The organism is Microvirga massiliensis (assembly GCF_001006805.1).
Classification (GTDB): Bacteria; Pseudomonadota; Alphaproteobacteria; order Rhizobiales; family Beijerinckiaceae; genus Microvirga; species Microvirga massiliensis.
Map to the genome: position 1 here is coordinate 77,763 of NZ_LN811353.1, position 57,671 is coordinate 135,433.

At 65.4% G+C, this 57,671-nt stretch carries 50 protein-coding genes (1 of these 50 only partly in view); 36 read left to right on the forward strand and 14 right to left on the reverse strand.

From position 1 onward, the window contains the following. Window positions 1-355: 355 nt before the first annotated feature. The 4 genes from BN1233_RS13015 to BN1233_RS13030 are packed head-to-tail and all read left to right on the forward strand — an operon-like array spanning window position 356 to window position 7,220. Complete coding sequence (locus tag BN1233_RS13015) at window positions 356-1,897, forward strand: Wadjet anti-phage system protein JetA family protein (protein WP_046864029.1); 1,542 nt, start codon at window positions 356-358, stop codon at window positions 1,895-1,897. After that, complete coding sequence (locus BN1233_RS13020) at window positions 1,887-2,564, forward strand: DUF4194 domain-containing protein (protein WP_046864030.1); 678 nt, start codon at window positions 1,887-1,889, stop codon at window positions 2,562-2,564. Before BN1233_RS13015 ends, BN1233_RS13020 begins: the two co-directional genes overlap by 11 nt. 14 nt (window positions 2,565-2,578) lie before the next feature. Continuing rightward, complete coding sequence (locus BN1233_RS13025; protein WP_046864031.1) at window positions 2,579-6,055, forward strand: SbcC/MukB-like Walker B domain-containing protein; 3,477 nt, start codon at window positions 2,579-2,581, stop codon at window positions 6,053-6,055. Between the two features lies 1 nt (window position 6,056). Continuing rightward, a complete protein-coding gene (locus BN1233_RS13030) occupies window positions 6,057-7,220 on the forward strand; it encodes a Wadjet anti-phage system protein JetD domain-containing protein (RefSeq protein WP_046864032.1) in 1,164 nt (387 codons plus the stop codon). 395 nt (window positions 7,221-7,615) lie between these two features. On the opposite strand, the gene gyrB is transcribed toward BN1233_RS13030, so the two are convergent. The 8 genes from gyrB to mutM all read right to left on the reverse strand — a co-directional run bounded on the left by gyrB (window position 7,616) and on the right by mutM (window position 18,860). Continuing rightward, window positions 7,616-10,039 (reverse strand): DNA topoisomerase (ATP-hydrolyzing) subunit B, encoded by a 2,424-nt coding sequence (gyrB, locus tag BN1233_RS13035; protein ID WP_046864033.1) that lies wholly within the window; start codon window positions 10,037-10,039, stop codon window positions 7,616-7,618. Window positions 10,040-10,420: 381 nt separating this feature from the next. Continuing rightward, window positions 10,421-11,584 carry a DNA replication/repair protein RecF gene (gene recF, locus BN1233_RS13040; protein ID WP_046864522.1) on the reverse strand — a complete coding sequence of 388 codons (1,164 nt, stop codon included), beginning with the start codon at window positions 11,582-11,584 and terminating at the stop codon, window positions 10,421-10,423. A 135-nt stretch (window positions 11,585-11,719) separates the two neighbouring features. After that, entirely contained in the window at window positions 11,720-12,838 is a 1,119-nt protein-coding gene (gene dnaN, locus BN1233_RS13045; protein WP_046864034.1) for a DNA polymerase III subunit beta, read from the reverse strand. 232 nt (window positions 12,839-13,070) lie between these two features. Beyond that, the gene (gene dnaA, locus BN1233_RS13050; protein WP_046864523.1) at window positions 13,071-14,528 is read right to left on the reverse strand and encodes a chromosomal replication initiator protein DnaA; all 1,458 of its coding nucleotides are present in this window, start codon (window positions 14,526-14,528) and stop codon (window positions 13,071-13,073) included. 1,051 nt (window positions 14,529-15,579) lie between these two features. Beyond that, on the reverse strand, window positions 15,580-15,846 hold the full coding sequence (gene rpsT, locus BN1233_RS13055; RefSeq protein WP_046864035.1) for a 30S ribosomal protein S20: 267 nt from the start codon (window positions 15,844-15,846) through the stop codon (window positions 15,580-15,582). 159 nt (window positions 15,847-16,005) lie between these two features. Beyond that, window positions 16,006-17,001, reverse strand: a complete 996-nt coding sequence (locus BN1233_RS13060; protein ID WP_046864036.1) for a threo-3-hydroxy-L-aspartate ammonia-lyase — start codon at window positions 16,999-17,001, stop codon at window positions 16,006-16,008. A 3-nt stretch (window positions 17,002-17,004) separates the two neighbouring features. Further along, window positions 17,005-17,778 (reverse strand): enoyl-CoA hydratase, encoded by a 774-nt coding sequence (locus BN1233_RS13065; RefSeq protein WP_046864037.1) that lies wholly within the window; start codon window positions 17,776-17,778, stop codon window positions 17,005-17,007. A 182-nt stretch (window positions 17,779-17,960) separates the two neighbouring features. Beyond that, window positions 17,961-18,860, reverse strand: a complete 900-nt coding sequence (mutM, locus tag BN1233_RS13070; protein WP_046864038.1) for a bifunctional DNA-formamidopyrimidine glycosylase/DNA-(apurinic or apyrimidinic site) lyase — start codon at window positions 18,858-18,860, stop codon at window positions 17,961-17,963. A gap of 114 nt (window positions 18,861-18,974) precedes the next feature. Between mutM and ubiE the strand changes: the two genes are divergently transcribed. The 10 genes from ubiE to BN1233_RS48360 all read left to right on the forward strand — a co-directional run bounded on the left by ubiE (window position 18,975) and on the right by BN1233_RS48360 (window position 25,957). Beyond that, window positions 18,975-19,760: a bifunctional demethylmenaquinone methyltransferase/2-methoxy-6-polyprenyl-1,4-benzoquinol methylase UbiE gene (ubiE, locus tag BN1233_RS13075; RefSeq protein ID WP_046864524.1), complete on the forward strand. Its 786-nt coding sequence runs from the start codon at window positions 18,975-18,977 to the stop codon at window positions 19,758-19,760. Window positions 19,761-19,766: 6 nt separating this feature from the next. After that, on the forward strand, window positions 19,767-21,341 hold the full coding sequence (ubiB, locus tag BN1233_RS13080) for a 2-polyprenylphenol 6-hydroxylase (RefSeq protein ID WP_046864039.1): 1,575 nt from the start codon (window positions 19,767-19,769) through the stop codon (window positions 21,339-21,341). Between the two features lie 40 nt (window positions 21,342-21,381). Further along, a complete protein-coding gene (gene coaBC, locus BN1233_RS13085; protein WP_187144289.1) occupies window positions 21,382-22,581 on the forward strand; it encodes a bifunctional phosphopantothenoylcysteine decarboxylase/phosphopantothenate--cysteine ligase CoaBC in 1,200 nt (399 codons plus the stop codon). Window positions 22,582-22,660: 79 nt separating this feature from the next. Beyond that, window positions 22,661-23,116, forward strand: coding sequence for a dUTP diphosphatase (gene dut, locus BN1233_RS13090; RefSeq protein WP_046864525.1), 456 nt, complete (start codon window positions 22,661-22,663; stop codon window positions 23,114-23,116). A 10-nt stretch (window positions 23,117-23,126) separates the two neighbouring features. Then, window positions 23,127-23,576: an RrF2 family transcriptional regulator gene (locus BN1233_RS13095; RefSeq protein WP_046864041.1), complete on the forward strand. Its 450-nt coding sequence runs from the start codon at window positions 23,127-23,129 to the stop codon at window positions 23,574-23,576. A gap of 73 nt (window positions 23,577-23,649) precedes the next feature. Beyond that, window positions 23,650-24,636, forward strand: coding sequence for a cysteine synthase A (gene cysK / locus BN1233_RS13100; RefSeq protein WP_046864042.1), 987 nt, complete (start codon window positions 23,650-23,652; stop codon window positions 24,634-24,636). A 164-nt stretch (window positions 24,637-24,800) separates the two neighbouring features. Continuing rightward, window positions 24,801-25,157 carry a hypothetical protein gene (locus BN1233_RS13105; protein WP_046864043.1) on the forward strand — a complete coding sequence of 119 codons (357 nt, stop codon included), beginning with the start codon at window positions 24,801-24,803 and terminating at the stop codon, window positions 25,155-25,157. After that, complete coding sequence (locus tag BN1233_RS13110) at window positions 25,157-25,474, forward strand: hypothetical protein (RefSeq protein WP_046864044.1); 318 nt, start codon at window positions 25,157-25,159, stop codon at window positions 25,472-25,474. Before BN1233_RS13105 ends, BN1233_RS13110 begins: the two co-directional genes overlap by 1 nt. A gap of 26 nt (window positions 25,475-25,500) precedes the next feature. Then, complete coding sequence (locus BN1233_RS13115) at window positions 25,501-25,737, forward strand: hypothetical protein (RefSeq protein WP_046864045.1); 237 nt, start codon at window positions 25,501-25,503, stop codon at window positions 25,735-25,737. Between the two features lie 43 nt (window positions 25,738-25,780). Next, window positions 25,781-25,957, forward strand: a complete 177-nt coding sequence (locus BN1233_RS48360; RefSeq protein ID WP_187144290.1) for a hypothetical protein — start codon at window positions 25,781-25,783, stop codon at window positions 25,955-25,957. A 1,218-nt stretch (window positions 25,958-27,175) separates the two neighbouring features. On the opposite strand, the gene typA is transcribed toward BN1233_RS48360, so the two are convergent. The 3 genes from typA to BN1233_RS13135 form a co-directional block, all read right to left on the reverse strand. Next, window positions 27,176-29,005, reverse strand: a complete 1,830-nt coding sequence (gene typA, locus BN1233_RS13125) for a translational GTPase TypA (RefSeq protein ID WP_046864047.1) — start codon at window positions 29,003-29,005, stop codon at window positions 27,176-27,178. Between the two features lie 159 nt (window positions 29,006-29,164). Beyond that, complete coding sequence (locus BN1233_RS13130) at window positions 29,165-30,274, reverse strand: site-2 protease family protein (protein WP_046864048.1); 1,110 nt, start codon at window positions 30,272-30,274, stop codon at window positions 29,165-29,167. Window positions 30,275-30,505: 231 nt separating this feature from the next. Then, window positions 30,506-31,738, reverse strand: coding sequence for an argininosuccinate synthase (locus BN1233_RS13135; protein ID WP_046864049.1), 1,233 nt, complete (start codon window positions 31,736-31,738; stop codon window positions 30,506-30,508). Window positions 31,739-31,906: 168 nt separating this feature from the next. Between BN1233_RS13135 and BN1233_RS13140 the strand changes: the two genes are divergently transcribed. The 21 genes from BN1233_RS13140 (at window position 31,907) to BN1233_RS13240 (ending at window position 53,212) form a co-directional block, all read left to right on the forward strand. After that, on the forward strand, window positions 31,907-32,536 hold the full coding sequence (locus BN1233_RS13140; RefSeq protein ID WP_046864050.1) for a 2-hydroxychromene-2-carboxylate isomerase: 630 nt from the start codon (window positions 31,907-31,909) through the stop codon (window positions 32,534-32,536). A 102-nt stretch (window positions 32,537-32,638) separates the two neighbouring features. Further along, window positions 32,639-33,466 carry an IclR family transcriptional regulator gene (locus BN1233_RS13145; RefSeq protein WP_046864051.1) on the forward strand — a complete coding sequence of 276 codons (828 nt, stop codon included), beginning with the start codon at window positions 32,639-32,641 and terminating at the stop codon, window positions 33,464-33,466. A gap of 3 nt (window positions 33,467-33,469) precedes the next feature. Continuing rightward, window positions 33,470-35,605: a hydantoinase/oxoprolinase family protein gene (locus tag BN1233_RS13150; RefSeq protein ID WP_063776704.1), complete on the forward strand. Its 2,136-nt coding sequence runs from the start codon at window positions 33,470-33,472 to the stop codon at window positions 35,603-35,605. After that, a complete protein-coding gene (locus BN1233_RS13155; protein WP_046864052.1) occupies window positions 35,593-36,507 on the forward strand; it encodes a fumarylacetoacetate hydrolase family protein in 915 nt (304 codons plus the stop codon). The genes BN1233_RS13150 and BN1233_RS13155 overlap by 13 nt, the downstream gene beginning before the upstream one ends. 30 nt (window positions 36,508-36,537) lie before the next feature. After that, window positions 36,538-38,112 (forward strand): hydantoinase B/oxoprolinase family protein, encoded by a 1,575-nt coding sequence (locus BN1233_RS13160; RefSeq protein ID WP_046864053.1) that lies wholly within the window; start codon window positions 36,538-36,540, stop codon window positions 38,110-38,112. Window positions 38,113-38,143: 31 nt separating this feature from the next. Beyond that, on the forward strand, window positions 38,144-39,301 hold the full coding sequence (locus tag BN1233_RS13165; protein WP_046864054.1) for an ABC transporter substrate-binding protein: 1,158 nt from the start codon (window positions 38,144-38,146) through the stop codon (window positions 39,299-39,301). A gap of 21 nt (window positions 39,302-39,322) precedes the next feature. Then, entirely contained in the window at window positions 39,323-40,033 is a 711-nt protein-coding gene (locus BN1233_RS13170; RefSeq protein WP_046864055.1) for an ABC transporter ATP-binding protein, read from the forward strand. Then, window positions 39,999-41,024, forward strand: coding sequence for a branched-chain amino acid ABC transporter permease (locus BN1233_RS13175; RefSeq protein ID WP_048709122.1), 1,026 nt, complete (start codon window positions 39,999-40,001; stop codon window positions 41,022-41,024). The genes BN1233_RS13170 and BN1233_RS13175 overlap by 35 nt, the downstream gene beginning before the upstream one ends. Continuing rightward, window positions 41,021-41,842 carry an ABC transporter ATP-binding protein gene (locus tag BN1233_RS13180; RefSeq protein ID WP_082145437.1) on the forward strand — a complete coding sequence of 274 codons (822 nt, stop codon included), beginning with the start codon at window positions 41,021-41,023 and terminating at the stop codon, window positions 41,840-41,842. The genes BN1233_RS13175 and BN1233_RS13180 overlap by 4 nt, the downstream gene beginning before the upstream one ends. Before the next feature lie 42 nt (window positions 41,843-41,884). Next, a complete protein-coding gene (locus tag BN1233_RS13185; protein WP_048709124.1) occupies window positions 41,885-42,763 on the forward strand; it encodes a branched-chain amino acid ABC transporter permease in 879 nt (292 codons plus the stop codon). A 29-nt stretch (window positions 42,764-42,792) separates the two neighbouring features. After that, window positions 42,793-43,125 (forward strand): cupin domain-containing protein, encoded by a 333-nt coding sequence (locus tag BN1233_RS13190; RefSeq protein WP_046864056.1) that lies wholly within the window; start codon window positions 42,793-42,795, stop codon window positions 43,123-43,125. A 376-nt stretch (window positions 43,126-43,501) separates the two neighbouring features. After that, on the forward strand, window positions 43,502-45,205 hold the full coding sequence (rpsA, locus tag BN1233_RS13195) for a 30S ribosomal protein S1 (RefSeq protein ID WP_046864057.1): 1,704 nt from the start codon (window positions 43,502-43,504) through the stop codon (window positions 45,203-45,205). A 306-nt stretch (window positions 45,206-45,511) separates the two neighbouring features. Then, window positions 45,512-46,474, forward strand: coding sequence for a signal peptide peptidase SppA (gene sppA / locus BN1233_RS13200; protein WP_046864058.1), 963 nt, complete (start codon window positions 45,512-45,514; stop codon window positions 46,472-46,474). 35 nt (window positions 46,475-46,509) lie between these two features. After that, window positions 46,510-46,827 carry an integration host factor subunit beta gene (ihfB, locus tag BN1233_RS13205; protein WP_046864059.1) on the forward strand — a complete coding sequence of 106 codons (318 nt, stop codon included), beginning with the start codon at window positions 46,510-46,512 and terminating at the stop codon, window positions 46,825-46,827. A 15-nt stretch (window positions 46,828-46,842) separates the two neighbouring features. Next, complete coding sequence (locus tag BN1233_RS13210; protein ID WP_046864060.1) at window positions 46,843-47,208, forward strand: lipopolysaccharide assembly protein LapA domain-containing protein; 366 nt, start codon at window positions 46,843-46,845, stop codon at window positions 47,206-47,208. An 8-nt stretch (window positions 47,209-47,216) separates the two neighbouring features. Then, a complete protein-coding gene (gene lhpI, locus BN1233_RS13215; RefSeq protein ID WP_046864061.1) occupies window positions 47,217-48,173 on the forward strand; it encodes a bifunctional Delta(1)-pyrroline-2-carboxylate/Delta(1)-piperideine-2-carboxylate reductase in 957 nt (318 codons plus the stop codon). An 8-nt stretch (window positions 48,174-48,181) separates the two neighbouring features. Next, on the forward strand, window positions 48,182-48,850 hold the full coding sequence (locus BN1233_RS13220; RefSeq protein ID WP_046864062.1) for a phosphoribosylanthranilate isomerase: 669 nt from the start codon (window positions 48,182-48,184) through the stop codon (window positions 48,848-48,850). Continuing rightward, complete coding sequence (gene trpB / locus BN1233_RS13225; protein WP_046864063.1) at window positions 48,847-50,067, forward strand: tryptophan synthase subunit beta; 1,221 nt, start codon at window positions 48,847-48,849, stop codon at window positions 50,065-50,067. The genes BN1233_RS13220 and trpB overlap by 4 nt, the downstream gene beginning before the upstream one ends. Continuing rightward, window positions 50,064-50,903: a tryptophan synthase subunit alpha gene (trpA, locus tag BN1233_RS13230; protein WP_046864064.1), complete on the forward strand. Its 840-nt coding sequence runs from the start codon at window positions 50,064-50,066 to the stop codon at window positions 50,901-50,903. Before trpB ends, trpA begins: the two co-directional genes overlap by 4 nt. A gap of 70 nt (window positions 50,904-50,973) precedes the next feature. Further along, window positions 50,974-51,879, forward strand: a complete 906-nt coding sequence (gene accD / locus BN1233_RS13235; RefSeq protein ID WP_046864065.1) for an acetyl-CoA carboxylase, carboxyltransferase subunit beta — start codon at window positions 50,974-50,976, stop codon at window positions 51,877-51,879. A gap of 7 nt (window positions 51,880-51,886) precedes the next feature. Beyond that, window positions 51,887-53,212, forward strand: a complete 1,326-nt coding sequence (locus BN1233_RS13240) for a bifunctional folylpolyglutamate synthase/dihydrofolate synthase (RefSeq protein WP_046864066.1) — start codon at window positions 51,887-51,889, stop codon at window positions 53,210-53,212. Between the two features lie 25 nt (window positions 53,213-53,237). Here BN1233_RS13240 and BN1233_RS13245 read toward each other — a convergent pair whose 3' ends face one another. Then, window positions 53,238-54,239: an SDR family oxidoreductase gene (locus BN1233_RS13245; RefSeq protein ID WP_046864067.1), complete on the reverse strand. Its 1,002-nt coding sequence runs from the start codon at window positions 54,237-54,239 to the stop codon at window positions 53,238-53,240. A 920-nt stretch (window positions 54,240-55,159) separates the two neighbouring features. Continuing rightward, window positions 55,160-56,167, reverse strand: coding sequence for a zinc-dependent alcohol dehydrogenase family protein (locus tag BN1233_RS13250; protein ID WP_046864068.1), 1,008 nt, complete (start codon window positions 56,165-56,167; stop codon window positions 55,160-55,162). A 739-nt stretch (window positions 56,168-56,906) separates the two neighbouring features. Between BN1233_RS13250 and BN1233_RS13255 the strand changes: the two genes are divergently transcribed. After that, entirely contained in the window at window positions 56,907-57,326 is a 420-nt protein-coding gene (locus tag BN1233_RS13255) for a low affinity iron permease family protein (protein WP_046864069.1), read from the forward strand. Between the two features lie 122 nt (window positions 57,327-57,448). Here BN1233_RS13255 and cls read toward each other — a convergent pair whose 3' ends face one another. Then, window positions 57,449-57,671, reverse strand: the end of a protein-coding gene (cls, locus tag BN1233_RS13260) for a cardiolipin synthase (protein WP_046864070.1). The gene runs 1,229 nt beyond the window's last position; the window shows 223 of its 1,452 coding nt (coding positions 1,230-1,452); its start codon lies beyond the right edge, outside the window; its stop codon occupies window positions 57,449-57,451.

Here is a 57,671-nt window from a genome sequence, read left to right on the forward strand (position 1 = left end):
CTAATCGATATCACATCTGCTCGTGAAAGGTTTGAGCGGAGTTCGCTACGTGGAGTAGGCGATTGATGGCATTTTCTGTGGACATGCCGTTCCAAGTGATCATTCGATTTCGCTGATGTATCGCATCGAGGTAGTGTTTCCTGTCGCGAAATTTCGCGCCCTTTGTAGGGTAGCAGCGTCACCGAAATCCCGAGTGACGGAGGCTCCGCAACGTCCACAGGATTGTAGGTCCAATTGAGTTCTTGAAAAGCGGGACCAAGTTCGACGAGTATGCCGGCCGTTCTACATCCGACTGGATAGAACACGTGTTATGAGAATCTTGAGCCGCCATTCCGCGGCGCGGAGATGCGGCCCAGTGCCTCTATTCGTTCATCTCAGCGACAAAATCTTTCTGCCGTTCAGTCGGGGAAACAAGTACCTCTACGAAGTAATCCTCACCGTTGTCTACGAAAAGTTCTACCGTGACGCCCCGCGATTCCCTCGCAGGGGCGAGGTCATCGCTGAGATCTACGATCTGTTGAGGGCCCGGCCCGACCTCGCCGATGACGAGGCTCCGCTCGCTGAGATTCCCGAGGTCGAGCACCGCGGCCGCCGCAGGATGCGGGTCGCTAGGGGGAATGAGGCGGCGGTCGAGATCGGCGACGAGATCCTGAAGAGGGCCCGTCTCCACTATGACTACCTCATCGAGAGCGGATGGCTTGAGGAGGACAAGTTCGGCGTCCAGGTCACGGTAGACATGACGCCCGGCGGCCTCGCGCTACTCGAGGCCCTGTACCGCATCCGGGAGGGCTTCTCGCTTCACTTCTCAGGTACGCTGGTGCAGCTCAACCTGATGCTCGACGGCATCACGCGGGAGCCTTACCGCAACGCCCTCTCGCTGGACCATGTGCGCCGCAGCCTCGAGTCCTTCGTGCGGCACCTGCGGGCGATCATCTCCGACCTGAAGCGGATCAAGGCCGAGATGGCCGCCGGCGACAGCCAGCAGGCCCGTCTCCATGTCTTCGTCAAGGGCTTCGTGGAGCGCCTCCTGCTCAAGGACTTCGCCGCGCTGCATGAGAGCAACCATCCCTACCGCTACAAGAGCGAGACGCTCGTCGCGGTGCGCAGGCTCTCCTCGGACCCCGCCGTCCTGCGGGCCGTCGGCAGGGCCTACGCCGAGCACGACAACCCCGATCTGATCAAGAGGACGGACGAGTGGGAGGTGGAGCGGCAGGCGGCCATCGAGGCTGGGATCGCCAGGGTCGACTCCGACTTTTCCACGATCCTCGCCATGCTTGGCCACATCGATGAGATGTTCGAGCGCATCCGGACCTTCCAGGTTCAGCTCGAGGGCCGCATCCGGAACATGCTCCGCTACAAGAACAAGAGGCGGATGGATCTCGGCAGGCGCTCCGAGGAGACGGTCGACAGGCTCGTCGCCTGGATCGGCCGCAACGAGGGGAAGGCTGACCAGCCGCTCGTCGACGGCTACCTGGCGGACTCCGTCCGGCCCTTCGGCCCGGCGCTCCACGGGACACCCCGGCGGGAACGTGTCGGGGTCCAGGCAGCGGAGGCCGTCGTCCGCATGGCCGACCCGGTCGACCTGTTCCTCCAGGAGTTGAAGTCGCGGCACTTGCACCGCCTCTGGCCGGACGACGAACGCCTCGGCGAGTTCCTCGAGTCCGCGCTCGGCGATCGCGAGGAGGTTGCGGCCGACCGTCTCGTGATCGATGACATCGACGACTTCCTGGCCCTCGATGCGGTCCTGCTCCTGATGCGCCGAAGGCAACTGCCGCCGACGTTGCGGAGGAGATATCGGCTGGAGCCGCTCCCGGGAACGCTGATCGACAACCCGTACATGCGGTGCGAGAACTTCCTGATCAAAAGAAGGAACGAAGGGGGCAGCCATGCTGCGTGAGGAGGATACCGCGATCATCGGTGACCGCCTTCCCGACGTGAGGAAGGCGATCCACCATCTCACTCATCGGCAGTTCTTCTGCATCGCCGCGGAACGGGCGAGCGCCGTCCGCCGGGTGCTCGAGAACCCCGCGTTGCGGACTATCGTGGCCCGACACTTCGACTTCGCCGGGTACGATCTCGAGTTCAACGAATCCGAGGGATGGTACGGCGTGATCCCCCGAATCGAGGAGGTCACCACCCCGAAGATGTCCCCCACGCAGACCCTGGTCCTGCTGTGCCTCGCGCTTCACTGGACGAGGTGCATGGAACGCGGCGACCTCGACCTGTGGGCGAACGCCATCACCACGCTGAACGAGCTCTGGCTCGACATCGAGGACCGCCTTGTCCGCGGGCAGGGTCCGGTCATCAAGGTCGAGAGGGTGCTCGAGATGCTAAAGGGCGAATTCAGCCATAAGAGCATCGTCAACGTCGGCGAGTTCGATGCCGAGTCGGACGATTACGGCATCTCGATCAGGCCGTTCGTGAGGCTGCTCGCGGGCGAGGACACCCTCGTCAGGATCAATCGGTTCCTGAACATCGCGGATGCAGAGGCGCGGCGCTCGCAGGCCGAGGCCTATCGCGAGTGGGGGGAAGCCACTGCCGCTACTGCGGACGAGGGAGGCTGAAGGGGGCGATTCACATGCATCTCAGCAACATCGGCCTGATCAACTGGCACCTGTTCCCCCTGACCGACCTCCCCGTCACGGGCGACGTGATTGGCATTGCCGGCGAGAACAAGACCGGGAAGAGCACCATCCTCGACGCCATCCAGGTCGTGATGACCGGGTGTGACGAGTCGAAGATGAAATTGAACCGCATAGCATCGCAGAAGGGGGCAGACCGACAGCACAGGCGCAGTGCGCATGCCTATTCCCTCGGTCGGCTGTCGGTCACCGACACTATCCGCGACGAGTCGATCACCTACGTCATGCTGTCCTTCGAGGACCCTAAGGGAGTGAGGCCACCCGTCACCATCGGCGTCGGTCTCGAGGCGAGGAAGTCGGAGAATGCCGTCCACGTGCCGATCCGCTTTATCGCCAAGGGCATCGCGCTGACGACCTCGGACTTCGTGACAGACGGACAGGGAGGGGCGAAGATCGTCAAGCCGTGGTCGGAGTGCGGGAAGCGGGTCGGCAGCATCGTCGCCGACGCTGGCGGAACCCTCATCGAGTTCAGGGACCTGGACCGGGCCGGGGACTACGTGAAGGAATACATGCACGCCTTGTTCCCACGGGGCCGGACCTCCTCGCAGGTGCAGTTCGTGAAGACGTTCATCAACGCCGTCACGTTGATGAAGATGGAGTCGGCGACCGACTTCGTCCGCGAGTACCTGCTCGAAAAGGACCCTATCAAGGTCACCTCGCTCCGGGAGTCGATCAGGCTGTACCGGGAGGCGGCAGAGACGGTCGAGCGGCTAGGTGCGAACCTCGACCAGCTCCGCGACCTCCTCGGCACCCTCGACAACCTCCAGGAGTTGGAATTCACCGAGGACCGGGAGAAGTGGATCGCCCTCCGCGCCCGCCTTGCAGCGGCGCTCGGCGCCTACCGGGCGCAACGCCGGAAGCGCTCGGAAAGGAGGGCGTCTTTCGAGAAGGTATCCCGCGAACTCGCGCAGTGCACGAGCGAGATCGGGCGGTACAGGGATGAGATCGCCGAACTGCAGCAGCGACGGCGGGAAAGGCTCTCAGAGGACCGTCAGGCCCTGCTCAAGTCACGAATCCAGGTCCTCGACAACGATTATCGAACTGCGATCTCCCCCGGCACGGAAACTGCCCCCGCCGTCATGAAGGGCCTCGAGGGCTTCCTCCTCTTCAAGGAGCAGGGTGCCGCCAGGCTTCTGGAACTCATCGAGGAAGCGCGGCACCTGCTGCCCAAGCACGGCGAGCGCTGGCCATCGCGCGCAGCGGAAAGGTTGGATCTCCTGATGCCGATGATCGAGGAGTCCCTTGAAGCCGCCATGCGCCCCGCCATCCCGCTGCTCGACGAGAAGTCGTTGCAGTTCCATCAGGCCGTGGAGGAGCGCGAGACTCTGAAACGGCAGGTGGAGGCCGCGCGTGCCGGGCGTCTCGTCCTGGAGCCGAACGTCGAGGCCATGGTCAACCGCCTCACGGCCGAGGGCATGCGCCCGCGGGTCCTCGCCGAACTGGTCGAGGTCGTGAACGAGGATTGGGCGGTCGCGGCGGAAGGCTATCTCGGCATCGACCGGGAGACCATCTTCGTGGACCCAGAGCACAACCGGGCGGCGACCGACATCCTTTCGAACGAGCGGGCGAAGTACCGTCGCGTAAGAATCGCCAACACCCGCAAGCTCAAGGACATGCCCGACAGCGCAGACAAGGGCACGCTTGCATCGGTCATGCACTCCGATGATCGGCTGGCGAGGGCCTTCCTCGTCCATCGGACAGGACGCATCAACCTCGCGCAGGCGAGGCCGGACCTCGATCGACCGGGCCGATGGATCATGCGCGACGGCACCTACGACGACGGCGTGGTGATTGACGTCAAGGACCTCCGCGATGGACGCAAGCTGGGGGCCAAGGCACGCATGGCGACCGCCGAGGAGGCGGCAACCAGGCTGGAGAAGTTGAATTTCCTCATCGAGGGGACATTGAGGCGCGAACTCGACTACCTGCGCAGGCTCGAGGGGGCCGTGACGCAGTTCAGGGAGTGGTCAGGCCGCCTTCCCCGCGACGCGGACGGCACCCCGGTGCTATTCCGCGAGATGTTGACGAAGTCCTCGGAGATCGATCGGCAACGGGTCCGGATCTTGGCTGAGATCGGCGAATTGGAGAGAGCCGACGTCTCGGACATCGATAGGGACCTGTCCGAGCTGAAGCAGGGACTTCAAGCCTCGGAAGAAGAGGAGAAAGGCCTCCGGGAGCAGGCCTGGGAGCTGGACAGGGATATCAAGCAGGCGCACGACATGATCGAGGCCGGCGATGGTGCGCTCGGCTCGAGAATGCACGTGCGGTTCCAGCTCAACAACTTCCGTCGCGGCAGGAAGAACCTCGCCGCGCCCGGTTGTCTGAAGGCTTACAACGAGCGCCGCAGACAGGTGAAGGGACTGACCTCGCTGGCGGATGACGCGGAGCAGCGGAGCAGGAATGCGCGTGATGAAGCCCTCGAGGAACGCATGACCGGTCGTGATAAGGCACGGGCTTGCATCACCGCGCTGGGCGCGGAGGACACCTTCGAGGCCGACCTGTTCAGGATCCTGCTGACCAAGGTACGCCCCTGGGCGGTCGAGCGGGCCCAGGAGATCGAGAACGAGACCCTCGTGCATTACCAGCATGAGCTGAACGATGCCCGCACGAGGACCAACGACATCTTCCGCAACAGCTTCGTGAACGAGCTGGCCGCCCGGTTCGCCAAGGTGCGTGCAGAACTCGCGGACATCCGCGACGTCCTGAAGAAGTACACCCTCCTCGAGGAGATTTACGACATCAAGTCGGAATGGGCACCGGGCTACGAACCCTTCCATCGGATCGTGGAGAGGCAGCGCGAGCTGGAACTCACGAACATGCCGCTGTTCAAGGGTGAGGTCGACGACGGCGACAAGCTGGCCGACGATCTCCGGGTGGTGCAATCGGTCCTTCTCGCGGAGGATGTCGACATCGCTGCCTACGAGGACTACACGCGCTACTTCGTATTCGAGATCGAGATCAGGAATACGAACACAGGCCGCGTCGTCACGTGGTCACAGCGGAAGCACACCGGGTCCGGCGCCGAGTTGCAGACGCCTTACTACGTCACCCTGCTGTCCGCCCTGTCGTCCGTTTACTACGGGGGCGCCCGGTCCCGCCTCGGCGAGGACGACGGTGGACTGTGCCTTGCGGTCTTCGATGAGGCCTTCTCGAACATGGACGAGGCGGTCCGGCTCCAGGTGGTGCGGTTCTGCCTCGATCTCGGATTGCAGCTCCTGATCTGCGGGCCGGATGGGGGGCGGCGATCGATGGAGCGCTATGCCCATACGATCGTCGACATCTGGAAGTCAGGGGACCAGTCGTTCGCGAGGGTGGACGTGATCAAGCAACGCACACGCGACGAGCTCGCCGACATCGACCCGTCCCGCTTCACCCGGGATCACATCGAGGGACTGCTCGCGGCCGCCGAGTAGCATGGGCAGGAGTTTCCCGACGGCTGAGGCCGCGCTGCACGACCTCCTGGACAGGCTCGAGGGCAATCCATCGGCTACGCGCCTCCTCGTCAGGGTCGACCGTTCCGCATTCCCGCTGGCCCGGGATGCGGACGAGTTCGAGCAGGGACTGAAAAGGGCGGCGGAGACGGGCGCGGTGACGCTGAAGTTCGGGGTCCGTCGCGACCGCGGCACGATCAGCCACGCGTCGCTTCGGGATCCCGACGCCCTCTACCGCCACCTGGGCCGGAGACCGAGTTCGGAACGCGTCCGCGAGGCCCTGGACGGTCACAGGCAGGTCGTGCGCCCGGAATGGCAGGCGAGCCTTCTCGGTGAGATCGAGAGTGCTTGGTCACGGAACCGAGACTGGTACGGAATACCGGAGGGCGACACGACGTTGGTCGACGCGATCCTCAGGATGGCCGACGCGATCGGGCGTGGCGACCACGAGGGACTCGACTACCGCACCTTCTCGCGGCGCATCGGCGGTGCGAGCAAGATCGTCGAGCGTCACGAGGCGGCGCTGCTGAGGGCGGTTTCCTTCGTCCGTGAGGTGCCCGCCGGGAAGCCTCGGGAGGCACTCTCTGCAATGGGACTCGACAAGGTGTCGATCCCATTCCACGTGTCGGGACCCGTCGCCCTGGAGGGCACACCGATCTCCCCGTCGATCCCGTACGTGGCGATCCCGCACGAGGCGGCGGGCGCCCTGTCCCTTTCGCGGAGACCGCGCGTCGTCCTCACTATCGAGAACTTCGTTTCGTTCCACCGCCACGCCATCGAGGCGAACCGCAAGGGTGAAGACCTCGTGATCTACACGGCAGGCCAGCCGAGCCTGGGATTCCGGAAATCCATGGCCGCGCTCCTCCCGCAGGTCCCGGCTGACGTCCCGCGGTTCCACTGGTCGGACATCGATGCCGGAGGGATCGAGGTTTTCAAGACGATGGAGCGGATGATGCCGGGACTGAGGCCGCACCTCATGTCACGGGAACTCGCGGAGACGAGGGGAAGCCGGTCCGATGTGCCCATCACGCGCCCCAGATCATCTCTTGGCAGTGCGGTCGCAAGCCTATCGGATTACCTATCTGGCGAGAGCCCATTCACACTTGAGCAGGAGGAACTGGATCCTGAGCGTCCTGATGCGGCCTAAGCTTCCGAATGGGGATGTTGGATTGGCAGCGTATCAACACATCATCAAAAATCGAGGGGCAGCAGGCGAGTCGGCTCCGTATCCATCGAGAAGTGTGTGTTTTGGCTCAAAGGGGCGCAAACGAGAGGCGTGGGGGCTGAGCTCGAATCCAGCCCCTCTTGTATGCATCCGCGTACCTAGGCGGATTGTTTCTGACGGGAATGCTTCGGGTGACTCCCGTGAGGACGAATCCACGTTCGCCAGCAGCTGTCTGTAGAGCAAATGGGCGGTCCGATCGGACCGCCCATGTATCTGTATCTTTATGCACAAAGTCGATCTTGTGGTCCTCCGAATTAATTCGGAGGGCTTGGATCCTGGGCGCAACGATGATGTCGCCGGGACAAACAAACCCACAATCACACGTCCAGATTCGCCACCGACAGCGCATTCTCTTGGATGAACTCGCGGCGTGGTTCGACGACGTCGCCCATGAGCTTCACGAAGAGATCGTCCGCATCCGCGGTGTCCTTGATTTTCACCTGCAGGAGCGAGCGCACGTCGCGATCGAGCGTCGTTTCCCAGAGCTGCTGGGCGGTCATTTCGCCAAGGCCCTTGTAACGCTGGAGCTGCAGGCCCTTGCGGCCGATCGCGAGGATTGCGTCGAAGAGCGAAAGCGGCCCATTGATCTGCAGCTCTTCGCTCTTGCGCACGAGAAAGGCCGGCTGGCCGTAGATCTCGCGCAGCGACTCGGCGCGCTCGTCGAGCTTCTTGGCCTCCTGGCTCGCAATCAGCGCGGCGTCGAGCGTCATGTCCTGGCGCACGCCGCGCAGCGTGCGCGAGAGTACGTAGCCGCCGTCGCGGGCTTCGCCCGTCCAGCCGCGCTCGAACTCCTCGGCGATCATGTCGAGCCGCTCGGCGATGGCGGCCGCATGCGCGGGGCCTTCGACGGGGTCCTCGGCGATTTCCGGACGCAGCGCGCCGGTCACGGAGGCATGCCCGACCACGGTGCGGTCGTAGCGCGTGTGCAGGCTCTGCAGCACCTGGCGGATCAGCCGCGCCTCCTCGATGATGCTGCGTAACTGCTCGCCCTCGAGCACGAGGCCGGAGGCGAGGCGCAAACCTGCACCCTCGATGCCCTGATCGATGAGATAATCCTCGAGCGCACGCTCGTCCTTGAGATAGATCGACTGCTTGCCGCGGGTCGCCTTATAGAGCGGTGGCTGCGCAATATAGATGTGCCCGCGCTCGATGACCTCGGGCATCTGCCGGTAGAAGAACGTCAGCAGCAGCGTGCGGATATGCGAGCCGTCGACATCGGCATCGGTCATGATGATGATGCGATGGTAACGCAGCTTGTCGATATTGAATTCCTCGCTGATGCCCGTGCCGAGCGCCGTGATCAGCGTACCGATTTCCTGGCTCGACAGCATCTTGTCGCGCCGCGCGCGCTCGACGTTCAGGATCTTGCCGCGCAAGGGCAGCACCGCCTGGAACTTGCGATCGCGCCCCTGTTTCGCGGAGCCGCCCGCTGAGTCACCCTCGACGAGGAGGATCTCGCATTTCGACGGATCGCGCTCCTGGCAATCCGCGAGCTTGCCGGGCAGCGAGGCGATATCGAGCGCACCCTTGCGCCGCGTAAGCTCGCGCGCACGCCGCGCGGCCTCGCGCGCTGCCGCGGCGGCGATCACCTTCTCGATGACCGATTTCGCTTCGCCGGGATTTTCCTCGAGCCAGATTCCGAGCGCCTCGTTCATGGCGCCCTCGACGGCAGGCCGAACTTCCGACGAGACGAGCTTGTCCTTCGTCTGCGAGGAGAATTTCGGATCCGGGACCTTCACGGAGACGATCGCGGTGAGGCCCTCGCGGATGTCGTCGCCCGAGAGCGAAACCTTCTCGCGTTTCGCGGCGCCGCTCGATTCCGTATAGGCCGTGACCTGACGCGTCAGCGCGGCCCGGAAGCCCGCAAGATGCGTGCCGCCGTCGCGTTGCCCGATGTTGTTCGTGAAGCAGAGGACGTTCTCGTAATACGAGTCGTTCCACCACAGCGCGACCTCGACGCCGATGCCGTCGCGCTCGGCATTGATGACGATCGGCTTCTTGAGCTGTGGCTGCTTCGTGCGATCGAGATAGCGCACGAAAGCCTCGATCCCACCCTCGTAGACGAGTTCCTCACGCTTGCGTTCCGCATGACGATTGTCGGTAAGGACGATGCGGACACCGGAATTCAGGAAGGCGAGCTCACGAAGGCGATGCTCGAGCGTATCGTAGTCGAACTCCACCATCGTGAAGGTCGCGGGCGAGGGCAGGAATGACACTTCGGTGCCGCGCCGGTCGTCGGCCGGGCCGACGACGGCGAGCGGCGCCACGGGAACGCCGTCACGGAACTCCATCGCGTGCTCCTGGCTGTTGCGGAAGATGCGCAGGCGCAGCCAGCTCGAGAGCGCGTTTACGACCGAGACGCCGACGCCGTGCAAGCCGCCGGACACCTTGTAGGCGTTGTTGTTGAACTTACCACCGGCGTGGAGCTGGGTCATGATGACCTCGGCGGCCGAGACCCCCTCTCCCGGGTGGATGTCGGTCGGGATGCCGCGGCCGTTATCCGTCACGGTGCAGGAGCCATCCGCATTCAGCGTGACCGTGACCTCCGTCGCGTGGCCGGCAAGAGCCTCGTCGATGGCATTGTCTACAACCTCGTAGACCATGTGGTGGAGGCCCGACCCGTCATCGGTGTCGCCGATATACATGCCGGGCCTCTTGCGCACGGCGTCGAGTCCTTTGAGGACCGTGATGGACCCGGCATCATAGGTCGCGGGATTGATGTCTCTGGCAGGCTCGGCCATGAAATAGCATTCCTTCGTGCGGCACCGGCGAAAACGGCGCACAGCGGCATCGCTCGAATGAGGGGAAAACGATGCTGATTCGTCGTCTTTTCTATTTAGTCACGATGGGCCCGAATTGCACGGCCGCGGGCCTGCAAAAACGCCGAAAAGTGCATGATTGTGAACGCTTTTTTGTAACAAGGACAGTGGCTCGGCGCGCCGTGACGGCGGCCGCTGCGTCAGCCCGTGCCGCGCCCGCCGCGCAGTGCTTCCGGCAAGGCTTCGGCAGGCCCAGAGCGGAGGCGCGAGAGGGGATCTGAACACGAGCGGCAGCACGCGGTCCGCGCCACAGGCCCGCCGCGACCTTCGCCGTTTTGCGGACCCGAGAAATTGGAAAACCGATCAGATGCGATCCGGCAGGCTCACGTGGCCCGGAGTCACGAGGCAGACATCCGCGCGGTCGTGGAGATCCGCGAAGAGAGCCGGATCGGCGCCGGTCATCCAGACCTGCCCGCCGATGCCCGCGAGGGTCTCGAACAGAGCCGTCCGGCGTCGAGGGTCGAGGTGGGCCGCCACCTCATCGAGGAGGACGAGGGGCGCCAACCCCGTCATGATCGCGACGAGCCGTGCATGGGCCAGCACGAGGCCGATCAGCAGCGCTTTCTGCTCGCCCGTCGAGGCCATCTCGGCCGGGATGTCCTTCGGGCCGTGCCGGACCAGGAGATCGGAGGCCTGTGGCCCGGCGAGCGTCCGGCCTGCGGCCCGGTCCCGCGCGCGGCCCTCCCGGAGCATCGCGCGATACTGGTCTTCCGCGTCGACGGCCGGCAGGGTTGCGACGAGCCGATCGATCTCGCCCTCGAGCGCGAGCGTTGCGAAAGGAAAGGGCGAGGCGTCGTTGCGCCCGGCGAGGATCAGTGCCGAGAGGCGATCGACGGTCTCGCGCCGGGCGGCGGCCACCGCGATCCCGAGTTCCGCGACCTCGCGCTCCAGGGCGTCGAGCCAGAGCACGTCCTCGAACCGCTCCTCCAGGACGCGGTTGCGTGAGCGCAACGCCCGTTCGAGCGCCGCCGTCCGGGCGCCGTGATCCGCATCGACCGCGAGGACCAGGCGGTCCAGAAACCGGCGGCGGTCGCCGGCCGGGCCGCGGAACAGCCCGTCGACATCGGGGGTGAGCCAGACGATCCGAAGATGCTCCGCGAAGGCCGCCGGGGAGGAGACCGGCGTACCGTCGATCCGCAGGAGGCGGGACCGCCGCCCGTCGAGGTCCGGGCGGTCGATGCCATGGCCGAGACGATGCTCCCCGAAGGCGCCCTCGAGGGTGATCGAGACCGCGAACGAGCCCGGCCCGTCGTGCCGCGCCATGTCGCCGAAATCGGCCCGACGCAGGCCGCGCCCGGGTGCGAAAAGGGACAGGGCTTCGAGCAGGTTGGTCTTGCCCGCCCCGTTCTCGCCGACCAGCGCGACGACGGGCCGATCGACCTCGAGGTCGAGCGCCGCATAGGTACGGAAATCCTGAAGGATGAGCCGCGTGACCCGGGCCGTCGCCGGGGATGAATCGAACGCCATGGACATGACCTCTGCGCGGGCCGTGCCGGGCAGGACCTGCGCGGTCACCTCATAAGCTGGCCTCGTGACCGACCGGAATGCCTCGACCGGTCAGGGCATCCGTTACGCCGCAAACGAAATTCCTGCCAGCGGGCCCTACACGCGCATCGGCATCAGGACATAGAGCGCCGGGGCTCCATCCCGGTCCTGGACCACCGTCGGCGAGCCGGGATCCGCGAGCCGGAACAAAGCCGTGTCGCCATCGAGCTGAGCCGTGATGTCGAGCAGGTAGCGGGCGTTGAAGCCGATATCGAGATTTCCGGCGTCGTAATCGACCTCGAGCTCCTCGGTCGCCGAGCCCGAATCCGGATTGTTCACGGAGAGGACCAACCGTCCCTCCGAGAGGGCGAGCTTCACCGCGCGGCCACGCTCGGAGGAGATCGTCGAGACGCGGTCGACCGCCCGCGCGAAGTCGTCCCGCTCGACGGTCAGGCGCTTGTCGTTGCCGGCGGGGATCACGCGCTGGTAATCCGGGAAGGTGCCGTCGATGAGCTTGGAGGTCAGGACGACGCCCCCGAAGGTAAGGCGGACCTTGGCGGAGGAGAGTTCGATCCCGACGCTTTCGCCGGCATCCTCCACAAGCTTGAGGATCTCGGCCACGGCCTTGCGGGGCACGATCACGCCGGGCATGCCTTCGGCTCCGGCAGGGGCCGCGGTCTCGACCCGGGCGAGGCGATGGCCGTCCGTCGCGACGGCCCGCAGGACCGTCTCGCCTTCCGACTCGATCGTGTGGAAGTAGATCCCGTTCAGGTAATAGCGGGTTTCCTCCGTCGAGATCGCGAACTGCGTCTTCTCGATGAGGCGGCGCAGATCCGTCGCTCCGAGGGAGAAGCGGTGCGGGAGATCGCCGGCCGCGAGATCGGGAAAATCGCTCTCGGGAAGCGCCTGCAGCATGAAGCGCGAGCGCCCGGACCGGATCTGCATCTGGGAGGTATCGCCGGTCGTCTCGAGCGAGACCTGCGCGCCCTCGGGCAATTTGCGGACGATGTCGTAGATCACGTGCGCCGGGACGGTCGTCGCACCCGGATCCGTGATGTCGGCCGGGATCGTCTCCGTGACCTCGATGTCGAGGTCGGTCGCCTTGAGGCGCAGGCCGTCCGGTTCGGCCCGGAGCAGCACGTTCGAGAGGATGGGAATCGTGTTGCGGCGCTCGACGACGCGGTGCACGTGCCCGAGCGACTTCAACAATGCCGCTCGCTCGACTGTGACTCTCATAGACCGACCCATGAAACTGGCTTGGCGCCCGGCCGCCGCCGGAAAGGCAGCGTCGGAGTGCGCGGGGGCGAAAGATTGGCGAAGACGGCCCTGGAAGGCAAGGCAGAACGAAAGGATTGTTGATCGCGGCCGGATCCGCCCTCGACCGGGCTCTGCGAAGCCGGCCCGGCGCGGCGGAGCGGAGGCCGCAAGCCCGATGCAGCCCCGGCATGCCCTGCCGGGAGTCGGGCTCCTATTCCTGGAGCATGCGCTTCAGGAGCTCGACCTCGTCGTTCAGCGCGTGGTCCTCGTTCAGCGCCTTTTCGATCTTGCGCACGGCGTGAAGCACGGTGGTGTGGTCGCGCCCGCCGAAGCGCCGGCCGATCTCGGGCAGCGAGCGCAGTGTCAGCACTTTCGAGAGATACATCGCGATCTGTCGGGGCCGTACGACTGCCGCCGTGCGGCGCTCCGAGAGGATATCCGAGCGGGAGACGTTGTAGCGCGAGGCGACGAGCTTCTGAATGTCCTCGATCTTGACGCGCTTCGGCTCGCGGTTCCGCACGAGGTCGCGGATCGCGGTTTCCGCCGTCTCGACAGTGATCGCCGAGCCGGTCAGCGTCGCATGGGCGAGCAGGCGATTCACGGCGCCCTCGAGATCTCGGCCATTCGCGGTGATCGCCCGCGCCACATAAGCGATGACACTCGGACTCACGTCGAAAGACGGATGCAGGGCCTTCACGGCCGCGACGCGCGTCGTGAGGATCGAGATCCGCAATTGCTCGTCGAGAGAGCCGACCTCCACCACGAGCCCGCCCGCGAGGCGCGACCGGACGCGTTCATCGAGGCTTTCGAGGTCGGCTGGCGGACGGTCGGCAGCGACCACGATCTGGCGCCCGGAATCGATCAGGGCGTTCAGGGTGTGGCCGAATTCCTGCTGGATCTGCTTGCCCTGAATGAACTGGACGTCGTCGATCACGAGGAGATCGATTCCGCGTAGGCGCTCCTTGAAGGCGAGCGATGTCTGGGCCTTCAGAGAGGCCACGAAACCGTACATGAAGCGGTCCGCGGTCAAATAGATCACGCGGCGTCCCTGGGCGCGGGCCTCGTGCCCGATCGCATGAAGCAGATGCGTCTTGCCGAGCCCGACGCCCGCATGAAGGAAGAGGGGATTGTAGAGCGCCTGCTCGCCGAGGTGGCGGGCGACGCGATCGGCGGCCGCATGGGCCAGCGCGTTCGACCGGCCGATGATGAAGCTCTCGAAGGTGAGGCGCGCGTCCAAGGGAGCGCTGCCGAAATCACCCGTATCGGGCTTCTGTTCCTCCGCGGGCGGAAGGGCGAAAGGCTTCGCTTCCACAGCAACCCCGACCGGTCCGCCCGGAGCGCGGGCCGACTCGATCGGGCGGCGCGGCGGGGCCGCGTCGCGGCCGAGCGTCGAGCGGACGCCAATGATCACACGCTCGATGCCCTCGGCCTCGCTGCGGTAGACCGTGAGGACCCGATCCACATAGTGGGACTCGATCCAGCTCTTCAGGAAGCGGGTTGGAACCGACAGGCGCGCGCAGCCATCGACGACCTCCTCGAGCTCGAGGCGCCCGAACCAGCTCGCAAAGACATCCTCACCGAGCTCGGCCCGAAGCCGCCGCTTGACGCGGCTCCAGATCTCCTGGGCAGCCGGTCCATCCGATCTCGGAGCGTCCTCGCCATCAGGCATGTGCCGGTGCTCCTCGCTGCTGCGAACCATCATGACCCCTCCACGGACCCTGCGGGTCCAAGCACGCAATCCGATCCGTTCCGCCGCAGGCATGGCTGCCCAGCGGCGGTCACGGCAGACCGCCCCCAATTCATTCGTCGTTGAGTCTAGAAAGCCTTTTGACGCAATTCTTCTGGTTGTGCGGCGCGGAGCTTAAGTCGACTTCCGATAACTTGCCGCCAGGGAGTGTCTCTTTTCTTCATATCTTGTGGTGTCAAACACTGCCCTGTCCCCATACTTGAGGCTAAATGCATCCAAAAGCTGGCGGATAACTTCACGGGTGCCCCGTTGAAGTGAACTCACCGTAGCTTGCACCTTTCCTGGGTGCAACATGATCGCTGCCGGTGGACAACGATCGGGCTCCGGCCGGGGGCTTCACGGGGTGTCCACAACTTTCCCCCGATCTCGGTAACGCGCTGACTCCCCATGTGATTCGGAGCGAGTCCGCAGGCCGTCTCATGCCATGTTGCAGTGCGAGATAGGATTCGCAAAAAAGACTCGATTCGCGGGGCTCAGGGGCGTCACAGTGATGCTTCGCGGAGCTTTGCCTGCTAAGCTATTGTGCTTTCGGCTGCTTTTTTGCGCGATCCGGAGTTGCCCGATGCGGGGTCTCACCCTCGTTTTGGGGAATCAAGTCAAGCCATCCTGTGGAAAACAATGGGCCTGCTTTGGCCTGGTTTCAGGCCTGATCGAGTGGGTTTCGCAGACGGCACAGCCAGAGGGGTCTCATAGGATCGGACCTAAAAGTGGCTTCCGCATTTGGGTCCGATGCTTCGGTCCTGAGTGGCGCATCGTCCGACGCGGAAAAGTGGACCCACATCTGCGCACAATGCGCTGGCTCCAGCCGCGGTGTTGCCGCGGATTTCCTGGACGGGATGGGCATGGCCGGATGCTGCAGCCCTGGCTGCGCCGAGCCCCATGGTGCAGCCCTTGAGTTCAGCGCTTCGAGGCGGCGCAAACAAAAAACCCGGCCAGAGGCCGGGTTCGTATTCGACGGCGATGAACGGCGCGATCAGGCGCCGATGGCCTGCACGCGATGCGCCAGGCGGGACACCTTCCGCGACGCCATGTTCTTGTGAAAGATGCCCTTCTGGGCGGCGCGCATCAGCTCCGGCTCGGCGGCGCGCAGAGCCTCGGTGGCGGCATTGCGGTCACCGGACGCGATCGCCTCCTCGACCTTGCGGATGAAGGTGCGCACGCGGCTGCGGCGCGAACGGTTGATCGCGGTGCGCTTCGCGATCTTGCGGGTCATCTTCTTGGCCGACACGGTGTTGGCCATGGCCTGTCCTCGTCTCTAGAAGTCCGACCGGACGAGCCAGCCTTCGGGGGCGGCAGTGATCGGAAGTTTGCATGGAAACCGAAGAGCCCGCGTCGGACGCGGGCTCGTGTGGGCCGGCTTATAGGCGCGCACGGCCGGAAGGTCAACGCAGAAAGGCCTTCAGGCCGCGAGAAAACCTGCAAGGGCTTTCGGATCCACGTTGCCGCCGCTGATCACGATCCCGACCCGCTTCCCGGAGCAGGGCACCGCCCCATGGAGTGCCGCTGCCGCGGAGAGGCAGCCCGTCGGCTCGACCACGATCTTCATGCGTTCCACGAAGAACCGCAGCGTCTCGACCAGCTGGGCGTCCGACACCGTCACGATGTCCGCGACCGAGGAGCGAATGATCCCGAAATTGCGCTCGCCGAGCGCAGGCGTGAGGGCGCCGTCGGCAATCGAGGTCGGAATCGGGATCCGCACGATCGCGCCGGAGCGCAGGGAGCGCTGGCCATCGTTTCCGGCCTCCGGCTCGACGCCGATCACCTTGCATTCGGGGGAGAGGGCCTTCGCGGCGAGCGCGCAGCCGGCGAGCAGCCCGCCGCCGCCGAGACAGACCAGAAGAATGTCGAGCGGACCGACCTCCTCGAACAGCTCCTTCGCGGCCGTGCCCTGGCCGGCGATCACGTCCGCATGGTCGTAGGGAGGAATGAGGGTCAGACCCCGCTCCGCCGCGAGCCGGCGGCCGATCGCCTCCCGGTCCTCCTTGTAGCGGTCATAGGTGACGACCTCGCCGCCATAGCCTTTCGTCGCAGCCATCTTCATGGCCGGGGCGTCCTGCGGCATGACGATAACCGTGGGCACTCCCTGCAGCCGGCCCGCATAGGCGATGGCCTGGGCATGGTTGCCGGACGAGAAGGTGACGACTCCGCGCCGCTTCGCTTCCGGATCGAGCTTCGCGATGGCGTTGTAGGCGCCGCGGAACTTGAAGGCGCCGCTGCGCTGCAGGCTCTCCGCCTTGAAGAAGGCCTGCGCGCCGGTCCGTGCATCGAAGGTCCGGGAGGTCAGGACCGGCGTGCGATGGGCGATCCCCGCGAGGCGCTCCGAGGCGGCGACCACGTCATCATAGGTCGGGAGCGGGACGGGCGTGGTCGCGAGAGATTCGGCCTGGGCGCCCATGGGTCACCTCCCCTTAAAGGCGGGAGGGCGCTTCTCCACGAAAGCGGCCATGCCTTCCTTCTGGTCCTCGGTCGCGAACATCGCGTGGAAGACGCGCCGCTCGAACCGGATCCCTTCCGCGAGCGTGGTCTCGAAGGCGCGGTTCACGCTCTCCTTCGTCATCATCGCGATCGGCAGCGACATCCCGGCAATCGCCTCCGCGGCGGCCATGGCTTCCTTGAGGAGATCGGCGAGCGGAACGATCCGCGCGACGAGCCCCGCGCGCTCCGCCTCGGCGGCATCCATCATGCGCCCGGTCAGGCACAGGTCCATGGCCTTCGCCTTGCCGACGGCGCGGGTGAGGCGCTGCGTGCCGCCGGATCCCGGCATGACCCCGAGCTTGATCTCGGGCTGGCCGAATTTCGCGTTGTCGGCCGCGATGATGAAGTCGCACATCATCGCGAGCTCGCAGCCGCCCCCGAGGGCGAATCCCGCGACGGCAGCGATAATCGGCTTGCGGCGCGCGCCGACCCGGTCCCACGAGGTGATGAAATCGTCGAGATAGGTCTGCGGATAGGAGAGGCTCGCCATCTCCTTGATGTCGGCCCCGGCCGCGAAGGCCTTTTCCGAACCCGTCAGGACGATGCAGCCGATGTCGGCGTCACGCTCGAACCCGTCGAGGGCGTCGTTCACTTCGCCGATCAGCGTCGAGTTGAGGGCGTTCAGCGCCTTCGGGCGGTTGAGGGTGATGAGGCCCACCCGGCCACGTGTTTCGACGAGAATCGTTTCGTATGCCATGAGCGCCTTCCTGACGTGCTGCAGCGGTCTTTCGCTGCATCGCTATTGAACGGAAGCCCTCCCGGCAAGGGGCCTCGGCCGCGGTTTACGGCGTCGATGGGTGAGGGGCATCCCCGACTTCCACCGTCACCGCGAGCGTAGCGATTCAGCCCCATGCACCTGATGGAGGCGTCGGGCTGCCCTCAGCCGCGTTGCCGGGGAAGCGGCTGGCAGGATGCGCAGAGGAACGTCGAGCGGCCCGCCTGAACGATGCGTGCGATCGTCCCCGCGCAGCCGGGCGTGGTGCAGGGTTCGCCGAGCCGGTCATAGACCCGAAACCGGTGCTGGAAATAGCCGAGGGTGCCGTCGACCTGGGCGTGATCGCGGAGCGTGGAGCCTCCGGCCTCGACGGCTTCGAGCAGCACGTCCCGAATTTCCTTCGCGAGCCGGTGGGCCGCCTCGCGGGGGCGTCCGCGGGCGGTCGCGATGCTGCTCGCTGGAGCCTCCGGGTGCAGTCCCGCCCGATGGAGCGCCTCGCAGACATAGATATTGCCGAGCCCGGCCACGAGGCGCTGGTCGAGGAGCGCTGCCTTGAGCGGAGCGCGGCGGCCGGAGAAGAGTTCCGCGAGACGCTCTCCCGACAATTCGCCGCCGAGCGGCTCGATCCCGAGGCCGGCGAAATGGCGCGAGGTCTCGATCCCGTCGGCGGGCAGGAGATCCATGAAGCCGAAGCGGCGGGCGTCGTTGTAGGTCACCCGCGCGTCGCCGGAGAGATGGAGCACCACGTGATCGTGGCTCCCGACTCCGCCATGGGCGTGATGGAACACCCCCGGGCGCAGGTCGGTTTCCGGCGTCGCGACGCTGAAGCGTCCCGACATCCCGAGATGCATCACGAGCACCTCGTCCGACGAGAGCCCGACGAGGAGGTATTTCGCGCGACGCGACAGCCCGGTGATCGTCTGTCCTTCCAGGCGCTCGACGAAGCGGTCCGGAAAAGGAAAGCGCAGATCCGGCCGACGCTGCTCGACATGCTCGAGCCGCCGCCCCACCATCACGGGGGCAAGGCCGCGGCGAACGGTTTCGACCTCAGGGAGTTCGGGCATGGATTCTCGGGTCGCGGGCTCGGCGCGTCACGAATGCAGGAAAGGGCGTCCGGGCTCACATAGCCATTGCGGAACGGTTCCGCTATGCAATCGCGGCACGAGGCGACGGGATCGATGGTCGAACGGCACAAGCACGACGCTCATTCCTCCGAGGGAACGACCCATTTCGGATTCAGGACGGTCGGGATCGGGGAGAAGCAGGGGCGCGTCAACGACGTCTTCCGGTCGGTGGCAACGCGCTACGACCTGATGAACGACCTGATGTCGGGCGGGCTGCACCGCGCCTGGAAATCCGCGCTCGTCTCGATGCTCCGTCCCCCGCGGGAGCGCGCCTTCCGGCACCTCGACGTGGCGGGCGGCACGGGTGATGTGGCGTTCCGCATCCTCGATGCCGGCGGGATGCGCACCGCCGTGATGGTGCTCGACATCAACGGCGACATGCTGCGCGTCGGCCGCGAGCGTGCCGAGGCGCGTCCGGAATTCGCCGGCCGCCTCGAATTCGTCGAGGCGAACGCGGAAACGCTTCCCTTCGAGGACCGGGCCTTCGATGGCTACACGATCGCCTTCGGGATCCGGAACGTGCCGCGCATCGATCGGGCGCTGGCCGAGGCGCATCGCGTTCTTCGCCCCGGAGGGCGCTTCCTGTGCCTCGAGTTCTCGCGGGTCGACATGCCCTTCCTTGATGCGCTCTACGAGGCCTATTCCTTCAACGTGATCCCGCGCCTCGGGCAACTCGTTACCGGTGACGCGGACTCGTACCGGTATCTCGTTGAATCGATCCGGCGCTTTCCGCCGCCGGCCGCCTTCTCGGCCATGATCGAGGACGCGGGCTTCAAGCGCGTCAGCCACCGGCTCCTGACCGGCGGCATCGTCGCGATCCACTCCGCCTGGAAGATCTGACCGGTCGTGATCGGCACCATCGTTTATCTCGCCCGCAACCTGCGCGCCGGCCTCATCCTCGCCCGGGAGGGAGCGCTCGGGCTCATCGATCCGTCGGTGCTCCCTCCCGCCGCGCGACTGGCCTGGCGGGCGGCCCGGCTGATCGAGCGACCGGGAGCCGGCCGGGGCGCGGACCGGCTGGCCGCGGCCCTGACCCGGCTCGGGCCGTCCTATGTGAAGTTCGGCCAGTTTCTGGCGACCCGCCCCGACATCGTTGGGGTCGCGGTCGCGGCGGATCTCGAGCATCTCCAGGATCGCATGGCGCCGTTCCCGCGCGAGGAGGCGGTGCGCGTCATCGAGGCGGCGTTCGGTCAGCCTGTCGACCGGTTGTTCGAGAGCTTTTCCGAACCGCTTGCCGCCGCATCCATCGCCCAGGTCCACAAGGGCCGCATCCGGACCGCGGAGGGCCCGCTCGACGTCGCGGTCAAGGTCGTGCGTCCGGGTGTCCGCGACCGCTTCGCCCGCGATCTACGCGCCATGCGCGCCGCGGCGCGGGTCATCGAGAAGGTTCTGCCCGAGGCGAGGCGCCTGCGCGCGCAGGAGGTCGTCGAGACGCTCGCGCGGTCCGTCGCCATCGAGATGGATCTCAGGCTCGAAGCGGCGGCCGTCTCGGAACTCGCGGAGAACACGAAATCCGATCCGGGCTTCCGCGTGCCGAAGCCGGAATGGGAACTCACTGACCGGGACGTCCTCACGACGACCTGGATTGACGGCATCCGGCTGAACGACGTCGAAGCCCTCGAGGCGGCCGGACACGACCGGGTGGCGCTCGCGCGCACCGTGATCCAGTCCTTCCTGCGGCAGGCCATCCGCGACGGGTTCTTCCATGCGGACATGCATCCCGGGAATCTGTTCGTCGATGCGCAAGGTCGCCTCGTCGCCGTCGATTTCGGGATCATGGGCCGTCTCGGCTACAAGGAGCGGCGGTTTCTCGCCGAAATCCTGTACGGCTTCATCCGGCGCGATTATCGCCGCGTGGCCGAGGTGCATTTTGCGGCGGGCTACGTGCCGCCGCACCACGCGGTCGCGGATTTCGCGCAGGCGATCCGGGCCATCGGTGAGCCGATCCACGATCGCCGCGCCGACGAGATCTCGATGGCGCGCGTCCTCACGCTGCTGTTCGAGGTCACCGCGCTGTTCGACATGGCGACGCGCACCGAGCTCGTCATGCTCCAGAAGACAATGGTGGTGGTCGAAGGCGTGGCACGCCACCTCGACCCGAAGCTCGACATGTGGGCAACCTCCGAGCCGGTCGTGCGCGAATGGATGGAGCGCCAGCTCGGGCCTGCGGGCCGCATCGAGAGCGCCGGCCGCGGCATCTCGACTCTCGCCGGCGTCCTCGCCGATCTCCCCGATCTCGCCCTGCGGGCCGAACGCGTGCTCGCCCAGCTCGAGACGGTGAGCGCCCATGGCGTCGCCCTCAATCCCGACAGCGTCGCCGCCATCGGTCGCGCGGAGGCGCGAGGCAACCGCTGGGGCGTGGCAGCGCTCTGGATCATCGCCTTTCTCCTCGCCATCTCGCTTCTGAGCGGTTGGTCGTGAGAGTATTCGTTCGTTCAAGCTTTACTGCAGGAGGCTCGGCGTGACGCTTTCCGGGCAGCGTGTTCTCCTCGTGATCGGCGGCGGGATCGCAGCCTACAAGTCGCTCGACCTCATCCGCCGGCTACGCGAGCGCGGCGCGCGCGTTCGCTGCATCCTCACGGCCGGGGCGCAGCAATTCGTGACGCCCCTCGCGGCCGCCAGCCTTTCGGGCGAGCACGCCCATACGGATCTGTTCGATCGGGACGACGAGGCCGATATCGGACACATCCGTCTCGCGCGGGATGCAGACGTCGTGATCGTCGCGCCGGCAACCGCGAACCTGATGGCGAAAATGGCCGGAGGACATGCGGACGATCTCGCTTCGACGGTCCTTCTCGCGACGACCCTGCCGATCCTCCTCGCGCCCGCCATGAACCCGCGCATGTGGCTGCATCCGGCGACACAGCGCAACTTGGCGGTCCTCATGGCGGACGGCGTGCGTTTCGTCGGCCCGAACGAGGGGCCGATGGCCGAAGCGGAGACGGGTCCAGGCCGCCTCGCGGAGCCGCTCGAAATCGTCGCAGCCCTCGAGCAGATGCTCGTTCCCTCAGGGCCGCTTGTCGGCCGCCATGTTCTCGTGACCTCCGGTCCGACCCACGAGCCGATCGACCCGGTGCGTTACATCGCGAACCGCTCCTCCGGGAAACAAGGGCATGCCATTGCCCGCGCGGCCGCCGAGGCCGGAGCCCGCGTCACGCTGGTCTCCGGACCCGTGACGCTTCCCGATCCGCCCGGTATCCGGACGATCCACGTCGAGACGGCCGCCGAGATGCTGGCCGCCGTCGAGGCCGCACTCCCGGCGGACCTTGCGATCTTCGCGGCAGCGGTCGCGGACTGGCGCGTTGCCGATGCGACCGACCGCAAGATCAAGAAGGAGCCTGGCCGCCTGCCGTCGCTCGCACTGGCCGAGAATCCGGACATCCTCGCGACGATCGCCCACCGGGTCAGCGACAGGCCTGGTGTCGTCGTCGGTTTCGCCGCCGAGACCAATGACGTGGTCGTCCATGCGCGGCAGAAGCTCGAGCGGAAGGGCTGCGACCTCATCGTGGCCAACGATGTTTCGACCGCCACGGGCGTCATGGGCGGCGACGATAACACCGTTCATCTCGTCAGCGCGACGGGCGTGGAGACCTGGCCGAAGCTCCGCAAGGAGGACGTCGCCCGGCGCCTCGTGGCGGAGCTGGCGCAGAGGCTCCCATGAGCCCCCGACTCGATCCCCTTATCCGCCCTGCCGGCACGGGAGGAATCGAGATAAGGCTCCGGCTTGCGTGGAGCCGCTCATGACCTTGCCTCTGCCCGTGAAACGGCTTCCCCACGCGGAGGATCTGCCTCTCCCGTCCTATGCCTCTGCGGGAGCGGCCGGCCTGGATCTCGTGGCCGCCAACCGGGCCGATGCCGTGATCGCCCTCGAGCCCATGGAACGGGCCCTCGTTCCGACCGGCCTCGTCGTCCAATTGCCGGCAGGCTACGAGGCGCAGGTGAGGCCCCGGTCCGGTCTTGCCCTGCGCCACGGCGTGACGGTGCTCAATGCGCCGGGCACGGTCGATGCGGATTATCGCGGCGAGATCATGGTTCTTCTCGTCAATCTCGGCCGCGAGACTTTCGTCGTCGAGCGAGGCATGCGAATTGCCCAGCTTGTAGTGGCTCCCGTCACAACCGTATCGCCTTTCGCTGTCGCGACGACCGACGAGACGGGCCGAGCCGGCGGCGGATTCGGTTCGACGGGACTGTCGTGAGGCTCCTGACATGATCCTGCTCTCCCGGCGCAGCCTTCTCGCCATTGCCGCCGTGGTCGACATCGCCCTGCATGCCCGTCCGCAACCGGTCTCGGCCAAGGCCATGGCTGCGCGACAGAACATTCCGCCCCGGCACCTCGAGACGGTGCTGCAGGCCCTCGTGCGCCACGGGATCCTGAAAGGCGTCCGCGGCCCGCGCGGAGGATACGAGCTCGCGCGCGAGCGGCGCCGGATCACCGCCGGAGACATCGTGCGCGCAGCCATGTCGGCGACGGGAGAAGACGGCCTGCCGGCGCTTCCCAAGTCGCATCTCGTCGATGAGGTGATCGGACCGGTAGTCAAGGCGGCGAGCGAGGCGTTCCTTGCGGAACTCGACCGGTTCACCGTGGATGACCTCTGCCATCGCGTCCAACCCGAGACTACCTCGACCCGCCACCTCGAGAGCGATTTCACAATCTAATACGTATAATAGTTTATTTATCGCCAGGAGATGATAATTAGGCTAGCGTGACAGGACAAAAAAGGAGAGTTCCATGGCCGAACCCGCCCGCAAGACCGCAGCTGCCGTCGGGCGCAAACCGCTGCGCGCCAGAATCTACAATTCGATCATCGACACGATTGGCGATACGCCGCTGGTTCGGCTCAACCGCCTCCCGCAGGAGCACGGCGTCGAGGCGGAGATCCTGCTGAAGCTCGAGTTCTTCAATCCGATCGCCAGCGTGAAGGACCGGATCGGCGTCAGCATGATCGATGCGCTGGAGGCGCAAGGAAAGATCAAGCCGGGCGGCACCCTGATCGAGCCGACATCCGGAAATACCGGCATTGCGCTTGCCTTCGTGGCTGCCGCCCGAGGCTACCGGCTCATTCTTGTCATGCCGGAGACGATGTCGATCGAGCGGCGCAAGATGCTGGCCTTCCTCGGCGCCGAGCTCGTCCTCACGCCGGGGCCGCAGGGCATGAAGGGCGCCCTCGCACGGGCGCAGGAGCTGCAGGCCGAGATTCCCGGCTCCGTCATCCCGCAGCAGTTCCAGAATCCTGCCAACCCGGAGATCCACCGGCAGACGACGGCCGAGGAGATCTGGGCTGATACCGACGGCAAGCTCGATGCCTTCGTGGCCGGAGTCGGCACGGGCGGCACGATCACCGGCGTCGGCCAGGTCCTGAAGCCGCGCTTGCCAAGCCTGCGCATCATCGCCGTCGAGCCCGAGGATTCCGCGGTTCTTTCGGGCGGGCCTCCCGGTCCGCACAAGATCCAGGGCCTCGGCGCCGGGTTCATCCCGGAGGTTCTCGACCGCAGCGTCATCGACGAGGTCATCACGGTCGGGAACCAGACCGCCTTCGACGTCTCGCGGGCGCTCGCCCGCCTCGAGGGAATTCCCGGCGGCATCTCGACGGGCGCCAATGTCGCGGCGGCGCTCGAAGTCGGAAAGCGTCCGGAGTTCCGCGGTAAGCGCATCGTGACGGTCGCGCCCTCTTTTGCGGAACGCTATATCTCGAGCGCTCTTTTCGAAGGCCTCTGAGTTCAATGCAGTGCGGTCGGCGGGCAGTCCTCCGCCGGCCGCCTCTCCGACTGGCTGCACCGGTTCGGCCATCAAGCATAGCCAGAACTCTTCGGCTCTCCCTCCGTTCTTCCTTTCGACGAGAACACCGAACCGCGGCCTTCGGCTGCGCGTGGGAGAACACAATGGCCAAGGATCAGGGACGTCGATCCCTTCGCGACCAATCCGCCGACGAGATCCGCAACGAGCAGCGCAGTGGCGCTGTCGCGCCCACAGAGCCGCGCCCCGAAGACGGGCCGGAGGCGAACGCCACGATGCGTAAGCTCTGGAGTGAGCCCGGAGGCGAAGCCTACAACATGCGCAACGCGACCATCGCAGCCGGTGGCAAGGCCGACGGGCATGGCGATCTCACGGCCGCGGAGACCCCGAAAGCGACCCGTCGACTAGAGGATGCCTCCCTTAAGCCCGAGGACCGGGATGCGACCGGGGAGGCCATTGCCCGCGCGACAGCCGTCAACGGCGACGACGAGGGGCAGAAGTGATGCCGAAGAAGAACGACAACATCGTCGGGCAAAGCGAGGGCCCGATTGTGGGCGACGGCCATCAGACGAAGGAGCAGGCCGCGATCGTGCAGCAGGAGGGCGGTGGCCTCAGCGATGCCGAGCGCAGCAAGACATGGAGCGAGGATGGATCTGGGCACATGACGCCGTCTCCGGGCGGATCATCCGGGGGACACTCGGACCAGCTCGCCGCCCGTGGACCGCGCGAGAACCGCAAGGTAGCGGGCGGCCTGTACGACACCGAAAGGCGCCATCAGGAAGATCGCTCCGGGAGAACGGATGACGCGACGGGTGGATGAGTGCCGTCCCGGATTGGAGATGCGCGATGGGATATGCAGGCTACGGCAACAACAGCGATCAGAAGCCCGACAAGGCCTCACAGGGCCGGAAGCCCGGAGAGGCAGGCACGGGCAAGGACGGAACTTTGCGACCCGACGAGCCCGCGCCTCCGAGCGCCGGCCCGCATGCGGAGCCGGACCTCGTCAATCCGGATGCCACGCCCGGTGCCGGAGCATTGCCGACGCCCGGAGCCCGGGATGGCACCGATTCGACCAGCGGCTGATCGGAGGCATCACGGCCGTCAACGGATCTTACCGGAGCCCGCCATGACACGAGACGAACACAAGAAGCCTGCCGGATCGGGCGAGTCCAAGCCCGACGAACGCGCCATCGATGCTCCGCGGCTCACCCCGCAAGGACGCGCTGCTCAGGGCGGCAAGGATGCGACCAAGCCGTTCGGCCAGGGCGCCAAGAAGGGACAGAGCGACAAGGCCGAAGGCTGACGGTGCTCTCACCGAGCATGTCTCGCTCGCCTTCCAGATGGTATGCATCTCGAGGGCGAGGGCGACGGCTTTTCAGCACCCTTTGCAGATGCCTTTGGTCGCGGCATCGCTGCGTTCCTGAGCCTTCCGCTCCCTTTCGATCTCGGCTCCCATATTACCGGCTCCCGTCTGGTCGCCGAGGGAGCCACCCGTTGCAACGCCCTGTTGGGGGCCCTCGAATTGCTGCCGGTCGTAGCTGCGTTGCCCCGTGGCGGGACCCGAGGCTGCCTCGTGCCTTCCGGCGTCGTGGTATTTTGATTAGTTCCGGGCGACTGCCCCATCGTAGAGCCGCCTGATCCGGCATCCGGCGATTCGCTGACCCGTCCGCTCGAGGCAGGGACACCACTGCCCACCGGGGACCGGGCGTGCCGGGTGTAAGGCTCGAACCGCCCGAATTCGCGCCGCCCGTCGAGGAGCCACCGGTCCCCGTGCTCGAGCCGGCTGCCGCACCAGAGCCACTCGAGGCGCCACCGCTCCCGCCGGAGCCCGCCTAGGCGCAGGCCCCCACCGTGGTTCCGGCCAGCAGAGCGGCCGCGAGAGCCAGAACCGGTAAACGATTGAAGACCATGGGCTCCTCCGGCATCCTGAGTCCAACGCGTACAAACTCTGCCGGAGGGCGCCTGTTTCAGCCTGGCCGTTAATGCCGCTGGCTTCGCGAACTCCTGGACGACCCAAGATCAATGGCAGTCTACTATTCGAAGCCGTTGCACCGGCAGACGGCCTACGAGCACTTCCCGATTTCCAGTCGAGGCCTTCCTGTTTCTGCTCGCCTCGCCACGGAGGTGTGAGCCTGCCGATGCGTCCATATCTCACTGAGATTGCAGGATTGGTTCATCGGCACCGTCAGAAAGGTGCTGGCTGCATTGGCTCGGACGAAGTGTCGAAATGCGGGCGGTCGCAGTGGTTCGACTCCAATGCGATGGCGAGCCGCAGGCAGTGATGCACAACCGACTACAGCACCCTCACCGTCATTGCGAACGCAGTGAAGCAATCCAGCGGCGCATCCGTCGACGGGTAGATTGCTTCGCCTGCGGCTCACAAGGACGAAGTGAATCCGCATCAGGCTGGATGATTTCGCCTGATGCCCGCAGCTCACAATGACGAAGTGAAGCCGTAGTCTTGTCCTGTCGTCGCACTTGCATCGATCACTATGTGCAGTGACCGACACGGAGAAAATCGTCAGGCGCTCAGCGCTTCCTTCTGCCGCTCGGCGCGCTTGCGCTCGTTCGGGTCGAGCAGGGCCTTGCGGAGCCGGATCGATTTCGGCGTCACCTCGACGAGCTCGTCGTCCTGAATCCAGGCCAGCGCCCGCTCGAGCGTCATGCGGATCGGTGGAGTGAGGCGCACAGCCTCGTCCTTCGATGTCGTCCGGATATTGGTGAGCTTCTTGCCCTTCAGGACGTTCACTTCGAGATCGTTGTCGCGGTTGTGCTCGCCGACGATCATGCCTTGATACACCTTCCAGCCCGGCTCGATCATCATCGGGCCGCGATCCTCGAGGTTCCAGAGCGCATAGGCCACCGCCTCGCCGGAGTCGTTCGAGATCAGGACGCCGTTGCGCCGCCCCGGGATCTCGCCCTTGTAGGGCTGATAGGAATGGAACAGCCGGTTCATGATCGCGGTGCCGCGCGTGTCCGTCATGAGCTCGCCCTGATAGCCGATCAGGCCGCGGGTGGGCGCATGGAACACGAGCCGCTGACGGTTGCCGCCCGACGGACGCATCTCCACCATCTCGGCGCGGCGTTCGGACATCTTCTGCACGACGACGCCCGAATGCTCCTCGTCGACGTCGATGACGACTTCTTCGATGGGTTCGAGAAGCTCGTTCGTGGTTTCGTCGTTCTTGAAGACGACCCTCGGACGCGAGACGGCGAGTTCGAATCCCTCACGACGCATCGTCTCGATCAGGATGGCGAGCTGCAACTCGCCGCGCCCCGACACGAAGAAGGAGTCCTTGTCGGCGGACTCCTCGATCTTGAGCGTCACGTTGCCTTCCGCCTCCTTGAGGAGACGGTCGCGGATCATGCGGCTCGTGACCTTGTCGCCCTCGGTGCCGGCGAGTGGCGAGTCGTTGACGATGAAGGACATCGTGACGGTCGGCGGATCGATCGGCTGCGCGGGAATCGGCGCCTCGACCTCCGGAGCACAGAACGTGTCGGCCACGGTGCCCTTCTCGAGGCCCGCGATCGCGACGATGTCGCCGGCTTCACCGAGTTCGATCGGCTGGCGCTCGATGCCCCGGAAGGCGAGGATCTTCGAGACACGGCCGGTCTCGACCGTCTTGCCGGCGCGGTCGAGCACCTTGATGGTCTGGTTTGGGCGCACGCTGCCGGCGGTAATCCGCCCCGTGATGATGCGTCCCAGAAACGGATTCGCTTCGAGGATCGTGCCGAGCATCTTGAACGGGCCATCCTCGGTGCGGGCCTGCGGCACGTGGTCGAGCACGAGATCGAATAGGGGCGCGAGCCCTTGGTCCTTCGGACCTTCGGGAGAGGCCGCCATCCAGCCGTCGCGCCCGGAACCATAGAGGATCGGGAAGTCGAGCTGCTCGTCCGTCGCATCGAGAGCGGCGAACAGATCGAACACCTCGTTGATCACCTCCGTCGCTCGCGCGTCGGGCCGATCGACCTTGTTGACGGCCACGATTGGGCGAAGCCCGATCTTCAGGGCCTTCGAGACGACGAATTTCGTCTGCGGCATCGGGCCTTCCGCGGCATCCACCAGCACGATGGCGCCATCGACCATGTTCAGGATGCGCTCTACCTCGCCTCCGAAATCCGCGTGGCCGGGGGTATCGACGATGTTGATGCGCGTGTCCTTCCAGACGACGGAGGTCGCCTTGGCGAGGATCGTGATGCCGCGCTCCTTCTCGATGTCTCCCGAGTCCATGACCCGTTCGGCCACGCGCTGGTTCTCACGGAAGGCGCCCGATTGCTGGAGAAGCTTGTCGACGAGGGTCGTCTTCCCATGGTCGACATGGGCGATGATAGCGATATTGCGCAGTTTCATGGGGCTCATAAGCAAAGCAGCCCGGTCCGCGCGGCGAGGACCAGGCAGCAGTTTCTATTGCACCGCAATATAGGACCGGTCCGCCAGCGACAAGGGGCCGGAGCAGTGGCACGCAGCCTTAGACTTGATCGGACCATCGGCTCCAAACCTCTTTCATCGTCAGACCTCCTGGGTCCTCGGGCGGAAGCGCCAGTCGGGCCGGATATTCCGGACCATCATCATCTCACCGATGTTCTCGGGTGTAATGAGCCCGACGAGCTGCTGGTTCCGGTTGAGGACGAAGAGAGCAGGGGCCTTGCTCTGGTTCAGGATCGTGAGTCCGGTCTCGAGGGGCTGCCAGTCCTGGACCGAGGGGATCTCGCGCAGCATCACGTCGAGCACCGGGGTCGTCGGAGTACCCTGTCGGAGCGCGACGATGAGGCCGTCACGCGTCAGGAGCCCGCGCGGTTGCCCGCTCCCGTCCACGACGGGAAATTCCTTCTGGGCGCTGCGCAGCATGAGGTCCACCGCGTCATCGAGGGTCGATCCCGGCGAAAGCGCCTCGATCGCGCTCACCATCACAGAGCGGACCGGGAGGCTGGACGTGCCGTCCCGGAAGGCGACGTGCTGGGATTCCGCTGAGGCCGCGAGATAGATGAACAGGCCGATGATGATCAGCATCGGGTTCAGGAACAGCCCCGCCAGAGCAAAGAGGAAAGCGGCGCCCTGGCCGATCCGCGAGGCAATGCGGGTCGCCTCGGCATAGCTCATGCGCATGGCGAGGAGCGCTCGCAGGACGCGACCCCCATCCATCGGAAAGGCCGGAATGAGGTTGAACACCACGAGCACGATATTCGCCGCGGCCACCCGTGCGGCGAGGCTTGCCGTCGGGTTATCGACCTCGGCGACGGTGTCTCCGCTGAGACTGGCGCCGAGCCCGAAGATCAGGACCGCAGCGATCACGACGTTCACGGCCGGGCCCGCCAGCGCGACGATCAGTTCTTCGCGTGGCTTATCGGGAATTCGCTCGAGGCTCGCGATTCCGCCGATCGGCCAGAGCGTGACCTCCGGGGTGCGAATGCCGTAGCGCCGAGCCGCCAGGATATGCCCGAATTCATGGGCGAGCACGCAAGCGAACAGGATGAGCATGAAAATCACACCATCCTGGGCGGCATCGCGGCCGCCGACGCGCCAGTAAGCCGCGCCGATCCAGACCAGAAAGAGGAGGAAGGTGACGTGGACGCGCACCACCGTGCTGGCGATGCGTGCAATGGGAAAGGACCAGAGCATCGGGATCTCCGCGGCCGAGGAGACGACAACCTTCCCAAGGTGGGTTGCCGCCGAGCTTTTGACGAGCCCTCCGGATCGGGGCGCAGAGCAGACCTGCGAGCGACGCGCGGTGCTGCGCGTAGGGAGCCCTCATCGGCGCCGCTCTATGTCCCGGCCATATCGATCCTCTGGCCCCCCAGGCAGGCAGGCACGGGCCATCCCGCACTCGCCGCCGGCTGCGGATGCGAAGGCTTACGTCTCGAGCCGGCGCCGCCGCTGGGCCAGGGTGCGCAGACGCAGGGCATTGAGCTTGATGAAGCCGGCCGCGTCCCGGTGATCGTAGGCGACCTTGCCTTCCTCGAAAGTGACGAGGTCCTGGTCGTAGAGCGAATAGGGACTGGTCCGCCCGATCACGTGGACGCCGCCCTTGTAGAGCTTCAGGCGGACCTCGCCGGTGACGAGGGCCTGGGAATGGTCGATCGCCGCCTGGAGCATCTCCCGCTCGGGGCTGAACCAGAAACCGTTATAGATCAGCTCCGCATAGCGCGGCATGAGCTCGTCCTTGAGATGCGCCGCGCCGCGATCGAGGGTGATCGACTCGATGGCGCGATGCGCCGGGAGCAGGATCGTGCCGCCCGGCGTCTCGTACATGCCGCGGCTCTTCATGCCGACGAAGCGGTTCTCGACGAGGTCGAGACGCCCGATCCCATTCGCACGGCCGAGCTCGTTGAGACGCGCGAGGAGCGCGGCCGGCCCGAGCTTCTGGCCATCGATCGAGACCGGATCGCCGCGCTCGAAGCCGATCGTGATGATCGTCGGCTTGTCGGGAGCATCCTCGGGGTTCACGGTGCGCGAATAGACGTAATCCGGCACTTCGACGGCCGGATCCTCCAGAACCTTGCCCTCCGAGGAGGCGTGCAGGAGGTTGGCGTCGACGGAGAACGGCGCGTCGCCGCGCTTGTCCTTGGCGATCGGGATCTGGTGCTGCTCGGCGAACTCGATCAGGCGCGTCCGGGAGGTGAGATCCCACTCCCGCCAGGGCGCGATGACCGTCACGTCGGGCTTGAGCGCGTAATAGGTGAGTTCGAACCGGACCTGGTCGTTGCCCTTGCCAGTCGCTCCGTGCGCGACGGCATCGGCGCCGACCTGCTCGGCGATCTCGATCTGCCTCTTGGCGATCAGGGGGCGCGCGATGGACGTGCCGAGAAGATAGAGGCCCTCGTATTGTGCATTGGCACGATACATCGGGAACACGTAATCCCGGACGAACTCGTCACGGAGATCCTCGATGAAGATGTTCTCGGGCTTGATCCCGAGGAGTTCCGCCTTGCGCCGCGCCGGCTCGAGCTCCTCGCCCTGGCCGAGATCCGCCGTGAAGGTCACGACCTCGCACCCGTAATGGGTCTGCAGCCACTTCAGGATGATGGAGGTGTCGAGACCGCCGGAATAGGCGAGCACGACCTTGTTCACGCGCTTCTGGGACATGACGGATCCGGGAGGTTGGGGCGTGGCCGCGACTTAGCGGGGAAGCCGCCCGCGCGCAACCGGCTGCGCCCGCGAGGGCTATCCGTGCGGCGAAGGCGACCAATAATCGGGCCTTGTTCCTGCCACGCGAAGCAGACACGCTTGCGCCATTCCCCCTGGAGATGATTGATGCCGCGGCGCCCCGTTCTCGAGTTCTGGTACGAGTTTGCCTCCACGTATTCCTATCTCGCCGCGATGAGGATCGAGGCCCTCGCGGAGGCCGCAGGCGTCGATGTGCGCTGGCGGCCCTTCCTGCTTGGGCCGGTCTTCGCGTCGCAGGGCTGGAATACCTCCCCGTTCAATCTCTTCCCGGCCAAGGGGCGCTACATGTGGCGTGACATGGAGCGCGAGGCGGCGCGTCTCGGTCTTCCCTTCTATCGGCCCGATCCGTTTCCGCAGAACACGCTCGTCGCGGCGCGCGTCGCCCTGCTCGGAACAGGGCGCGGCTTTGCTCCCGACTTCTCGCGCGGCATCTTCGAGGAGGAGTTCGGGAAGGGCCGCAGCATCAGCGAGGTGACGGTCGTCGGGGAGGTGCTGTCGCGCCTTGGCCTCGATGCGCCCGCCATCCTCAAGGAGGCGCAGGGCGACGCCAACAAGACGCGGCTGAAGGCCGTCGGCGAGGAGGCCCGCTCCCGCGGAATCTTCGGTGCGCCGACCTTTTTTACCGAGGATGGCGAAATGTTCTGGGGCAATGATCGCCTGGAACAGGCGATCGGCTGGGCTTCAGGGGAGACGCAGCTCCGCACAGCGGCGCGCTGAGTCCCTGGCCCGGTAATAGTCGCGTCGGCTCAAGCGTGTCATTTGTTGACACGGCTGGAGGCTAATGCTTGCATAGCGCCATCTGAAATGGCGTTTCAACAAATGAAACAGGCGCCGATATATAGGGAGGACCCGGACCCGGCGAGCCGCAAGGCTCAGCCGTCCGCAAATGCATTGCCAGGGACGACCACGCTCGATCTCGCGCTTCGGATCCTGGAGCATCTGGCTCAGGGATCGCAGCCGGCTTCCCTGGCGTCCCTCGCTGCTACGTTCTCTGCCTCGAAGGCAACGGTCTATCGGCATCTCCAGACGCTCGTCCGCAACGGCTTCGCGCGCCAGGATCCTGAAACCGGTCGCTATGACGTCGGGCTGAAGCTCCTCATGCTCGGCGAGGCCTCCCGCAGTCGCTTCGACGTCTCTCGGGCGGCGCGCGGCAAGCTGATGGAGTTGAGGGATGAGACCCGCCAGGCGGTGACGGTCTGCTCGCTGGTCGAAGACGAACTCGTGGTCCTGGAACTCATCCAGGGCCAGACCGTCGTCGAGTTCGGGATCAGGCCAGGAACCCGGATGGACATGCATGCCACGGCGCATGGCAGGATCTGGCTCGCATTCGGGCGTCGCGATCTGATGGATCGCATTTTCGCGCGACCGCGCCGTGCATGGACTCCCGAGACGATCATGGATCGCGCTGCGCTCGAAGCCGAAGTCGAGCGGGTGCGCACCCGGGGGTGGGCGGTTGCCCCGGGCGAACTCGTCACGGCGGTCAACGCCCTTGCCGCCCCGGTCTTCGATTATCGCGATGCGCTGGTGGGGTCGCTCGCCGTCGTCGGCTTCACGCAATTCATTCCCGCCGAGCCCGACCCGGTCATGATTGCCGCGGTCGTCGAGACAGCTCGTGCCATGTCCCGCGCGCTCGGGTGGAAAGGCTGATTCATGACCTATTCGCTTGCGATCGACATCGGGGGCACGTTCACGGACATCGTCCTGCGCCACACGGACGGCCGCCTCGTCGTCGACAAGACCCTGACGACCCACGACGATCTGCTCAACGGCTTTTTCCGTGGCGTCGACGCCGTGCTGCGCAAGGCGGGCGTGACGCCACGGGACGTCGATGGCGTCGTCGTGCACGCGACGACGGTGGTCACCAACGCCGTAATCGAGCGCAAGGGGCTTCCGACCGCGCTTCTCGTGACTGAAGGCTTCAAGGACGTGCTCGTCATCCGCAACGAGCACCGCTACGAAATGTACGATCCGCAGATCGAGTTTCCAGAGCCGCTCGTTCCGCGCGAATTGACCTTCGGGGTATCCGAACGAACGCTGGCCGACGGCACGATTCTCCGAGCCGTCGAACCAGGGGACGTGGCGCGTCTCGCCGAGGTGCTTCGTGAACGTGGCGTGCGTGCCGTTGCGATCTGTTTCCTCAATGCATTCGTGAATCCTGAGAATGAGCGTCGCGTTGCAAACGAGTTGGCCCGTCTCCTCCCGGACGTCTTCGTGTGCACGTCGTCCGATGTGGCCCCCCAGATCCGCGAATATGCCCGGGCCTCGACGACCGTCGTCAACGCCTACGCGATGCCGATCTCGCAGCCCTATCTCCGCGGACTGAGCGAGCGGCTCGCGCGCGAAGAATTCGCGAACAAGCCGCTCATCATGCTGAGCTCGGGCGGAGTCGTCGGCGCGGAGACGGCCGGTCGCAATCCCGTTCGCATGATCGAGAGTGGACCGGCAGCCGGCGCACTTGCGGCCTGTCACTATGCCGAGGTGCTCGGCCTCGATCGCCTGATGTCGTTCGATATGGGCGGGACGACCGCCAAGGCCTGTCTGATCGAGAACCGCGAGCCTTTGGTCACGGGCTTGTTCGAGGTCGATCGCCGCTACCGGTTCAAGGAGGGCAGCGGAATTCCCGTCACCGTGCCCTCGATCGACATGATCGAGATCGGCGCCGGCGGCGGCTCGATCGCTCATGTCGATTCCCTGGGGCTCCTCAAGGTGGGGCCGGAGAGTGCGGGCTCGAATCCCGGTCCGGCCTGCTACGGGCGCGGCGGGGCGGAACCGACCGTCACGGACGCCGACCTCGTACTCGGCCTGCTCGACGCCGACAACTTTCTGGGCGGCGATATGCGCCTCGACGCGCCCGCGGCCACGGCAGCAATGGCGCGCCTCTCCGACGAACTCGGACTCGGTGCCATCCCGACTGCGCGTGGCATCTTCCGGGTCGTTACCGAGGCCATGGCTTCGGCGGCCCGGACCCATGCGACGGATCGAGGCGTCGATTATCGCGGTCTTCCACTCTTTGCCTTCGGCGGAGCCGGTCCGGTCCATGCCTGCGAGGTCGCGCACCTGCTCCAGAGCACGAAGGTGATCATCCCGCCGCAATCGAGCGTGTTGTCCGCTTTCGGCACGCTGGTGACTCCCGTCCGCCTCGACCTCGTCCGCTCCGATCTCGCGAAGCTCTCCGAGATCGATTGGGAGCGCGCGACACTGCTCATCGACGAGCTCGCACGCGAGGCGTTGGCAGCGCTCGCAGAGGCTGGTTGCGGTGCGCGCGACGTGACGTTCGTGTTCGGCGCGGATCTCCGTTATGCGGGACAGCAGCATGAGGTCACGCTGAACCTCGATGCGGATCCGCGCACGCATCGTGACGCGACGCGGATCGCGGAAGCGTTCGAGGAGGCCTATCGCCAGCTCTACGGGGTAAACCCGTCCCACGTGCCGATCGAGCTCGTGACATGGCGGCTGACGGCGCGCGGTCCCGTCACACCGTTTCACAGCGCAGCCGAGCCGGCGCGGAGTGACGGTGCCCCAAAGACATGGCGCATCGTGCATGCATGGGCCGACGACATGCGCGTCCCGGTCTATGCGCGGGAGGAGCTCGGTCAGGGGCAGGTCCTCCATGGGCCTGCCATCATCGAAGAGCGTGAAACGACCACCGTGCTGCCGCCTGGATGGACCGCAACGGTCGATCGATTGGGATGCATCATCGCCACTGCAGGCGGTAAGAGCATCGAGGCTACGGATCCAGGGCAGAACCGGATCGAACGACAGAGGATGAATGCATGCGTATCGTGAGCTTTCGCGCCGCGGATCTTGATCGGCTGGGGCTGGTCGATGGTGATGAGGTGATTGACCTGCATGCGGTCGACCCCCGTCTCCCGGCCGATCTCGGCGCGATCCTGCGCGAAACCGGTGGCGACCTTTCGCATCTCGAAAGCATCGCGGCGCGCGCTCGCGCGTCCGCGCGCCGGCCTCTCGCCGGCCTCGAATACGACATCCCCGTGCGCAACCCGGGCAAGATCGTCTGCCTCGGCTTGAATTACGTCGCGCACGCCAAGGAGGGAGTCTATTCCTCCGCGCCGCTGCCGGAACATCCTTCGCTCTTCCTGCGGTCGCGAAACTCGCTCACACCGCACGAAGCGGCGATCGAACGGCCGCTCTGTTCCGACAAGCTCGATTACGAGGCCGAGCTCGTCGCCATCATCGGGAGAAAGATCAGGCATGCCACTCCGGACAACGCCCTCCAGGCGGTGGCCGGTTATGCGTGCTTCAATGACGGATCGCTGCGCGATTATCAGCGCCGCACCACGCAGTGGACGATGGGCAAGAATTTCGACCGGACCGGTGGTTTCGGTCCCTGGATGGTGACGTCCGACGCATTGCCGCCGGGCGCCACGGGGCTGCGCATCGCGTGCCGCCTTAACGGTGCGACCATGCAGTCGGATGATACATCGAACATGATCTTCTCCGTAGCCACGACGATCGTTTCGATCACTGAGGGCATGACGCTCGAACCCGGCGATCTCGTCGTGATGGGTACGCCCTCGGGCGTCGGCTATGCCCGTGCGGAGCCGGTCTTCATGAAGGATGGAGATGTCGTCGAGATCGAAATCGAGGGCATCGGAACGCTCCGCAATCCAATCCGTGACGAAATCGCAGACGAACCTACCAAGATCCGCGGTGCGTCACATGCATGAGGGCTGCAGAGCAAATTCCGAGGTGGCAACATGAAGCCGGACCGATCCGTCCTCGATGGTGTCGAGCTCGAAATCCTCTGGTCGAACCTGATCGGCATTGTCACCGAGCGAGCGAAGGCGCTGCAGCGGATCGCCTTCAGCCCGATCGTGCGCGAGGCAGGCGATCTCGCCTGCGCACTCTTCGATACCCGCGGGCGCATGGTGGCGCAGGCCAATACCGGCACGCCCGGCCACATCAATTCGCTCGCCATTGCGGGTGCACATCTGTCGCGCATATTCGCGGGCCGGATCGAGCCGGGCGACGTGTTGATTTCAAACGACCCCTGGCTGGGGGCTGGCCACTTCTTCGACATCACGGTGCTGTCCCCGATCTTCGACGAAGACAGGCTTCTGGCCTTTATCGGCTCGACGATCCACCACACCGATATTGGTGGCTACGGCATTGGTGCCGGTGCGCGGGACGTGCACGAGGAGGGACTGTGGATCCCGCCCCTGAAACTCTACGAGCGGGGCAGGCCGAGCGAGGTCCTGCATGCCATCATCCGCGCGAATGTCAGGACGCCTGACGCCGTGTTCGGCGACCTGGCCGCGCAGGTCTCGAGTGGACAGGCCGCGAGCGAACGTCTGATCGCCCTCTGCCGCGAGCATGGACTTTCCGATATCGAGGAGCTTTCGGACGAGATCATTCGCCGCTCCGAGGAGGCCACGCGGGCGGCAATCCGGCAGCTTGCGGCAGGCACCTATCACGGCGAGAGCCGCTTCGATGTTCCGGGTGGCGAGATCGTCACGCTGAAGACGGCGGTCACGGTCGATCCGCAGGCCGGCGAAATCATCGTCGATTTCGCGGGTTCCTCTCTACAGACGACGACCGGCATCAACGTCGTTCTCAATTACACGCACGCCTATACCACCTTCGCGATCCGGTCCTGCCTCAATCCGGATTTGCCGAACAACAGCGGCAGCCTGGCGCCGATCAAGGTTCGCGCACCGGAAGGCTCGATCGTGAACTGCACCTATCCTGCGCCGGTGAATGCGCGGCACGTGGTCGGTATGTATGTGCCCATGCCGATCCTCAAGGCCTTGTATCAGGTGATGCCGGAGCGGGTGCTCGCAGAGGGGTCGGGGGCCGTCTGGACGATCCAGATCCAGGGCCGCCAGGCGGACGGCAGACCCTTCACGTCCTCGATGTTCAATTATTCAGGCGGGATGGGTGCGCGGGCGACAAAGCCCGGTCCGAGCGCCACCTGCTATCCGACCGGTGTCGCCGCGGTTCCCGTCGAGATCCTCGAAGCCGTGATGCCGATCGTCTTCGACCGCAAGGAGTTGCGGCCGGATTCCGGCGGGGCCGGGCACAGCCGGGGCGGTGACGGACAAATCATCCAATTCAGGATGCGCACCAGCGACGAATGGCTTCTCAACGCCGTACCCAGCCGTCTCGACGAAGGGCCGGAGGGAATCGGCGGCGGCGCTCCTGGCGCCCCGGGCCGGTTCCTCGTCAACGGGGAACCGGTCGCATCGGCCCGCAAGCTCACCATGCAGCCCGACGACGTCGTGCTGATGGAAACGCCGGGAGGGGGCGGTTACGGTCCCCCAATCGATCAATAACAAGAACGATCAACATCCAGGAGGAACGCTCATGTCGAAAATGCAAATGTCGAAGTTGCGTCGGCTCACTCTTGCGGCGGGTTGTCTCGCGGCGGCGTTCGCCGTCTCGCCTGCTTCAGCGCAAGATACCTATCGGCTCGGCATATCGGCCGGTCTGACGGGCTATGCGGCCACAGTCGACCGCGCTTGGTCCGATGCCGTGCAGCTGGCAGCCGAAGCGGTGAACAGCCGAGGGGGCGTGCTGGGGCGCAAGCTCCAGGTGATCGTCGAGGACAACCGGTCCGAGCCGCAGGAGGCCGTTACCGTCTACCGCAAGATGATCTCGTCCGACCAGGTGAACGTGTTCACCTCGGGATGCGTGTCGGCCGGCAATTTCGCGGCCGCTGGGCTCGTCGTCCGGGCTCAGATCCCGATGGTGCTGTGCTCGATCCTGCCGCAGCAGCCGGATCACGTGAAATGGGCCTTCACGACGATCCCGCCGCCGCGCTTCGAGGTCGAGACCAGGTTGAAATATCTGCAGGACAGGACGCAGATCAAGAAGATCGGTGTCCTGCACGATCCCACGCCCTATGCCAACCTGCAGAAGCAGGCGGCCGAGAAGGCCGCTCCGCAGTTCGGACTCGAGATCGTCGGGATCGAGCAATACAAGCAGGACGATGCGGATCTCTCGGTGCAGATCAGTAAGATGCACGCAGCCGGGGCGCGGGCGATCCTGAAGATCGGTCTCGGCGGAACCACGCTCACGGCCGCGAAGAACATCAAGCAGCTCGGTCTCGACATGCTGATGCTCACGAGCCTCGAGGACATCGCGGTGTTCAGGCCTGTCGCGGAGGTACTCGGCGACAAGTTCTTCTTCGTCGCTTCTCCCTCGCAGGTCTATGATGCTCTGCCGGATAGCGCGCTCAAGAAGGAGATCACGGCTTTCCTGGGCCCCTGGCGCGCCAAGTATCAGGATCGCGACCCGAACTGGGCCGGCCGCGGCTGGGACGCCGTCATGCTCACGGTGAAGGCCGTCGAGGCCGCGAAATCCTTCGAAGGTCCTAAGGTGCGTGATGCTCTCGAGTCGATCTCAGGCTGGCAGGGAACGACGGGAATCTACAACTTCTCGCCCGAAAACCATCAGGGCATCACCGAGAACCCGCTCTTCCTCGCCCAGATCAAGGACGGCCAGGTCGTTCTCGCTCAATAATGCCGTCCGGGAGATCTCGCGATGCGCGTCTTCGAGACCGAGGCACTGGCGGCCCGCTACGGCCATGTCGAAGCACTGCGTGGCGTCAACCTCCATGTCGAGGATGGCGAACTCGTCGCCGTCCTCGGCCCGAACGGTGCCGGGAAATCGACCCTGATGCGTGCGATCATGGGCCTGATTGCCAATACCGGAACCGTGCGTCTGCAGGGAGAGCCGCTGCCGCGCCGCGATCCGGCGGCTCTCGCCGCACGCGGGGTCGTCATGGTGCCGGAAGGCCGGGGCATTTTCGGACCGATGAGCGTCGAGGACAATCTCGAACTCGGCGCTTATCTGCTCGGCCGCGGGGATCCCCTTTTCGAGGAGCGTCGAGCGCGCGTCCTCGGCCTCTTTCCGCGCCTCAAGGAGCGGCTGTCGCAGGTTGCCGGATCCCTGTCCGGCGGTGAGCAGCAGATGCTTGCCGTCGGGCGCGCCTTGATGGCCGGTCCACGCATCCTGCTGCTCGACGAACCGTCGCTCGGGCTGGCCCCGAGAGTCACGGCCGAGATCATGGAAACCCTCGGCGAACTCAACCGCCAGGGGCTCCCGATCATCCTCGTCGAACAGAAGGCGCCGCTCGCTCTCAAACTCGCAAATCGTGCCTATCTCCTGTCGCTCGGACGGATCATGGCCGAAATCAACCCACGCGAGATCACATCGCATGACGAGCTTTCGCGCTACTACTTCAGCGCGTGATCCGGCCGGCGCGCGCGACGATGCCCCGGTACAGGCATCGAGGCCGGATCGTGTCGACGGAATTCTCACGGTTCTGCCGGGGCTGATCGGCCTCGCTCTCGTCGCGTATGCCTATCTGGCCGGCGGTTACATCACATCCGTCGTCTCGTTCGGACTCGTCTATGCCCTGTTCGTCACCGGACTGAACTTGTTCATGGGCTATACCGGACAGGTCTCGTTCGGTCAGAACGCCTTTGCGGCGATCAGTGGCTATGCATCGGCGGTGCTGACGACCGCATATGGCTGGTCGGTGATCCCGGCTCTGCTCGTCGGCGTCGTCGGCGCACTCGTGGTTGCCCTCATCGTCGGCTACCCGGCATTACGGCTGCGCGGCCATTATCTCGCGATGGCGACGCTGGCGATCGGGTTGATCGCCTACGAGGTGGCGGTACAGTGGCAGTCGGTCACGCAAGGCTATATGGGGATTTCCGGAATCCCTCCGCTCGGCGCGTTCGGCTACGACATCCTCTCGGATCGCGGCAACCTCCTGTTCCTGACCTTCGTTGCCGCGCTCGGCATCGCGGCTTCGGCGCTGATCCGGCACTCACGCCTCGGCAGGGCGATGTCGGCCGTCGCCGGCAGTGAGGATGCAGCCCGGGCGCTCGGCATCGATGTCGCCCGCTACAAGCTTCTGGCCTTTCTCATTGCGGCCGCCTACGCGGCGCTGGCCGGCTCGCTTTTCGTCCATGTCGTCGGTTTCGTGAGCCCCGAGGTCTATGGGCTCCACATGGTGAATCTCGCCTTCACGATGCTCTATGTGGGCGGCATCGGCACCATCATGGGTCCGCTCATCGGGGCGGTGATCATCATGCTGCTGCCCGAGACGATCCGCAGTTTCAAGGACTACCAGGATCTCGCCTACGGCGCTGCCTTGATCCTGATCCTCATCTATGCGCCGCGCGGCCTCGCCTCGCTCGCGGATCTGTGGCGGAACCGGAAGAGGCGCACATGACCCGACACTCGAACCGAACTGCAGCGGAACCGGGCACGATTCACGAGACCCGGCTATCGGTCAGAACTCTCACCAAGCGCTTCGGTGGTCTGGTCGCCGTCGATGCCGTCACCTTCGACGTTGCGCGAGCGGGTGTGACCGCCGTCATCGGTCCCAATGGCGCCGGCAAGACCACTCTCTTCAACACGATCGCGGGCGCGTTTCCCCCGACGGATGGCCGCGTGCTGTTCGAGGGCGACGACATCACGGGTCTGCCGCCGGAAAGGGTCGCCGCGCGTGGTCTGATCCGCACCTTTCAGCTCGTGCAGCTATTCCAGAACCTGTCCGTCAAGGAGAACGTCAAGGTCGGGCGGCATCTGCATACGCGCGGCGGACTTCTGGCGGCACTGCTGCGTCCGGGCTGGGCCCGGCGCGAGGAGGCGGGCGTGGAGCAGCGGGCGCGCGAACTGCTGGCCTTCGTGGGTCTCGATCATCGCGCCGAGCTTCCGGCCTCAGTCCTGCCCTATGGCCAGCAGCGGCTGCTCGAGATTGCCCGCGCCATGGCGGCAGAGCCGAAGCTGCTGCTGCTCGACGAGCCGGCAGCCGGTCTGAATGCCGACGAGACCCGTCGCCTTGCGGAGGTCATTCGCCGGATCGCGGATGATGGAACGACCGTGCTGCTGATCGAGCATGACATGACGCTCGTGATGAACACCGCGGATTCAGTCGTGGTCCTCGATTTCGGCCGCAAGATCTCGGAGGGGACCCCGGATGCGGTTCGCGCCGATCCAGCCGTGATCGAGGCTTATCTGGGCAGCCCGGAGACGCTCCATGCGTGAGGCCGTCCGTTATACATCCCCGGTGGTGTCGGGAGACTTATCGTGACCGATCCCTCCTATATCGCGCAGATCCTGGTCAGCGGACTCGGCGTCGGCTGCGTCTACGGGCTGATCGCGATCGGCTTCTGCGTGATCTACAACGCCAGCGGCATCGTGAATTTCGCGCAGGGCGCATTCGTGATGCTCGGCGGGATCATCACGCACGTGCTCCTGCAGAGCTACGGTGTGCCGCTGGTTCTGGCAGCGTGCCTCGCTACCGCATTCGTTGCGGCGCTCGGCGTGCTGGTCGAGCGGCTGGTCGTGCGGCCACTCTGGAATCGCAATGCCAGCATGTTCGTGATGATTCTCGCGACGCTGGCCGTCCAGATCGTGATCGAGCGCGCGACCCTGATCGCGGTAGGGGATCAGCCCAAGACGCTGCCGATGTTCACGGATCTGCCGCCGCTGCGGATTCTTGGCGTGGCCATCAGCTATCAGTTCTTCTGGATCGTCGGCGCCTCGCTCCTCGTGATCCTCGCGCTCGGCGCCTTCTTTTCCCGGACCCGCGTCGGCAAGGCGATGCGGGCCTGTGCCATCAATCGTGAGGCGGCCGCCCTGCAGGGCATTCGCGTGTCGCGGATGCTTGCCCTCTCGTTCGCGCTCAGCGCCGCCCTCGGCGCGATTGCCGGGATCCTGATCACGCCGACCCAGTACATCGCCTTCAATCTCGGAGTGCCGTTCGCGATCTCGGGCTTCATCGCCGCGATCGTTGGCGGCTTCGGACGCCCGTTCGGCGCCTTCCTGGGCGGGCTCGCCCTCGGCGTGACACAGGCCGCAGCGGTGGTGGCGCTGGGCGCCGGCTACAAGAACGCCGCCGCGCTGACGGTGCTGCTCCTGTTCCTGTTCCTGCGTCCGCAGGGAATCCTGGGTGCCGCCAAATAGGCGGGAGTACGGCCAAAAGGGAGAAAGCCATGGATGTTCGGAAGATCGACTGGAACGCGATCCCCTGGAAGGAGATCCGGCCAGGAGTCGAGCAGAAGGCGTTTTCCGGAGAGGGGGCGACAGTCGCCCTTCACCGGCTTGCGCCGGGGCACGAGCCGAAGCCCCACAGCCACCCCAACGAGCAGATCGCCTATATCATCGCCGGCACGATGCGCTTCCATGTCGGTGACGAGAGCCATCTGCTCGGGCCGGGTGGGGTGCTCGTGGTGCCGCCGAACGTGGTCCATTGGGGCGAGGTGGTCGGCGACGAGCCGGTCCTCAACCTTGACGTGTTCACGCCACGCCGCCCCGAATATGCCTGACCGGTCTGCCCCGCCGAGGTGAGGCTCCTCGGCAGGCTCTCGTCCAGCCGCGCTTGCTCCGAGGCAGGCGAGGGAGTCCCTCTCAGGGACGAGGTGACGATTTCACCTTGTTTCCCTGCGGGTTTTACCCTATGTCGACACCTCTCTCCGATCGCTGGTCGCGGCTGGGGCCTTTTGGCACGCCCGTATCGGTCCTCCTTTAGACGGTGATCCGGGAGATCGTTACGTTTCCGTCCGTCGACGATGCGCCGGCCCGCTCATGAAGCGGCACGCCATGGACCAGGCCCAAGAGGGGCGTCCCTGGCAGCGATGGATGGAAGCGGCCCGTGACACGAGCCGCCGGCGCCGCCCCGAGATGGGCCATTCAGGAGAATGCATGTCAGCACAATTGCAAACGGCGCCGAGCCGCGAGGATTTCGCAGCCCTGCTCGAGGAATCCTTCCGCGAGTCGGAGATTCATGAAGGTTCCGTCGTCAAGGGAACCGTGGTCGCGATCGAGAAGGACGTCGCGGTCATCGATATCGGCGCCAAGACCGAGGGCCGCGTGGCCCTGAAGGAATTCACCGGCCCCGGACGCGACCAGACGCTCAATGTCGGCGACGAGGTCGAGGTCTATGTCGAGCGCATCGAGAACGCGCTGGGCGAGGCCGTCATTTCCCGCGACAAGGCTCGCCGCGAGGAATCGTGGGTGAAGCTCGAGAAGGCGTTCGAGAGCAACGAGCGCGTCAACGGCGTCATCTTCAACCAAGTCAAGGGCGGCTACACGGTCGACCTCGACGGCGCGGTGGCCTTCCTGCCCCGCTCGCAGGTCGATATCCGCCCGGTCCGCGACGTCACCCCGCTCATGGGCGTTCCGCAGCCGTTCCAGATCCTCAAGATGGATCGCCGGCGCGGCAACATCGTGGTCTCCCGCCGCACGGTGCTCGAGGAGAGCCGGGCCGAGCAGCGCTCCGAGCTCGTGGCGAACCTCGAGGAAGGCCAGGTCATCGACGGCGTGGTCAAGAACATCACCGAATACGGTGCGTTCGTCGACCTCGGCGGCATCGACGGGCTCCTGCACGTCACCGACATGGCATGGCGCCGCGTCAATCACCCGAGCGAGGTGGTCAATATCGGCCAGACCGTGAAGGTGAAGATCATCAAGATCAACCACGAGACGCACCGCATCTCGCTCGGCATCAAGCAGCTTCTGGCCGATCCGTGGGAGGGCATCGCCGCCCGCTATCCGGTCGGGGCGAAGCTCAAGGGTCGCGTCACGAACATCACCGATTACGGCGCGTTCGTGGAGCTCGAGCCGGGGATCGAGGGCCTCATCCACGTCTCCGAGATGTCCTGGACGAAGAAGAACGTCCATCCGGGCAAGATCGTCTCCACCTCCCAGGAGGTTGAGGTGGTCATTCTCGAGGTCGATGCGGTCAAGCGGCGGATCTCGCTCGGTCTCAAGCAGACCCTGCAGAACCCGTGGGAAGCCTTCGCCGAGAAGCACCCCGTCGGCTCGACCGTCGAGGGCGAGGTCAAGAACAAGACCGAGTTCGGCCTGTTCATCGGCCTCGAAGGCGATGTGGACGGCATGGTCCACCTCTCCGACCTCGACTGGAACCGTCCCGGCGAGCAGGTCATCGACGACTTCAAGAAGGGCGATATCGTGCGCGCCCAGGTCCTCGACGTCGACGTCGAGAAGGAGCGCATCTCGCTCGGCATCAAGCAGCTCGCGGGTGATCCCTTTGCGGAAGCCGGCGAGATCAAGCGCGGCCAGATCGTCACCTGCGAGATTCTCGAGGTGAAGGATTCCGGCCTCGAGGTGAAGATCGTCGACACCGACCTGACGACCTTCATCAAGCGCGCCGAACTCGCCCGCGATCGCGCCGACCAGCGTCCCGAGCGATTCGCGCCCGGCGAGAAGGTCGATGCCCGCGTGACGCAGTTCGACCGCAAGGCGCGCCGCGTGACCCTCTCGATCAAGGCGCTCGAGATGGCCGAGGAGAAGGAGGCGATCGCCCAGTACGGCTCGACCGACTCCGGCGCGTCGCTCGGCGACATCCTCGGTGCGGCCCTCAAGGCCCGCACCGACAAGAAGTAAGATGCCGCCCCGGGCCCATGAGCCCGGGTCGCATCCCATCGATTATCCTGGAGGCCCGCGCGTCCGTCGCGCGGGCTTTCTTGTATCCTGCGCAATCCCACCGGCATTCACGGCCGAGCCGATTGGCGGGCTGGCAGACATGAACTGCCGGACGGGTGTTCCACCCCGTGGCCTGATGCTCTAATGTCCCCCGCACGTCGTGCCCCGGGTTTTCCGCCCTTCCCATTTCGGGCGGAACTCCTAACTGCGCGGTCCGGGCCGCGGGAGCCTGCTCCGGGGTCGACCTTCTCGTACGGATTCAGATCAATGGACCCCGAAGCACTCGTCGATCGCCGCCGCCTGCGTCGCAAGATCTCGTTCTGGCGCGTGGTCGGCTTCCTGTCCCTGATCGTTGCCGTGGTGGCCCTGTCCTATGTGTTCCTTCGCGAGGAGGGCGTTCCGGTCGGCCAATCCCATATCGCGCGCGTGTCGATCGACGGGTTCATCGGGGATTCCCGGCGGCACACGGAATTGTTCCGCCGGGTCGGCGAGGCGCGTTCCGTGGCCGGCGTCGTCGTCTCCATCGACAGCCCCGGCGGGACAACGACAGGCGCCGAAGAACTCTTCCGGGGTCTGCGCCGGCTCGCGGAAAAGAAACCGATGGTTGCATTCGTCGACGGCACCGCGGCTTCGGGCGGCTACATCACGGCCCTTGCGGCCGATCGCATCGTCGCGCGCGAGACGTCGATCGTCGGCTCGATCGGCGTGATCCTGCAATACCCGCAGGTTTCCGAACTGCTCACCAAGCTCGGCGTCCAGGTCGAGGAGGTCAAGTCCAGTCCTCTGAAGGCCGAGCCGAGCGGCTTCCGGCCGACGCCCCCCGAAGCGCGTGCGGCGCTGCAGCAGGTCGTGAACGATACCTACGAGTGGTTCAAGAATCTGGTCGGCACGCGGCGTCATTTCGAGCCTGCCGAACTCGCGCGCGTGTCGGACGGGCGCGTCTTCAATGGCCGTCAGGGGCTCGAGTTGAAGCTCGTCGATGAGCTCGGAACAGAACGTGACGCCATCGCATGGCTCGAGCGCGAAAAGGGGGTGTCGCGTGATCTTCCCGTGCGTGACTGGAAGCCGCGCAGCGACAGAGATTTCTCGTTGTTCGCCTATGCTGCGCAGGGTGCGGATCTTCTGGGCTGGCGCGAGATCGGTGCGGCGTTGCGCGAAACCGGTGCCGCTCTATCTGTCCGACAGCTTGACGGGCTGTTGGCCGTCTGGCACCCTGCCTCCGAAAAATGACGTATTGACAAAGACCTAGCGACGGCCAGCCCATCATGATCAAGTCGGAACTGGTGCTCAGGATCGCTGAGCGCAACCCGCATCTTTATCAGCGTGACGTCGAGAACATCGTGAATGCGATCCTCGACACGATCGCGACTGCTCTGGCCAACGGCGACCGTGTCGAGTTGCGCGGCTTCGGCGCTTTCTCCGTCAAGAAGCGTGATGCGCGAACCGGCCGGAACCCGCGCACAGGCGAGACGGTGGCCGTCTCCGAGAAAGTGATTCCCGTGTTCAAGACCGGCAAGGAGATGCGCCTGCGCCTCAATGCGGTTCCGCCCAAGAAGGCGAAGCTCGCGGCCGGTGCTCGCTAAAAACAGGATTTCTCCATGATCCGCTTTCTCAAGGCCCTGGTCCTGCTGCCGGTCGCGATCATCGTCATCCTGCTCGCGGTGGCGAACCGCGGCCCGGTGTTGCTCTCGCTCGATCCGTTCTCTCAGGAAGTCCCGGAGATCGCCTTCGAGGTGCCTCTCTATGCGGTGATTTTCGCGTCGGTGATGGTCGGCGTCGTGATTGGTGGCATTGCAGCCTGGGTCGCGCAGCGGCCGAACCGCCAGGAGCGCCGCCGCTACCGGCGCGAGGCGAGCCTTCTTCGCCGGGAGGCGGATCGCGTCCGGACCGAATCCGCGCGGCGCCGGGAAAACCAGGAGGCGAGGAACCTTCCGGCGCTGCCCTCTGCTGCACCTCAGGCGTGAGCGGTCCGATGCGGGTCATTACGGCGTCGGAGATCGACGCCGCTCTCACCTTCGAGAGCCTTATCGAGGCCGTGAAGGAGGCGTTTCTGGGTGACGTGGTCGTTCCGGCCCGCCATCATCACGATATGGAACAGCCCGCCGGTGCCACCGCGACGCTGCTGCTGATGCCGGCCTGGACGGGGGCGACAAGCCCCGAAGGCTTCATAGGCGTGAAGGTCCTGTCCGTGTTTCCGGACAACGGCGCGCGCGGACTTCCGAGCATTCAGGGCACCTATATCCTCCTCGATGGCCGGACCGGGGTTCCGCACGCTGCCCTTGACGGCAGCCGGCTGACTGTCTGGCGCACCGCCGCAGCTTCGGCGCTGGCTGCCCGTCATCTCGCCCATCCGGAGGCGTCGCGGATGGTGATGGTCGGGGCTGGTGCTCTCGCGCCCTTTCTGATCCGTGCGCATCGAAGCCAGCGGCCCATCCGGGACGTCAAGCTCTGGAATCACAGGCCCGAACGCGCCGTCGCACTCGCTGCGCAACTCGCCGCGGAAGGGCTTCCGGTCGCCGCGACGGAGGATCTTGAAACGGCCGTTCGCGAAGCCGATCTCGTCTCCTGCGCGACCCTGTCGGGAGTTCCGATCGTCAAGGGCGCCTGGCTGAAGGAGGGCGCGCATCTCGACCTCGTGGGCGCCTTCAGCCCGCGGATGCGCGAGGCGGATGATCATGCGTTGCAGCGCAGCGAGGTCTATGTCGATACGCCTGTGGCCCTGAGCGAAGGGGGCGATGTCGCGCTCGCTCTCGCTTCGGGCGCCATCGACCGAGATCACGTGCGCGGAACACTCGTGGATCTCTGTCGTGAAGGGGGCGTGAGAAACCGTGCGCCCGGGGCGATCACGGTGTTCAAGTCCGTCGGTGCGGCTATCGAGGATCTCGCAGCGGCTCAACTCGTCTGGCGCCAAATCTCCGGCGTCGCGTAACGGCTTTCATGGACGGTTTCGTCAAGATCTGCGGCCTGTCGACGGCTGACGCCTTGAGCGCTGCGCTCGAGGCGGGCGCCGACATGGTGGGCTTCGTGCGCTTCGCGCGCAGTCCGCGGCACATCCCGCTCGACATCGGCCATGCTCTGTCCGCGGCCGCGGCAGGTCGTGCCCAGCGCGTCCTACTCATGGTCGATCCGAGCGATGCCGAACTCGACGAGGCGGTGGGCGCGATTGGGCCCGACTGGGTTCAACTGCACGGCCGGGAAAGTCCGGAGCGGGTCGCGGCAATCCGCGCGCGGGGCAGGCCGGTCCTGAAGGCGGTCGGGATCGCGGGACCGGAGGACATTGCCTGGGCCCAGACCTATCGCGCCGTTGCCGACGCCCTGCTGCTCGATGCGAAATCCCCACCCGGCGGTCTCCCAGGCGGCAACGGGCTCGCCTTCGACTGGCGCCTCCTGGCCGGGCTTGACCCCGCGATGAAGTTCATGCTGTCAGGGGGGCTCGACGCCGGGAGCGTCGGGGAAGCCATCGCGCTGACGGGCGCCCGTGCCGTGGACGTCTCGTCCGGGGTCGAGGCGCGGCCCGGGGTGAAGGATCCCGAGCGCATCAGGGCTTTCGTGAGAGCCGCCCGCGCGGCCCTTTCCGCCAACCAGACCAGGGCAGGCAGGACGTGAGCGTTCCGCAGACACCGAATTCCTTTCGCACCGGCCCGGACGAGCGCGGCCATTTCGGACTCTATGGCGGCCGGTTCGTCGCCGAAACACTCATGCCGCTCGTGCTCGAGCTCGAGAAGGCCTACGCGGAAGCCAAGGACGACCCGGCCTTCCAGGGCGAGATGGCATCCTACCTCACGCACTATGTGGGACGTCCGAGCCCGCTCTATTTCGCGGAGCGCCTGACCGAGCACCTTGGCGGCGCGAAGGTCTACTTCAAGCGCGAGGAGCTCAATCACACGGGCTCGCACAAGGTGAACAACGTCCTTGGGCAGATCCTTCTCGCGCGCCGCATGGGCAAGCGCAGGATCATCGCCGAGACGGGAGCCGGCCAGCACGGCGTCGCGACCGCGACGCTCTGCGCGCGCTTCGGCCTTGATTGCGTCGTCTACATGGGCGCGGTCGATGTCGAGCGGCAGAAGCCGAACGTGTTCCGCATGAACATGCTCGGCGCGCAGGTGGTCGCTGTTCAGTCCGGCTCGCGCACGCTGAAGGACGCGATGAACGAGGCTTTGCGCGACTGGGTCACCAATGTCGCCGATACCTTCTACTGCATCGGCACGGTTGCAGGCCCGCATCCCTATCCCGCGATGGTGCGCGATCTCCAGAGCGTGATCGGCCGCGAGACGCGCGAGCAGATGATGGAGGCCGAAGGACGCCTCCCCGACAGCCTCATCGCGGCCGTCGGCGGCGGCTCCAATGCGATCGGCCTGTTCCATCCGTTCCTCGACGACCGCAACATCGAGATCTACGGTGTCGAAGCATCCGGACACGGCCTCTCGTCCGGGCTCCATGCCGCCTCGATCACCGGCGGCCGTCCCGGCGTGCTGCACGGCAACCGCACCTATCTCCTCATGGACGATGACGGTCAGATCAAGGACGCGCATTCGATCTCGGCCGGGCTCGACTATCCGGGCATCGGGCCCGAGCATGCCTGGCTGAACGATATCGGCCGCGTGACCTATCTCTCGGCAACCGACGAAGAGGCGCTCGCCGCCTTTCAGCTCTGCAGCCGGCTCGAGGGAATCATCCCCGCACTGGAGCCGAGCCATGCGCTTGCCAAAGTCATCGAACTCGCTCCGAAGAAGCCGCGCGACCATCTCATGGTGGTGAATCTCAGCGGTCGCGGCGACAAGGACATCTTCACGGTCGCGGAGCACCTCGGAGGACAGCTGTGACTGCACGGATCGAGCGCCGCTTCGCACAATGCCGCGCCGAGGGACGAGCGGCGCTCGTGACCTACACCATGGCCGGCGATCCGGATCCGGATACCTCGCTCGCCATTCTGCAGGCATTGCCTCGTGCGGGCGCCGACATCGTCGAGTTCGGCCTGCCCTTCTCGGATCCGATGGCCGATGGTCCAACCATCCAGGCCGCGGGCCTTCGGGCCCTGAAGGCCGGTCAGAATACGATCCGCACGCTCGACCTCGTGCGTCGCTTCCGGGCTCAGGATGCGGACACGCCCGTCATCCTGATGGGGTATTTCAACCCGATCTTCATCTACGGCGTGGAGCGCTTCCTCGAAGACGCGAAACAGGCGGGCGTCGATGGTCTCATCGTCGTCGACCAGCCGCCCGAGGAGGACGAAGAGCTCTGCCTGCCCGCCCTGCGCGCCGGGCTCGCTTTCATTCGCCTCGCGACCCCGACGACGGATGACCGGCGTCTGCCGACCGTTCTCGCGAACACGGCCGGTTTCGTCTACTACGTGTCCATCACGGGCATTACCGGAGCCGCGACGCCGGATTTCGGCCAGGTGAGCACGGCGGTCGAGCGCATCAAGCGCCACACCCCGTTACCAGTGGTCGTCGGATTCGGCGTCAAGACGGGCGAGCATGCCGCCGCCATTGCTGAAGGAGCCGACGGCGTCGTTGTGGGCTCCGCGCTCGTGAACGCGGTGCGCGCCTCGCTCGACGAGGAGGGACAGGCCACCGATCGCACGGTCGAGGCCGTTGCCTCGCTCGTACGCTCGCTCGCAACGGGCGTTCGCTCGGTTCGCAAGGCGGAAGCGGCGTAACGCACCCGCCATTGCGGGCTCTGCGCGAGATCGCGGGCGAGCTCAGCACAGCTGAAAGGGTTCGAGTCACATGAACTGGATCTCGGAAGTCGTCAGGCCGCGGATCAAGACGCTGTTCAAGCGCGAGTCGCCGGACAATCTCTGGATCAAGTGCCCGGATACCGGACAGGTCGTCTTCCATAAGGATGTCGAGGCCAATCTCTGGGTCATTCCGGGCTCGAACCATCACCTGCGCCTGACCGCGACGCAGCGTCTGAAGCAGATCTTCGACGAAGGCACCTGGCTCGATGTTCCGCTCCCCGATGCGCCCGTCGATCCGCTGAAGTTCCGCGACGAGAAGCGCTACATCGATCGCCTCAAGGATGCGCGGACGAAAACCGGCCAGCAGGATGCGTTCAAGATCGGTTTCGGCCGGGTCGACGAGCTGCCGATGACGGTCGCCGTCCAGGATTTCGCCTTCATGGGCGGTTCCCTCGGCATGGCGGCCGGCGAGGCTTTCATCAAGGGCGCGGAGACGGCGCTCGACAAACGCACGCCCTATCTGCTGTTCGCGGCCTCCGGCGGGGCCCGCATGCAGGAAGGAATCCTGTCGCTCATGCAGATGCCGCGCACGACGGTAATGGTGCGACGCCTGCGCGAGGCGCGGCTGCCCTATATCGTCGTGCTGACCAATCCGACGACCGGTGGCGTCACAGCGTCCTACGCGATGCTGGGCGACGTCCATCTCGCGGAGCCCGGCGCATTGATCGGCTTCGCGGGCCCACGCGTGATCGAGCAGACCATTCGCGAGAAGCTTCCCGACGGCTTCCAGCGCGCCGAATACCTGCGCGACCACGGCATGGTCGACATGGTGGTGCATCGGCACGATCTGAAGGAAACGGTTGCACGCCTCGCGCGACTCCTCACCAAGGCTGAACCCGGCCCGGTGAGAAGCGAGCGGCCGAGCCACGAGGGTGAGCCGCTCGAGGCGGCCTGATACGCGCATGGACTCTTCCGACGCGCTCATCGCCCGATTTCTCGCGCTTCATCCGAAGACGATCGATCTTTCGCTCGGGCGCATCGAGCGCCTTCTCGACGCTCTCGGCCATCCCGAACGCCGCCTGCCGCCGACGATTCACGTCGCGGGCACGAACGGCAAGGGCTCCACCATCGCCTTCATGCGCGCCATCCTCGAAAGCGCCGGGCTCGCGGTCCACGTCTATACTTCGCCGCATCTCGTCCGCTTTCACGAGCGCATCCGTCTCGGACGCATCGATGGCGGCCGTTTCGTTGGCGAGGAGCGTCTCGTCGAGGTTCTGCGACGGTGCGAGGCTGCGAATGCCGGCGCGCCGATCACCGTCTTCGAGATCACGACGGCGGCCGCACTCGTGCTCTTCGCAGAGCATCCCGCCGATGTCCTGCTGCTCGAGGTCGGCCTCGGCGGGCGCTGCGACGCCACGAATGTCATCGCGGCGCCAGCGGCCGCGGTCGTGACGCCGATCGGGCTCGACCATGCCGAATATCTCGGCGAAACGCTCGAAGCCGTGGCGAACGAAAAGGCCGGCATCTTCAAACGGGGCTGCCCGGCCATCATCGCGCCGCAGGATTATCCCGAAGCCGAGAACGTGCTGCAATTGCGTGCCGAGCGCCTCGGTGCAAGGCCGATCCGGGTCGGCGGTCAGCATTTTCATGTGCGTGAGGAGGGTGGCCGCCTCGTCTACGAAGACGACGACGGGCTTCTCGATTTGCCGCGCCCGCGGCTCGCAGGCCGCCACCAGATCACCAATGCGGGCACGGCGATCGCCGCCTTGCGCGCCGCCGGCTACGACACCTTCGAACTGTCGGCCTACGAGAAGGGCATGCTCCGGGCCGAATGGCCGGGCCGGCTGCAGCGCCTCACCCGCGGGCGGTTGCCTGGCCTCGCGCCCGACGGCGCGGAGCTCTGGCTCGACGGTGGTCACAATCCGGACGGAGCCCGTGCTCTCGCGGCGGCGATGGCCGATCTCGGCGAGCGCAGCGACGCTCCCCTCGTGCTCGTTGCCGGAATGCTCGGTACGAAAGACGCCGAGGGCTTCTTCCGCCACTTCGTCGGGCTCGCCCGCGAGGTGATCGCGATTCCGATTCCGACCCAGATAGCCGCGCGTCCCCCCGAGGAGATTGCGGCCATCGCAGCGCGCGTCGGCCTCACGGCCTCCATTCAGCCGAGCGTTGAGGCAGCTCTGTCCTCCCTGAACGCCTATGTCTGGGACCGCCCGCCGCGCATCCTGGTCTGCGGCTCGCTCTATCTTGCGGGCGAGGTCCTGCGCTCCAACGGAACGCTGCCGGCATAGAACCGACGCCCATACGGCGTCCCGATTACCGGCTGTTGTAGCCTCCGATCACCGGGAGGACCTCGCCGGTGATGTAGCTGGAGCAGTGAGGCGAGGCCAGGAACACGTAAGCCGGTGCAATTTCCTCGGGCTGAGCGGGACGCTTCATCGGGCTGTCTGCTCCAAATTTCGACACGCCCTTGGCATCCTTGTCTGCTGGATTGAGCGGGGTCCAGACCGGTCCGGGCGCTACGGCGTTGACGCGGATGCCGCGGTCGATCAGGTGCGACGAGAGCGAGCGCGTGAAGGCGTGAATGCCGCCCTTCGTCAGCGAGTAGTCGAGAAGATCCTTGTTGCCCATAAGCCCGGTGACCGAGCCCGTGTTCACGATGGCGCTGCCCGGCTTCATGTGCGGCACTGCGGCTTGTGCCATGTGGAAGTAGCCATAGAGGTTCGTCTTCAAGGTTAGGTCGAAGTGCTCTTCCGTCAGGTCCTCGAACCGGGAGACATGGAGCTGGAAGGCCGCGTTGTTGACCAGGACATCGAGGCGGCCGAATGCCTGCACCGTGCGCTTTACCGCCTCCCGGCAGAAATCGGCTTCCGCCACATCGCCGGCAATGAGAAGACAGCGCCGTCCCTCCCGCTCCACGGCTTGCTTCGTCTCCTCCGCATCCTCATGTTCGGTGAGGTACATTGCTGCGATATCAGCACCTTCGCGCGCGAACAGCACGGCGACCGCGCGCCCGATCCCGGAATCGGCTCCCGTTACGATTGCTGCGCAATCCTGAAGCTTGCCCGAACCCTTGTAGAAGGGAGCATCGTACATAGGACGGAGATCGAGCTTGGCCTCTTGTCCCGGTTTCTCCAGGTGCTGCTCGGGAAGAGGCGGCTCCGGATAGGACCGTGCCCCGGCCTGCATCGCGCCCTTGCTGCCCTCTCCGCCGCCCGCCTGATCTGCCGCATCGACCTGCGCCTGGACCTTGCGTTGCACCTCGGCCGTGCGCTCCGCCTTGCGCGCGTACTCGTCGAGTGAATTGGGCTGAGCCATTTCGATCTCCCTTTTGAGGATTCGTGTCGAGACGCTGCCTGCCGCCTTCCGGAGCCGGGCACTGCCATCGTACGTCAACTGACAAGTCGAGATGTTGTTTCGCGCGGGATGGATCCGGCGCTTCGAGGTAATCCTCGCCAGCGTTGATCTACGACATCATGGACTCCTCTCGTCATGGCGAACTGCGGGCGAGGCGAAGCATCCGTCGACGGGTAGATTGCTTCACTGCGTTCGCAATGACGGTGAGGGCAGGAGGGCGCGAGGAGCAACACCAAGAACGGAATGACGCCGGACCCACTTCCGTCATTGCAAGCCGGAAGCGTGATGCATTGCCCATCCCATCGCACTTCCGTTATTGCGCGCCGCGGGCGTGATGCACTGCCCGTCTCATCACACTCCCGTCCTTGCGAGCCGGAGGCGAAGCAATCTACCCCTCGACGGATGCGCTCCTGGATCGCCTCACTGCGTTCGCAATGACGAGACGGATCCGGGCGACAATCTCGGCGCACTCAGCGCTCGATGCGCCTCTCCGGAATGGAATTGCGTCTCTAAATATACTTCCTGGATATGGAGCAGGCTGACGATCTCGCGCCAAGTTGCGAACTCGGCCCATTCCTTCAGCGCAGCGAGGCAGCCCGTCACATAGGGTGTGCCGACGAGTGTCCCGATGGATTACCCGCAGACGATGTCGGGCGCGATGCCGGCCTCCGCCAGCGCCTCGATGATACCGACATGCGACCACCCACGGGCCGAACCGCTCCCGAGTGCAAGGCCAATGCGGGAACGCACCATCGATGTGACTCTCTCGTTGGCGTGCAATGCCGGTACGCCCAAGCGTACTCGAGAGCAAGTCAAGACAAGAGAGGCCGCGCGGAGCGCCGTGGGCCGAGTTTACGCCATCCACCCACTGGAACGGAGCGTCAGAATTCAAGACAGATCTTGCCGAAGTGGCGGCCCGATTCCTGATGGCGAAAAGCTTCGGCGATCTCGCCGAGAGCCAAGCTGCGGTTGATTATGGGGTGAAGATTCGTCGCCTCGATGGCGCGGATCATGTCGATCTGCTCTCGCCGGCTGCCCACGATCAGGCCCTGCAGACGCGCCTGTCTCGCCATCAGCAAGGCGGTCGGCACCTCACCGCCGATTCCCGTCAGGACACCGATCAGCGCGATACGCCCACCGATGCTCACTGCACGGATCGATTGCGGCAGCGTACCGGGCCCGCCGACCTCGACGATGTGATCGGCGCCGCGCCCGTCGGTGAGGTCGCGAACCCGTGCGCCCCAATCGGGCTCGGACTTGTAGTTGATGAGGTGATCCGCGCCGAGCGCGCGCGCCCGTTCCAGCTTTTCATCGGATGAAGAGGTGATGATCACGGTCGCGCCCATCGCCTTGGCGATCTGCAACGCGAAGATGGAGACGCCGCCGGTACCGAGCGCAAGCACGGTGTCGCCCGCCTTAAGGCCGCCCTCGACCACGAGCGCCCGCCACGCGGTGAGCCCAGCCGTCGTGAGGGTCGCGGCTTCGGCGTGGCTGTAGCCCTTTGGCGCTTGGGTGAACCAGTGCGCAGGGCAGACGACGACGTCCCGCGCATATCCATCGATGCCGTCGCCGGGCGTGTTGGCAAAATTGTCGACGGGCGCCGGGCCGTCCTGCCAGAACGGGAAGAAGCAGGAAACGACGTGATCGCCCGGCTTGAATTCGACCACGTCCGCGCCGACAGCTTCGACGACTCCGGCGCCGTCCGACATCGGGATACGCCCATCGGCGACTTTCGATTTGCCGGCAACGACGAGGTAATCATGAAAGTTGAGTGAGCTGGCGTGCAGCCGAACACGGATCGCGCCCGCGCCGGGTTCACCCGGATCGTCCAGATCGACGACGGTCAGCCGGTCGAGGCCACCGGGAGCGGTAATCTTTATGGCTTTCATGGATCAGATCTTACTGTCGAGCCGAGGATGCAGAGACCACGCGTGTAGAACGGAAGGATGATTTGTCTGCAATCGCCGACCCTTGCTGCGGTCTGTCAAAACACCCTTCGAAATCGGACCCTGGCCAAGACAACGAGTGCGGATATTCCATCGTTCCAGAGTGAATCCTGACCCGGAGGCGGTATGGTTCTCGCCTGATGTCGTGTCGGGCAGCGGCCGAGAGACACGTATGCAGGGGAAGCGTCGAGACAGCCTCACCGACTGTCATTCCGTCATTCCGAGCCGCAGGCGTGATGCACTGCCCCACCCACCGCACTTCGTCACTGCGCGCCGCAGGCGTGATGCACTGCCCGTTCCGGCGCCTCACCGTCTTTGCGAGCCGCAGGCGAAGCATTCGACCCTTCGACCAATGCGCTCCTGAATTGCTCCACTTCATTCGCAATGACGGGGCGGCATGAGGATAGGGGACCACTGCCGGAAACGGAGTGGTGCCGGACCCACTGCTGTCCTTGCAGGCCAAAGGTGAACCAATCCAGGCCGGACCTGCAGGCCTGCGCCAGAGCCATGCCACTACTATCCCATCGAGTGCCAGGCACGAGGGCCTCGAAATCGGTAGGTCTCCTTCGTTCCGAGACCCCATCCTAAAGCGACACCAACGCCCTCCGGCCCATTATGCCTTTCATGCTACACTGCACGGCCGGCTGATCGGCCGGTATCGTAGAGTATGGCGAGTCACATCATGTCCATGTCGAAGACGTTTGGGGATGTTGCAGAAGCGGTCGCTCACGCCACGGGCCGGCCCTTGACCTTTGCGGTTTGCGTTCTGGTCGTGCTGGTCTGGGCCGTGAGCGGGCCGTTCTTCCATTTTTCGGATACGTGGCAACTCATCATCAACACCGGGACGACGATCGTCACGTTTCTCATGGTGTTCCTCATTCAGAACACGCAGAACCGCGATGGTGCGGCGATCCAGGCCAAGCTCGACGAAATCATTCGAGCGAGCGCAGCCCAGAACACCTATATCGGGATCGAGCATCTGACCGAGGAGGAACTCGCCGAGCTCCGTGAAAAGTGCGAAGCGCGGGCCCGAGCGGAAATGCTTGGGAAGGCCCAAAAAGCGGCAGATGAAGCTGCAGACCGGGCAGTCGGTTTAGGCTGAGAGATCATTGCCGCCGGTCAGTGCGACAGTCCTATGAGGCATAGGGCGAGGAAAGGCTCGAGCCCACGTTCTTCTTGGTTGGCGAGCTACCCTCGAGAACAAGATGGAGCGCGCCCGGATCATCATAGCAATGGCGAGAGGAGGCGCGCGGCCGAGTCCCTGAATCTCATGGTGGCACCGCGCCGGGCATATTCGTTCGGATCGAACTCGATGCAATGCGTGAGGTCCTGCGCGAAGGCATCCTCCAATTCCTTCGCAAGCCGCTCGTCGTAGAGCACTGCGTTAATCTCGTAATTGATGCTGAAGCTCCGGATGTCGATATTGGTCGAGCCGATCGAGCAGATC

Coding starts and splice junctions, on each gene's coding strand:
- BN1233_RS13165 (WP_046864054.1), top strand. CDS start 38,144: ATGTCGAAAATGCAAATGTCGAAGTTGCGTCGGCTCACTCTTGCGGCG.
- mutM (WP_046864038.1), bottom strand. CDS start 18,860: ATGCCCGAACTCCCTGAGGTCGAAACCGTTCGCCGCGGCCTTGCCCCC.
- BN1233_RS13180 (WP_082145437.1), top strand. CDS start 41,021: ATGACCCGACACTCGAACCGAACTGCAGCGGAACCGGGCACGATTCAC.
- BN1233_RS13255 (WP_046864069.1), top strand. CDS start 56,907: ATGTCCATGTCGAAGACGTTTGGGGATGTTGCAGAAGCGGTCGCTCAC.
- BN1233_RS13095 (WP_046864041.1), top strand. CDS start 23,127: ATGATCCTGCTCTCCCGGCGCAGCCTTCTCGCCATTGCCGCCGTGGTC.
- BN1233_RS13030 (WP_046864032.1), top strand. CDS start 6,057: ATGGGCAGGAGTTTCCCGACGGCTGAGGCCGCGCTGCACGACCTCCTG.
- BN1233_RS13250 (WP_046864068.1), bottom strand. CDS start 56,167: ATGAAAGCCATAAAGATTACCGCTCCCGGTGGCCTCGACCGGCTGACC.
- BN1233_RS13135 (WP_046864049.1), bottom strand. CDS start 31,738: ATGTCCCAGAAGCGCGTGAACAAGGTCGTGCTCGCCTATTCCGGCGGT.
- BN1233_RS13140 (WP_046864050.1), top strand. CDS start 31,907: ATGCCGCGGCGCCCCGTTCTCGAGTTCTGGTACGAGTTTGCCTCCACG.
- cysK (WP_046864042.1), top strand. CDS start 23,650: ATGGCCGAACCCGCCCGCAAGACCGCAGCTGCCGTCGGGCGCAAACCG.
- BN1233_RS13150 (WP_063776704.1), top strand. CDS start 33,470: ATGACCTATTCGCTTGCGATCGACATCGGGGGCACGTTCACGGACATC.
- BN1233_RS13245 (WP_046864067.1), bottom strand. CDS start 54,239: ATGGCTCAGCCCAATTCACTCGACGAGTACGCGCGCAAGGCGGAGCGC.
- ihfB (WP_046864059.1), top strand. CDS start 46,510: ATGATCAAGTCGGAACTGGTGCTCAGGATCGCTGAGCGCAACCCGCAT.
- rpsT (WP_046864035.1), bottom strand. CDS start 15,846: ATGGCCAACACCGTGTCGGCCAAGAAGATGACCCGCAAGATCGCGAAG.
- BN1233_RS48360 (WP_187144290.1), top strand. CDS start 25,781: ATGACACGAGACGAACACAAGAAGCCTGCCGGATCGGGCGAGTCCAAG.
- BN1233_RS13025 (WP_046864031.1), top strand. CDS start 2,579: ATGCATCTCAGCAACATCGGCCTGATCAACTGGCACCTGTTCCCCCTG.
- BN1233_RS13210 (WP_046864060.1), top strand. CDS start 46,843: ATGATCCGCTTTCTCAAGGCCCTGGTCCTGCTGCCGGTCGCGATCATC.
- BN1233_RS13065 (WP_046864037.1), bottom strand. CDS start 17,778: ATGGCATACGAAACGATTCTCGTCGAAACACGTGGCCGGGTGGGCCTC.
- BN1233_RS13175 (WP_048709122.1), top strand. CDS start 39,999: ATGACGAGCTTTCGCGCTACTACTTCAGCGCGTGATCCGGCCGGCGCG.
- dut (WP_046864525.1), top strand. CDS start 22,661: ATGACCTTGCCTCTGCCCGTGAAACGGCTTCCCCACGCGGAGGATCTG.
- typA (WP_046864047.1), bottom strand. CDS start 29,005: ATGAAACTGCGCAATATCGCTATCATCGCCCATGTCGACCATGGGAAG.
- dnaA (WP_046864523.1), bottom strand. CDS start 14,528: ATGCCTGATGGCGAGGACGCTCCGAGATCGGATGGACCGGCTGCCCAG.
- ubiE (WP_046864524.1), top strand. CDS start 18,975: ATGGTCGAACGGCACAAGCACGACGCTCATTCCTCCGAGGGAACGACC.
- BN1233_RS13130 (WP_046864048.1), bottom strand. CDS start 30,274: ATGCTCTGGTCCTTTCCCATTGCACGCATCGCCAGCACGGTGGTGCGC.
- gyrB (WP_046864033.1), bottom strand. CDS start 10,039: ATGGCCGAGCCTGCCAGAGACATCAATCCCGCGACCTATGATGCCGGG.
- BN1233_RS13160 (WP_046864053.1), top strand. CDS start 36,538: ATGAAGCCGGACCGATCCGTCCTCGATGGTGTCGAGCTCGAAATCCTC.
- BN1233_RS13110 (WP_046864044.1), top strand. CDS start 25,157: ATGCCGAAGAAGAACGACAACATCGTCGGGCAAAGCGAGGGCCCGATT.
- BN1233_RS13060 (WP_046864036.1), bottom strand. CDS start 17,001: ATGGGCGCCCAGGCCGAATCTCTCGCGACCACGCCCGTCCCGCTCCCG.
- rpsA (WP_046864057.1), top strand. CDS start 43,502: ATGTCAGCACAATTGCAAACGGCGCCGAGCCGCGAGGATTTCGCAGCC.
- BN1233_RS13020 (WP_046864030.1), top strand. CDS start 1,887: ATGCTGCGTGAGGAGGATACCGCGATCATCGGTGACCGCCTTCCCGAC.
- BN1233_RS13105 (WP_046864043.1), top strand. CDS start 24,801: ATGGCCAAGGATCAGGGACGTCGATCCCTTCGCGACCAATCCGCCGAC.
- BN1233_RS13240 (WP_046864066.1), top strand. CDS start 51,887: ATGGACTCTTCCGACGCGCTCATCGCCCGATTTCTCGCGCTTCATCCG.
- sppA (WP_046864058.1), top strand. CDS start 45,512: ATGGACCCCGAAGCACTCGTCGATCGCCGCCGCCTGCGTCGCAAGATC.
- lhpI (WP_046864061.1), top strand. CDS start 47,217: ATGCGGGTCATTACGGCGTCGGAGATCGACGCCGCTCTCACCTTCGAG.
- recF (WP_046864522.1), bottom strand. CDS start 11,584: ATGGCGTTCGATTCATCCCCGGCGACGGCCCGGGTCACGCGGCTCATC.
- dnaN (WP_046864034.1), bottom strand. CDS start 12,838: ATGAGAGTCACAGTCGAGCGAGCGGCATTGTTGAAGTCGCTCGGGCAC.
- BN1233_RS13155 (WP_046864052.1), top strand. CDS start 35,593: ATGCGTATCGTGAGCTTTCGCGCCGCGGATCTTGATCGGCTGGGGCTG.
- BN1233_RS13170 (WP_046864055.1), top strand. CDS start 39,323: ATGCGCGTCTTCGAGACCGAGGCACTGGCGGCCCGCTACGGCCATGTC.
- BN1233_RS13190 (WP_046864056.1), top strand. CDS start 42,793: ATGGATGTTCGGAAGATCGACTGGAACGCGATCCCCTGGAAGGAGATC.
- BN1233_RS13220 (WP_046864062.1), top strand. CDS start 48,182: ATGGACGGTTTCGTCAAGATCTGCGGCCTGTCGACGGCTGACGCCTTG.
- accD (WP_046864065.1), top strand. CDS start 50,974: ATGAACTGGATCTCGGAAGTCGTCAGGCCGCGGATCAAGACGCTGTTC.
- BN1233_RS13145 (WP_046864051.1), top strand. CDS start 32,639: ATGAAACAGGCGCCGATATATAGGGAGGACCCGGACCCGGCGAGCCGC.
- BN1233_RS13115 (WP_046864045.1), top strand. CDS start 25,501: ATGGGATATGCAGGCTACGGCAACAACAGCGATCAGAAGCCCGACAAG.